Below are 57671 nucleotides of genomic sequence, written 5' to 3' on the forward strand. Positions count from 1 at the left end.
CGGCCGATATGCTGACGAACGGCAAGGTGCTGATCGCCGGCATCGAGGCCCTGCCTTCGGGCTATTCCGCGAACGGCCGCGTCGTCATGGCGACGGAAGATGCGGCTCCTGTGGGCACGCCATCCTTCGAGAGCGTGACAGCCGGGACGTATTCCGGCGATGGCTCCGGGCTGGAGGTCACGTCCGGTACCAAAACCCAGACCATCGCGGAATGGATTGCGGCGCTGTCTTCGGGCGGAGCTCAGGGCGTCGGCATCAAGGCGATCAACCTGGCGCAGGATCCTGTTGTCGCGGGCCAGCCGTCCACGGTGACGCTGACGGCCACGCTCACGGACGGTACGGCGACCGCCCCTGCGACTTTCGAAGTTCCAACCGGTGCTGCAGGAGCAGCCGGTGTGCCTGGTCCGCAGGGCATCAAGGGCGATACAGGGGCGAGCGGGGCAACCGGGCCAGCTGGTGCACCCGGCTCCGACGCGAATGTCACGGCGGCGAATATCAAGACGGCACTCGGATACGCCCCGGCAGCTACGGTGCCGCAATGCACGGCTGCTGAACTGCCGAAGAGCGGCACGGTCGGGGACGCCGTCTTCTGCACGGATGCGACCAGTGGCCTTCAGGGCCAGACATTTCCGGCGGAGGGATGCTATCTCTTCTGGAACGGGGCCGCATGGGTCGATTACATGGGGTTCGCCTACACCACGGGAAATTTCCCAGGCGGTACGGCCCATATCACTGCTCAGAAAATCACGGCGTCGTACGAAGCTGACATCGCAGCTGGATACGTCTACGGGTATTTTGCTTTCCAGAGCGATGCAGTTCTGGACATGCAGAATAAGACAACAATCACCAGCAGCACCGGCAATACGCTCGCGGCCATCAAAGGCAATACCAGTACATCCCAGAATGTCGCCAGTGCGCTGGCCTGGGCGAAAGATGCCCGAGGCCCGGGCGAAGCGGCGGGCGCAGGTACCGGGCGCTGGATCTATAAAAACACTGTGGGCGTATGGTGCGATTTCGCGACCGGGACGGAGGCACTGGTATGAGGGCGTTGGCACTCTGCGGGCTTCTGACCCTCTCGGCCTGCTCGGCTGGATCGGTCGCACCCGTGACAATCAGTCAGGCCATTGCCGGCGTTCAGGCCGATCTGACGAAGGCCGGTGTCGTTAGCGTGTCTGGTGTCCAAACATGGACAGCGGATCAGGCTGCCCGGTTCGACGCGAATGTCCGGGCCATCCAGTGCGCTCAGCAGACGTCAGATCCGGTCGTGGCGATGATTGCCGGGCCGGTCACGATGGACCTGTCGGGGACATTCAGCCAGTCGGGATCGTTCTCTGTCTCCGCGTCGTCCGCCCTGCCGGTCTTCGGGCTTCAGGCCGATGCCAGCCGGACGAAAGGCCAGACTCTGAACGTCCCGGTGCAGTTCGTGCCGCTCTCTGCCTTGGCTGATGCCGAGGCTGGGCGGGAAGTCGGTTATGCCGGGGCACTGCTCGGACAGAACGATGCTGTGCGGCAGGAGGTGGCCGCACGAATTGAGAAAAGCCGATCTGCGCTGGCAGCTCACATTACGGCGTTACTCTCGGGATATTCTGAAATCTGCCATCAGAATGAAGGGCGATCATTCGTAGGGATGCGGCACGGTGCATGACCTTTCCCACCTTACGAGAGCAAATTTAGGTTTGACACTAGGACGATTCGGCCCTTGATATTCCGTTAGAGAAATTTACAGGTTTTACCATACAAGACATTGTTTTATATGGTTTTATCTAGTTGCGTCAGGTCCACCAAATTCCTCAGACTTCAAGAAATTCAGATGCTTTTGGCTGATCTCATTGCCTGCGGGAGTCAGAACATTCTGTTCGTGACAACGGTGTAATCCGCTCTGGTATCCAGACCCAGAGCGTGAGCTACATCAGAACGACATTCAGATGAAAAATCGTGTTGTTTTCAGGTAGTTCATGAGCCTCCGACGTCGCAGGATAACGCGCCAAGGCGTCAGAATACGGGTCAGGAGCCACATTCTGTTCGCATGGCGGTCTATCCTGCTCAGACCGGCTTGTCCTGATGAATGGAAATACTGTTTGAGCGAATAAAAAGCCTCAAGCTGTGGGAACTGCTTCAGAAGCTCAACATAGGACGCAATGAAGCGCCCCTGCCACGGACGTGCTTTTGAGAACCATGGCTTTTCAGCGCCCGTGAAATGAATGATTGACGGCCGCACAGTGTTCACGAAATTATTTTCGGCGAACATGGTCGTGAAATTGTATTTGGGTGACATAGGCAGTCTTCTGCCGACACACACGGCGTTTAGAGCGCTCTGATCGTGGAACATGCAGTCTTTGGAGTGATTGACGAAATAATCAAATGCTTCTTTGCAGAGATTGATCCATGTCTCACGCTTTGCAGCCAGAATTCCTGCATTGAAATAATCCGACTCATGCGAAACCCCGAGTTTTTTGAGGTATTCGCGCGTTTTTTCTCCAGATTTGTCATGTTCTTTTGCTTTAAGAAAATGTCGATCAATAGCACCCAACATTTTGCCATCCGGAATGTCGGCATTCGCCAGATCGAAAATTGACCCGACGACCTGAACATCCCCGTCAATATACAGGATGTTCTCATATTTCGGATCTATACACGGACCTGTAAAAAAACGTCCCAAAGTTGAAATCGAAATATGTGTTTCTCTGAACGAAAGAGATTCCTGTTCGCTCAATACTTTATCAAGATCAAGCTTGATGGTCGTAATGCCGTGATCTGTGACGAGATCCGTGATCGTACGGAAATCTTCATCATTAAGATCCGTTGTGAACAAGAAGAGATCCGCGACACTCATCGTATCTTTCTGTCGGCTGATCTGCAGCATCGCGAGGATGCTTGGTACTAGGAAATTCCTATCCGCGACAAAGATAATTGCAGTTTTATGTCCCAAAACAGGATCCCTTCTCGTTACAACGCCGTCAGATTTTCTTTTGAAGATGCCATACTATTTCATAACTGTTTAGTTAATATTTTTCTCGGCATTGTCCTGTCGATCGCTCTGCAGGATAACGGAAAAATAATCTCACAATAACGGATTGCAGACATAGTATTCATTGCCTGCATCCATCTGGCATTAGAGGTAATCATATCGATGGCTGCCCTGCGGAGCAGCACTGATGTCACACCAGACTCATGTTGCGGACGTCGATCATTCCGAAATCCGTAATCTTGAGATGGGGGATGACCGGGAGGGGCAGGAACGCCAGTTGCAGGAACGGCTCCTCTAAAACCACGCCCATCTCTTTCGCGGCCTGTCGCAACACGATCAGATCATCGCGCACCTGTTCATAGGGGGCATCGCTCATCAGCCCTGCGACGGGAAGACGCAGTTCCGCCAGCACCTGTCCATCACGGACGGCCACGAAACCGCCGCCGGTCTTTTCCAGATGGTTCACCGCGCAGGCCATATCGGCGTCACTGGTTCCGACGACACAGATATTATGGCTGTCGTGTCCGACTGAGGATGCCAGTGCTCCACGTCCGAGGCCGAAGCCACGAACAAAACCGCGCCCGATATTGTCGTTATGCCCGTGCCGCGCCACGACGCAGACCTTTGCGATATCCTGCGCGGGGTCAGGCAGAACGGCACCATCGTCTTCCGGAAGATCCAGACGCAGGAATTCGGTAATGATCTGTCCCGGAATGATCCCCATGACCGGACGATCTGTGCCGCTGCCTTCAATCCACATATCTCGCGCGCTCACCGGGTTTGGCAGTTGCACGCTGTCCAGCCCGACGGGTGCCACGATCTCGCGCGCGGCAAACAGTGCATCGTTCACCAGACGACCGGCGGAAATGACATCCGACACCTGACAGCGCTCCAGATCGTCGAGCAGGACGATATCCGCGCGCTTGCCGGGCGCGATTTGTCCGCGATCTTTCAGGCCAAAGGCATTTGCGGCCGAGAGAGAAGCCGCCCGGTATGCAGCCAGAGGCTCCACACCGAGTTCGATCGCCCGGCGGATCAGGAAATCCAGATGGCCTTCATGAGCAATTTCGAGCGGATTGCGGTCATCGGTGCAGAAGGCAAAGAACGGCGATGTGGCGACGTTCAGCAGCGGGACCAGGGCTTCAAGATCCTTGCAGACAGAGCCTTCGCGGATCAGGACTGTCATGCCTTTCCGAACTTTCTCCAGCGCTTCTTCGGCTGCTGTCGCCTCGTGATCGGTCGAAATTCCGGCTGCCAGATAGCCGTTGAGGGCCTTGCCGCGCATGAGAGGCGCATGGCCGTCGATATGGCCGTCCGCAAAGGCCGCGAGTTTGTCCAAGCAGCCCGGATCGCCGTTCAGAACGCCCGGGATATTCATGAATTCGGCCAGGCCGATTACTTTGGGATGGTTTCGATAGGGCAGCAGATCATCGACATTCAGAACCGCTCCCGACGTCTCCATAGCTGTTGCCGGTACGCAGCTTGAGAGATTGACCCGCAAATCCATGATGGTCCGCTCGGCCGCGGTTAGAAAATAATCGAATGTGGCGCGGCCCAGCACATTGGCCATTTCGTGCGGATCACAGATGGCGGTCGTTACGCCATGCGGCAGGACGCAACGGTCGAATTCAAACGGCGTGACGAGTGATGATTCAACATGCAGATGCGTGTCGATGAAGCCCGGCACGGCGATCCGGCCTGCACCGTCAATCGTCTGCACACCGTCATAGTCACCATAAGTCCCGACGATCCGGTCGCCACATATGGCGATATCGGTGGGAACAAGATCACCCGTAACCAGATCGAACAGCCGGACATTGCGGATGACCAGATCAGCGGGTTCGCGTCCCTGCCCCTGAGCCACCCGGCGCATGATGGTTTTCTGCATGTCTCAAAATCCTCCGTCCGTCAGCAGTTCATGCTTATACCGCACGAAGGAGAGAGATCTCAAAGCGGCATGTTGTCGATCAGTCGCACCGCCCCTGCCCGCACGGCCAGAAGCGCCAGCGGGTTTTCGGAACAGGGCTGTTCGCGGCGAAAGGTGTCCGCATTCACGACCGTGGCATAGTCGATGTCCGGCAGGCCGGCCTTGATCAAACCAACCCGCAAGGCACCCTCCAGAACGTCCGTATTGCGCTCGCCACCGCGGAACAGTCGCGCGGCTTCCTGCAAAGCCTGATATAGCGCCGGGGCTTTCTGGCGGTTCTCGGGCGTCAGACGCACATTGCGGCTGGACCGCGCGAGGCCATCGTCTTCGCGCGCGATGTCGCAGACCACAATTTCGACGGGGATATCCAGATCCGCCACAAAACGCCGGACGACCGCGCATTGCTGGGCATCTTTCTGTCCGAAATAGGCCCGCTGCGGCTGGACAATATTGAACAGCTTCGTCACGACCGTCACCACACCGGAGAAATGTCCGGGGCGGGACTGGCCTTCGAGTTCGTCCGCAACGCCGCCGACTTCAATGCGGGTGGCGAAACCCGGCGGATAAAGCACATCCGGTGTTGGCAGGAAGACCAGATCGGCTCCGGCTTCTTTCAGAAGCGCCAGATCACGGTCCGGATCGCGCGGATAGGAGGCATAATCTTCGTTCGGCCCGAACTGCGTCGGGTTAACGAAAATGCTGACGGCCACCGCACCGTTTTCGGCTTTGGCCCTGCGGACGAGGCCCAGATGGCCTTCATGCAGGAACCCCATCGTCGGAACGAAGCCGAGCGTCGCATAGCCTTTCCGGGCGGTCCGCAACGCCCCGATTGTCTCAAAAACCTGCATCTGTGTTTCCTTTCCGGCCAGAACCCGCCGCGCAGAACCTGACAAACCCTGCCGCACATGGCAATCAGACGCCTATGACTACTGCGTCCCCTTCCCCGTCCATCGGCCCATCCATCGCCATTATAGGAGCCGGTCCGGCAGGGCTGTTCGCAGCCGAAATCCTGGCTGCGCGGGGATGCAGGGTGCAGGTCTTCGACCGGATGCCAAGCGTGGGGCGAAAGCTGCTCATGGCCGGACGCAGCGGGCTGAACCTGACGCATTCGGAACCGCTGGACAGGTTTCTGAAGCGTTATGGCAACGCGCAGGATTGGCTCGAACCCGCCATCCGCGCCTTTCCGCCAGAGGCGCTGAGGCAATGGGCGGAAGGCCTCGGACAGCCATGTTTTTCCGGCTCTTCAGGGCGGGTGTTTCCCAAAGCCATGAAAGCTTCTCCACTCCTGCGGGCATGGCTTGAGCGTCTCGCGCAGCAGGGCGTGACGATCCGGACCCGGCATCGTTTTGTCAGTTGGGAGGGTTCGGACCCTGTTTTCGATACTCCTGACGGCCGGATTTCCGTTCAGGCCGACGCGACCCTCCTGACAATGGGAGGCGCAAGCTGGTCCCGTCTGGGATCGGACGGTCTCTGGACAGACCTTTTACCGGATGAAACTGCGTCTTTCGCCCCTACAAACTGCGGCTTCCTGCCCGACTGGCCAGCCGATTTCGCAGCAAGGCACGACGGTAGCGTCCTGCATTCGGTAGGGCTGTCTTTTAACGAACAACACAGCCGGGGCGACCTGACCATCACGGCCCGCGGGCTTGAAGGATCGGCGCTTTATGCGCTCTCGGCTGCATTGCGGGACGCAATCCGGCGCGACGGGCGCGCAGTTCTCACGCTCGATCTCCGCCCCACACTGTCGGCCGGGGACGTTCTGAAACGTCTGCTGGCCCAGCGCGAACGTGAAAGTCAGAGCAATCGTCTGCGGAAAGCACTCGCGCTGGATGCGCCCTCCCAGGAACTTCTTAGGTTGGCAACCCCGAAAAACGCCACCCCGTTTCAGCTTGCCCAGACCCTCAAGGCCCTCCCCCTGCCGCTGATCGGCATGGACACGCTCGATCGTGCCATCTCGACCGCAGGCGGTGTGCAGCGGGACGCCATGGATGCACGCTTCATGCTGACGTCCCGCCCCGGCGTGTTTGTGGCCGGGGAAATGCTGGACTGGGAAGCGCCGACGGGCGGCTATCTGCTTCAGGGGTGTTTTTCCACCGCTTATGCGGCGGCAAATGGTGTCCTTGGGTGGCTAGAATCGCGCAATTCGGCTATCGCCTGACACCATGACATCCATCGTTCTCGGACAGGGCCGCGACGGCTCCGACACCTGCATTGATCTGCCGGAACTCCTGGCCACGCGCCTGCTGGTGCAGGGCAATTCAGGCTCTGGGAAATCGCATCTCCTGCGGCGCCTGCTGGAGCAGACAGCAACTCTTGTCCAGCAGGTGATGATTGATCCGGAAGGCGATTTCGTCACTCTCGCCGACCATTACGGCCATCTGGTAATCGACGTCGAAGACCAGTCCGAAGCCAGCCTTCGCGCCGCAGGTGAGCGCGTGCGGGCGCATCGGGCCTCCGTGGTGCTGAACCTCGAACAGGTCGAAGCCGAAATGCAGCTTCGGGCGGCCGGCGCGTTCCTCAACGGCATGTTCGAAGCCCCACGTGCGCACTGGTATCCTGCCCTCGTGGTGGTGGACGAAGCGCAGCTTTTCGCCCCAGTGACCAGCGGCGACACATCGGACGAAGCGCGCCGCCTGTCGCTTGGCGCCATGACGAACCTGATGTGTCGTGGTCGAAAACGCGGTCTGGCAGGCGTGATCGCCACCCAGCGTCTGGCGAAGCTGGCGAAGAACGTTGCGGCAGAAGCGTCCAACTTCCTGATGGGCCGGACCTTCCTCGATATCGACATGGCGCGGGCGGCCGACCTTCTGGGCATGGAGCGACGGGCGGCGGAATCCTTCCGCGATCTGGCGCGCGGTCAGTTCATGGCGCTCGGCCCGGCTTTGAGCCGGCGTCCAAAACTCGTGGCCATCGGCCCTGTCACAACCGCAAGCCATGCCACCGGGCCGGTCCTCGTGCCGCTCGAACCCGTTTCCGCCGAAGACCTGCGGGACATCATTCTCGAGCCGGTCCATGAGTTCACGCCCCGCGCGCGTCGGGAATCCCGCCCCCCTCCGCCAGACCTGCTCGCCCAGCTCGATGCCTACGGGGCCGAGCGTGAGGCCGAAGAACCCGCTCCCGCCGCCATCAGCGTCGAGGCCGACCCCGACCAGCTGTGGTCGCTGGTTACCGAAGTCGTGGCCGGAGACGGGTCGGACTATAAACCCCTGGCGACCCTGTATCAGGACTTCCAGCTCAGGGCACGTATTCAGGGCCTGTCGCGCAATGTGCTTGAACTGGGATCTTTCAACCGGATGCTGGCCACGATCCGCGCCGGGATGGACCGGGAGCGCTCCGAAAGCGAAGAGTGGAAGCAGGCCCAGACAGTCGCCGCGACCCTGCCGGAAGACGTGCAGGGCGTTTTCCTGCTGCTCGCCCGAACGGCGCTGGATGCGGAAATCTGCCCGGACGATGATGCGCTGGCCCGCGCCTATGGGACGCATTCTCTGGGCCGTGCGCGCCGTCAGCTCAACTATCTGGAAGAGCGGGAGGTCATCGTTCTTCAGGATACGCCTCTGGGGCGCCGGGTCGCGATCGTCGGGCTGGGCTGGCAAACGGCCTGACAGACAGCCTGACTGTCATAATTCTGTCACTGCACGTTCACAGGAGCTTCACACGCAGTTCTTTAAGGAAAGATTAGGGTCCGCCGCGTCCGATCCCTTCTTGCTCCGGAAAGATCTTCGATGCCGCGCAACCTGCTGCGTTCCCGCCTGCTCCTGACTGTTTTCTGCTCGCCATTTGCGCTGGCTGCCGCTCTTCCCCACCCCGCCAGTGCCGCTGCGACTGGAACGAAAAAAGCTACACCGGCCAAACATGCTGCCAAAAACGACGCCAAACACAAGGCCAGGGTGGATGCCGTGGCCGGGGGGACGGAACAGCTTGTCATCACGGCACGGCGCACGCGTTCCGAACAGGGGCTGAGCCATGTGCAGATCCAGCGGATCCTTCCGGGCGTGAACCCGGTCAAGGCGCTGGAAATGCTGCCGGGCGTCGTGTTCAACAATGCCGATCCCTGGGGTAACAACGAGCAGAACTCCTCGCTCTACGTTCACGGGTTCAACCAGAACCAGCTCGGCTACACGCTCGACGGCATTCCGCTCGGCGATCAGGCTTACGGCAATTACAACGGTCTCTCTCCGCAGCGCGCAGCCATCAGCGAGAACATCGGATCGGCTTCGGTTTCGTCCGGTGCAGGTGCGCTTGGCACAGCCTCCACGTCCAACCTTGGCGGAACGCTCCAGTTCACCACGCAGGACCCGCTGAAGAAGCGCGGCGCGCAGATCGAGCAGGTTTTCGGAAGCTGGTCTACGTTCCGCACCTTCGCCCGCCTCGATACGGGTGAGTTCGGCAATGGCAACTCAGCCTATGTTTCTTTTGCACGTCAGGACGCACGCGCCTGGGACTTCGCCGGCCATCAGGGCGGCTATCAGGTCAACGCGAAGTTCGTCCACAACAGCGAACATGACCATTTCTCGACGTTCTTCGACTGGTCCCAGAAGGTCGAGCCCAACGAAGACAGCGTTACGCTGCCGCAGGGTTATGGCATTTATGTTCGCCCGTTCACCTATCCCAATTTCAATTACGCCAAGGCCAACGCCAATGCGGTCGGCCTGAACTATCGCAATTATTACTCTGCGGCCCAGCGCGAGGACTTCCTCGCCTATTCCAAGTGGACGCATGATTTCAGCGAAAACCTGCACTGGGACAACAGCATCTATTATCACCATGATCTGGGTGAAGGTGTTGTAGCCGGTCCGATTTCGGCCGCCGGTCTGCCGACGCTGTTCGCCGCCTATTTCCCGGGTCAGGATCTGAACACCGTCTTCGGCGGTTCGGGCTATGCAACCCGCACGACCGAATACTGGGACAACCGCGGTGGCCTGATGTCCACGCTGCGCTACCATCTCGGCAAGCACTCGATCGAGCTTGGCGGCTGGTATGAGCGCAACAACAACACCCAAGCCCGTCGCTGGTATCCACTGAACGCCAACAACCCGACCACGCCTTACGAGCGCCAGCAGAACGCCCTGATCGACCAGTACACCAACAATTTCTACACCAACACGTTCGTCACGCATCTGCAGGACAACTGGCAGATCTCCAAGAATTTCTCGCTGATGGCGGGCTTCAAGTCCGAACTGGTCTATACCAACGGCACGCTTCCGGTGGCCGCAAAGCCGGGTTCGCTTTCCCCGTCCTATGCCGTGACGGCACCGGGTGGCGAAATCGACGCCGCCAAGCCGTTCCTGCCCGCTTTCGGCGCAGTCTGGGATATCACGAAGCACGAGCAGTGGTTTGCCAACATCCAGGAGAACATGCGCTCTTTCCAGGATGCGGGCTATGGCAACGCCACCCCGTGGGGCGCGACCAGCCAGGCCGCTTTCGAAGAATTCAAGAAGAACGGCAAGCCCGAAACCTCATGGACCTACGAAACCGGTCTGCGTGAGCACCGCCAGATCCATCTCGGCCCGCTGACGGCGATCGAAGGTCAGGTCGAATACTATCACGTTCACTTCTCAAACCGCCTGCTGGCCGTCGCAACGACGCAGACCCTGTCGTCCATCATCGGCTCGGCCACCACGCTTGCGAACGTGGGTTCGGTTACGACGGATGGTATGGATTTCTCCTTCACCACCCATTTCGGTCCGCATTTCTCGCTGTACAACGCGCTGTCCTACAACAAGTCCACCTACAACGATAACTACAGCACGGGTTCGAGCATCATCCACACGGCAGGCAAGGACGTTGTGGGCATGCCGGACTGGTCGGAGAAGTTCGTCTTCACCACCAACTGGGGCAATGCCTACGGCCAGTTCACCGGTGATGTCATCGGCAAGCGTTATGCGACCTACACCAACGACATGTGGGCTGCACCCTACGCCCAGTTCAACTTGAACGCAGGTTATACGTTCCACAATATTCCGCATCTGGCGTCGCTGAAGGTTCAGGGCAATATTACCAACCTGACAAACACGAAGGGATGGTCCACGATCAACGCCACCCAGACTGCGGGTCAGTTCTCGGCCTTTCCCATCGCGCCGCGCATGTTCTTCCTGAGCCTGAGCGCCGCCCTGTAAGGAACACTGCTCCATGCTGACACGTCGCCAGAGCCTCGGCCTGCTCGCAGCAGGGCTTCCCGCCCTGCATCTGCGGGCGAAAGCCGCGCCCTCACTGGCGCCGAAGCCACTCGTGTTCGCCCATCGCGGGGCTTCGGCCCTGCGCCCCGAACACACACTGGCCTCCTATGCCCGCGCCATGATGGATGGCGCGGATTTCATCGAGCCGGATCTCGTCATGACGCGTGACGGTCATCTGGTCGTCCGACATGAAAGCAACATTGTCGGGACCACGGATGTTTCGGAACGTCCGGAATTCGCCTCCCGTCACCGGTCTCTCAAGATCGACGGACGGGTCGAAACCGGCTGGTTCACCACGGACTTCACGCTGGCCGAACTCAAAACCCTCCGTGCCCGTGAGCGCCTGTCCACGATCCGCGTCCACAACACGCGCTATGACGACCACTTCGAAATCCCGACCTTCGAGGAGGTCATCGAACAGGTCGCGGCTCAGTCGGCGGCGACGGGCAAGGTTTTCGGTCTGGTACCGGAGATCAAGCACTCCACCTATTTCAACAGCCTTGGCCTCAATCCCGAAGCCGCGTTTCTTCAGACCATCGCGGCACACGACTACACCCGGCAGGCACCGCTGGAACTCCAGTCCTTCGAAACCGGAAATCTGGGACGCATCCGGGCTGATGTCCTCTCCATCAATCCGCAGGCGCGTCTCATGCTGCTGATGGGTGAACGCAAGGACATCCCGCCCGATCTTCTGGCAGACGGCAAGACCACGACTTTTGGCGATCTCATGACGCCTGAAGGCCTCAAGGAAGTCCGGCGCTATGCCGACGTGATCGGACCGTCCAACACGGACCTGATCCCGCGTGACAGCAAGGGCGCGTGGATGGAGCCATCCAGCCTCGTCACGGATGCCCATCGTGCCGGGCTTCTGGTGCATTCCTATACGGCACGGCCGGAAAACCATTTCCTCCCCGCACAGCTTCGCAGTACCGCAGGCGATGCGGCCCGCAATCCCGAGGGCATGATCGCGGAACTGCGCCGCTATCTGGACATGGGCATCGACGGCTTCTTTACCGACGATCCCGCTCTAGGGCGCAAAGCCGTCGATGGAACGATCTGACGCCAGCCAGATCCCCACAAAAAAGGAGGCTCTCACAAAAGGGGCGCCTCCTTTTTTGTGGGACCGTCAGGGACTTCAGGCAAGCCTGAAATGCCTGAGCATGGCCTTGTTGAAAGCTGGAATATCGGCCGGACAACGGGAAAAAACATAAGGGCCGTCAACCACAACGGCGTTGTCCACCCAGATCGCACCGGCATTTTCCAGATCGCGGCGAATGGCTGGCCAGGACGTAACGGTCCGCCCCTTGAGTTCATTGACCTCAATCAGCGTCTGCACACCATGACAGATGGCCGCGATGGGCTTGTTTGCCTTCACGAACGCTCTCGCAAACGCCACCACGTCCCGGTTCATGCGCAACGCATCTGGAGACGCCACCCCGCCGGGAAGCAGCAGGGCATGATAGTCGTTTGGATTTGCATCGGCGATCGCCAGATCGGCCCGGATTTTATGGGAGGGATAGATATCCTTGCTCACGGCCTGAAACTCACCGGCCCGGAGGGAAATAACCGTAACGGTCGCACCGGCTTTTTCAAGCGCAGAGCGAGGCGCGACCAGTTCTATTTCCTCAAGGCCATCCGTAGCCAGGACAGCAACTTTTACCATAATCCCGATCCCCTCCAGAAAAAACGGGCGACCGCCAAGAGCCGTCCGTCAGGCCGTTACGCGTTGAGGTAAATGGTTTTGGTCTGAACGTAGGCTTCCATACCGTGCTGCCCGTCCTCGCCTCCCAGACCACTCTCTTTGTAGCCATGATGGAAGCCCTGTGGAGCCTCTCCACCCGGCCGGTTCACATAGACTTCACCGAATTCAAGTTCGCGGGTCATACGCAGGACCCGGCCCAGATCATTCGTGAAGAGATAGGCTGACAGGCCGTAACGGCAGTCATTGGCCCACGCGATGGCCTGATCGAAGTCCTTGACCCGGATCAGCGACATGACCGGGCCAAACACTTCGTTATGAACGACATCCATGTCCTGGGTGACATCGGTCAGAAGCGTCGGGGCATAGAAATAGCCCTTGTCATACACGCCACCCCTCAGCTGCTTGCCACCGATGGCGAGACGCGCGCCCTGCCTGATAGCGTTTTCGACCATGCCATGAACCTTGTTCAGCTCGTCTTCACTGACCTTTGGCCCCATATCCGTACTGTCGTCCGTCGGCAGTCCGACCTTCAGCGCCTCGATCTTCTCGCGGATTTTCTGGACGAAGCGGTCGTAAATAGCCTCATGGATATAGGTGCGTTCGTTAGACGTGCAGACCTGCCCGCCATTGCCAAAACGCGCAGCCACCGCTGCATCGGCGGCCTTGTCCAGATCAGCATCTTCCATGACCATGAATGGCGCCTTGCCGCCCAGTTCCAGCCGGACTTCCTTCAACGTTTCAGAGGCGGCTGCCATGATCTTCTTGCCTGCCGGGGTCGAGCCCGTCATCGTAATGAGCCGGACATCTTTATGCGCCACCAGTGGCACACCGACATCCTGGCCATCTCCCGTCACGATATTGATGACGCCATGTGGAATTCGCGCTTCGCCAACCAGCTTTGCCAGGTGCAGACAGGTCAGCGGCGTCAGTTCATGCGGCTTGAGAACGATGGTATTTCCCGCCGCCACGGCCGGCCCGATCTTTCTGGCACACAACGCCAGCGGGAAGTTCCAGGCCGTGATGGCACCAATAACGCCCAGCGGCACGCGGTCGATCAGGATTTTCTCGTTCGGCGAGCTTCCCGGAATGATCTCGCCCTGAAGGCGCAAAACGTTTTCCGCAGCAAACCGCAGCAGGCCAATCGCAAAATCAACCTCGACCCGGGCTTCCTTCAGCGGCTTGCCCATTTCAGAAGTGATGAGAGCGGCCAGTTTTTCCCGATCCCGCTTTACCAGATTCTTCAGCGCGTGAATGTAATCGGCCCGTTCAGTCGCCGTACGGTGGCTCCAGCCGGCAAAGGCTGCTTTCGCAGCCGCGACAGCCGCATCCACATCCGCCTGTCCGCCTTTGGCAACTTCGCCAATCACCGCTTTCGTGGCCGGATTTTCAACCGTAATCCATTCGCCACCCTTCGGTGAGACCCAGCTGCCGTTAATGAAAAGAGTGCTTTTCTCAGTCATGGAGTTTCCTGCATTCCTGTGTGACGACTTGCGCCTGTCACGAAACAGACGCATCAGGACGCCGGCAGTTCACTCAACAACTGCAAAAGAGCGACATTCTTTCATAATCAAAAGCGGAAACTTGTGAGTCTTCGGTTTATTTTGCGCCTGAATTGTCATCAGGCGACGAATGAAGCGAAAATCTCTGATCCGGGACATTCAGTCTCCGAACACGCCAGATGAAGTAGAAGATGCTCCCGTCGATGGCCTCCAGGATGGAAATTCGTCCCCGTCCCGACACCGACTTTCAATCCCTCAGAGGATACTGCTTAGCAAACAGAGTTCATGAAATTTATGGGGAAAATATTTCATCGGAAGCGGCTTATCCCGCGCGAGAAGATATCCCCAGAATCAGGGAACATCTCCGGGGAAGGGCCTGTGGATTGTTTCTGAAGAAGTGGGGAGCGATTGCGCCAGAGCAGCTTTCCTGCGGAGTCGCACGATGAGTGTATCGAGTGCGGATAAAAACCGGCTTCGGTCGTTTTTGCCGAAAGACGGATTATAGGTCGTAACCGCTCCCGTCTCGCGCAGACCCTGCATCAGATCCCGCATCGCCGATACCATACCGACAGAGCGCTCGTCGATTTCCTCGCCGTTTGGACGCAGGACCGCGCCTTTCCTGGCAAGACAGCGCACGGCCAGCGGAATATCGCTGGTAATGACGATATCGAAAGCCGTCACCTGCTCCGCAATCCAGTCATCCGCCACGTCTGGCCCTTCAGGGACCACAACACGTTCGATGAGCGGAGACTGCGGGATATTCATCCAGCTATTGGCGACAATGACCGTTTTCAGGCCGTAGCGCGCCCCGACCCGATAGATTTCATCCTTGACCGGACACGCATCGGCATCCACCAAAATCCGGGTGGTATCTGCCATGGATCAGCCCTCCGTCTGGAAGTGACGGATCAGATCCTCCAGCACCACGTCGGGGTGCTTTTCGCCTGAAACGCGAATCACCGGCTCATCGTCACCCGGCACTTCAAGCGTGGCGAGCTGGCTTGGCAGCAGGCTGGCGGGCATGAAGTGCCCTTCCCGTCGCTCCAGACGCGCCGCAAGTTCAGTGGCAGACGTGTCAATATGCACGAATTCAATCGGTAGCCCGTTGGCGCGAAGCTGTTCACGATAGGCGCGTTTGAGCGCGGAGCACGTCAGAACCGCACCATGGCCAGCCTCGACCTGTGCCCGCAGCCAGTCATGGCACAACGCAAGCCAGGGGGCGCGATCCGCATCGGTCAGCGGACGACCGGTGCTCATCTTTTCAACATTCGCAGGAGGGTGCAGGGCATCGCCTTCCTGAAAATGCCAGCCAAGCCGGGTCGCCAGTCCGGTGGCGATCGTCGTTTTTCCTGTCCCAGAGACGCCCATGACAACGAGAAAACGCGGCTCCAGACCCATCTTCACCCGTGCTGCCGAAGCCGTCATGGCTCCCACCGCTCCACGCCTTCTGTGGTGGCGACCAGAACGTCCGAAGCCATGTTGAGGAACATGCCATGCTCCACCACGCCGACGATCCGGTCGATTTTCTCCGCCAGATCTTCGGGATTTTCGATCGGTCCGAAATGGCAGTCCAGAATCATGTTTCCCGTATCCGTCACGAACAGCGATCCGGCACGGTCCGCTCTCGGCTTTACACCGCGAGCGCCACAGGCCGCCAGACGTTCGGCCGTGCATTCCCAGCCGAAGGAAATGACTTCCACGGGAACAGGCGCGCGCTCTCCCAGCAGATCGACAGGCTTGGTGCCATCGACGATCACCACGAAACGCTTTGCAGCCTGTGCCACGATTTTTTCGCGAAGGAGCGCGCCGCCCAGACCCTTGATCAGGTTGAGCGAACCGCGCTGGACCTCGTCCGCCCCGTCAATCGCAATGTCGATCCGGCGATGCGCGCTGAAATCCGTCAGCGGAATTCCGGCCTTGATCGCCTTGTCTTCGCTGTCATCGGAGGTCGGAATGCCAAAAATTTCCAGACCTTCCGCAACACGCTCACCCAGGCGCTCAATCATATAAGCGGCTGTGCTGCCCGTTCCGAGCCCCACGACCATGCCGCTCTTAACCATATCAGCCGCTTCACGCGCCGCGGTGCGCTTGTGAACGCTCATATCGGACACTGTCATGCCCCTTCTCCGACCGCTGCGCGATCTGCAAGAACGACGATCCGGCCTTCGCTCGTCACGCGGGCGGAGGGGATGGAACTGTCGCCTTCGACCAGACGCTCCAGCATCTCGACCTTGGACGCTCCCGTCACGAGAAACACCACCAGCGCGCTGGACTGAATAGCGGGATAGGTCAGCGTGATGCGTTCATAAGGCGCGGTGGACGGTGCGGCTGTTCCGACCCAGGCTTTGCGTTCCTTCAGGACCGGCTGTCCCGGAAACAGCGAGGCCGTATGACCATCCGTGCCGAGGCCCAGCATGACCAGATCGAACAGCGGGCGCTTCGGATCGAGTTCCGTAGCACCATAAGAGGTCTGAAGGGTTTTCTCGTAAGCCTGTGCGTCCGCCTCCACCGTATCCCCGGTCGGGATGGCATGGACGTTCTTGGCGGGCACTGGAACATGCGACAGCAGGACGGACTGGCCGACCGTGTGGTTGCTGTCCGCATGGCCTTCCGGCACATGGCGCTCGTCACCATAGAAAATCTCGACCCGCTCCCACGGAACCAGCTTTGCCCGCGAAGGCGTGGCGAGGATCTCGAACAGGCGCTTGGGCGTGGAGCCACCAGAAAGCGCCACCCGGAACAGGCCATCCGTCTTGGCGAGAACGCCTTCGATGAAGAGATCGGCCATCCGCAGGGCTACGGCTTCCGAATCAGGGAGGGTTTCCAGAGTGGCGGTACGAATGTCGGTCGTCATGAATGGGGAACCCTCGGCAGAATGTAGCGCTCGACAGCCTTGGCCCAGCCATCGCGCTCGTTGGTGTCCGTGAAAACCTGCGCGGCGGCTTTCACGTCCTCTTCAGCCTGTCCCATGGCAATTCCCAGCCCGGCGACAGAAAACATCGGCAGGTCGTTATGGGCATCGCCAAGGCAGGCCACCTCATGCGGCGCAATGCCGTGGGCAAGCGCCAGTTCGCGGATCGCCTCGCCCTTGTTGGCAAGCGCTGGCGTCACATCAAGAAGAATATCGGAAGAGCGGCGCACGCTCGCATCCCCCTGAAGCATCGCGCCGAGTTCGGTCTCGACGTCCTGCAACAGGCTGGTATTGCTGCTCACGCCCATCACCTTGCCGATGCCCTCAAATTCCCTGCGCAGGTCGGGAACCTGATTTGGCGTCAGGCCGGTAATGCCCCGCTCATGCTGGACGAACGGCGTATGTGCATCCTGCACCATCCAGTAGGACTGCCGCAGAAACCATGTTTCAATCCCGTGCAGATGCAGCATGTCATACACGATCGACAGCACATCCGGCGCAAGGACGCGGCTGACGGTCGTGCTGCCGTCAGGTTTGAAGATGATGCCGCCGTTAAATCCGGCGTTCTGACCGGTCAGACCGAGCTGCTCGATATAGGGTACCATGGCGGCTGGAGGCCGCGCACTGGCGAGACAGAGGGGAATTCCCCGTTCCTGAAGCGCTTTCACCATCGCCAGGGTAGATGGCGCGATGGTCTTGTCTGGCGTCAGGAGTGTGCCATCCATGTCGGACACGACCATCCGGATGGTCTTTGGCAGCGGCGGCAGGTCCGCGTGGATGGCGTCGAGGTCAACGGACATAAAAGCCCCTGTAAAAACCCCCGTCAGAGTCTTTGCGGGGGCTGGCTGGTCAGCAATGGCAAAAACCATACCCTGCCAGCCAGTCATTGCCCATGAGGGGCGCAGTCTTATTTCTTTTCGACGTGGCCGCCGAAACCGAAACGCTGGGCCGAGAGCACTTTCTCGGCAAAGTTGTTGCCGGACCGGGAGCGGAAACGCGTAAACAGCGCGGCCGTCATGACCGGAGCCGGTACGTCTTCCTCGATGGCGGCCTCGATCGTCCAGCGGCCTTCACCGGAATCCGCAACTTCGCCGGAGAATTCGTTGAGGGTTTCCGAACGGGTCAGGGCCTCGGCCGTCAGATCGAGCAGCCAGGACGATACGACACTGCCGCGACGCCACACTTCGGCGATATCGCCCATATTGAGCTCGAAGCGGTCTTTTTCCGCAAGAACCGGGGAGTTCTTGCTTTTCATGATGTCGAAACCTTCGGCGAAGGCCTGCATCATGCCGTATTCGATGCCGTTATGGACCATCTTCACGAAGTGCCCCGAACCGGCGGGACCACAGTGCAGATAGCCCTGCTCGGCCCGCGGATCGTGACCCGCATCGTCACGGCCAGGCGTGCGCGGCACGTCCCCGATGCCCGGCGCCAACGCGCTGAGGATCGGATCAATATATTCGGCGGTCTCTTTCGTGCCGCCGAACATCATGCAGTAACCACGCTCCAGACCCCAGACGCCGCCCGAGGTGCCAACATCCACGTAGGAGATGCCCTTTTCGGCCAGTTCGGCCGAACGGCGGACGTCATCCTTGTAATAGGTGTTACCACCGTCGATGATGACATCCCCGCGCCCCAGAAGGCCACCGAGTTCCTGAACGCAGGCTTCGGTGATGGCACCCGCCGGAAGCATGACCCACACCACGCGGTGTTCGTCACCTTCGAGCAGCTTCGCCATCTCGGCCACGGAACTGGCGGGCGTCGCGCGCCCCGCTTCGCAGCGGCCGACGACCGAGGCCGTCACTTCCGGCGTACGGTCGTGCACGACGACATCATGTCCGTGGCGCGTCAGACGGACGGCAATATTGCCGCCCATCCGTCCCAGTCCGATGATTCCGATCCGCATGACTTATTCTCCTGCCAGTGCTTCGTGGATTGCCGTTTCCAGAGCCTTCAGCCCCTCTTCCAGCGGTCCATCAATATGAACGCGAAGGGCACGACGGCCGCGGGCCGCCAGCACCTCGAAATCGCCTCTTGCCTGCGCCGCCTTGACGACGCTGAAGCTGAAGCCATGACCCGGAACCGGCACATCCGCCGCATCCGTCGCCGTGACCTGAAGGAACACGCCGCTGTCAGGTCCGCCCTTGTAGGCCTGGCCTGTCGAATGCAGGAACCGGGGGCCGAATTCGGCGGCTGTCGCCACCTTCAGTGTGTCCCGGAGCTCCATACGAACGGACTGTGCCCAGTCCCGCGTCTGCTGGTCGCGGCGGATATAGGCCAGAAGACCAACATAGTCGCCAGGCTTCACACGATCGAAAAGCGTCCTGAGAATGGAGACCGCATCGCTTTTGCTTCCAGCGGCTTCCGTGTTCTTCGCATCCGCGTAGAAGGACAGCGGGCCGTCCTTGGCGAACGGTGTTTCCGGCGGCAGCGATCCCGTTTCGGCATAGGCGGAGGTCAGCTTGCGCGTCTCGAGCTTGCTGAATTCCACATCCGGCTGATCGAACGGGTCGATGCCGAGCACCGCGCCGGCCACGGCCGTCGCGAATTCGAACAGGAAAAATGCCTGTCCGATCTGGGACGCATCGGCCAGACGGATGGTGACGACCGGCGCACCAGCTTCGCGCAGAGCGCCAAGACGGCTGTCGGGAACGTCATCGCCCAGCAGAAGGTCAACGAAAATGCGGTCCGTCCCATAGACATCCGGCGCGCCGAGTTCTTCCTCGTCAATGGGAATAAGGCCGAGGCCCTTCTTGCCCGTGCTTTCTGCAATGAGCTGTTCCAGCCAGGCACCCAGCGAGGCAATGCCGTCAGAGGCGAGGATCGTCACTTTGTCGCGGCTGAAGCAGTGCGCGGCATGACCCAGGATCAGGCCCAGCACCGCGCCCGGATTGGCGGCAGGAGGCGCGCTTCCGTCACAGGATTCCACCATCAGCCGCGTAACCGTCAGCAGCTTGCGGACGTCAATGCCGCTTGCTGCCGCCGGAACGAGACCGAAGTTGGACAAGACCGAATAACGCCCGCCGATTTTTGGATCGCCGTAGAACACGCGCCAGAAGCCGTTTTCCTCGGCCACTTTCTGCATGTGCGAGCCGGGATCGGTGATGGCGATGAAGCTGTCACCAGGTTTCTTGCCCAGAGCCTGACCGGCCACCTGCCAGAAATGCGCGAACAGGATGTTGGGCTCCAGCGTTCCGCCGGATTTGCTGGCCACGATGAACAGCGTGTTCTTGGGGTCGATGGCTTTCTCGAACGCCGTGACCTGCTGGGGGTCCGTGCTGTCGAGGACGTGCAGTTTCGGCCAACCTTCGCGCTGTCCGAACGTCTCGGCCAGAACCTCAGGACCGAGGCTCGAACCACCCATGCCCAGAAGCAGGATGTCCTTGAAGCCGCGACTGCGGACATCGCGGGCCAGAACTTCCAGCTCCTCAACGTTCCAGAGGCGATCCTGCACGATCGTCAGCCAGTTCAGCCAGCCCGCTTCCGGGCCGTTCGTCCAGACCGACGGGTCTTTCTGCCAGATCCGGCGAAGACCGCCGCTCAGGCTCCAGTCCTTTTCAGCCCCCGCGACATCATCACGCAGTTCCGGCGGCAGATCCGCGCTGACACGCAGCAGGCGCTTGCCGATGACGGCTTCACGCTTGGTTGCCACGGCTGTCAGCAGTGTGTCGAACGACACGCTGAAGGACGCACAGCCTTCCTTGACGAGCTTTGTCGTCACACCATCCAGATCCAGACCAAGGCGTTCGGCCTCGGCCAGAACATGCCGCGCCTCCTCGACGTTTTCCGTCAGGCTGGCGCGGGCCTTGCCGTGATCGCGGAACGCATCAAACGTTGCGGGCGGGATGGTGTTGACCGTCTCGGGGCCAATCAGCTCCTCGACATACAGGACATCGGAATAGGCCTTGTCCTTGGTTCCGGTGCTGGCCCAGAGCAGACGCTGCGGGTTGGCGCCCTTCTCCGCCAGCGCCTTCCAGCGCGGGCTGTTCCGGACGTCCAGATAATACTGATACGCCATCTTGGCGTTGGCGATCGCAACCTTGCCGCGAACGGCCTTCAGCGCTTCGGCGTCGGCATCTCCAGCAGCGATGCGACGGTCGATTTCGCCATCAATCTTGGCGTCGATACGGCTGACAAAGAACGAAGCCACGCTGGAAATGCGCGAAATGTCTTCGCCGCGGGCGGCACGGGCCTCAAGTCCGGAAATATAGGCTTCCAGAACCGCCTTGTAGGCTTCCAGCGAGAACAGCAGCGTCACGTTGACATTGATGCCGTCCGCAATGGCTTCGCGGATGGCGCCCGTGCCTTCTGACGTGCCGGGGATCTTGATCATCAGATTGTCGCGCGCGACGGTTTTCCACAGACGACGGGCTTCCGTGATCGTACCGTGCGCATCGAATGCCAGATAGGGCGAAACTTCGAGACTGACATAACCGTCCAGCCCCTTGGTCTTCTCGAACACCGGATACAGAACCGCGCAGGCGGAACGGATGTCGTCAATCGCCAGATGCTCGTACAGATCACCGGGGGGAAGGCCCTCGCCTTCCAGCAGCTTGCGGATTTGCGGATCGTATTCAGTGCCGTGACCGATGGCCTTCTCGAAGATGGCCGGGTTGGACGTGACGCCCCGCAGGCCGTCTTCGTCCACCAGCTTGCGGAGGCTTCCATTCTCCGTGAAGCTGCGCTGGATGAAATCCAGCCAGGGAGACTGGCCGTATTTCTCAAGCTCGCGCAGCACGCTGCCGACTTCGTTCAGACCGGTATTGGAGATTGTGTCTGCCACAGGATCTCTCCCTTACTTGCCGCGCAGGGCCTGACGCTTTGCCGCGTCAAGAACCGCTTCCGGCGTGAAACCGAATTTCGTGAGAAGTGCGGAGGCCGGGGCCGACGCACCGAACGTGTTCATTGCAATAATCGCACCGCCGATGCCGACATACCGGTCCCATCCGAACGCTGCGGCCTGCTCGACCGCGACGCGGCCGATGACATCCGGCGGCAGAACGGAATCGCGGTATTCCTGGCTCTGCTCTTCGAAGAGGTCAAAGCTCGGCATGGAGACGACCCGGGCGTTGATGCCTTCCGCCGTGAGCTTCTCGTAAGCCCCGACCACGAGGCTGACTTCCGAACCCGAAGCGATCAGAATGACGTCAGGCTTGCCGTCACAGCTCGCCAGTACATAGGCGCCCTTCGCCAGACCGGCGGCGGACGCATATTTCGTGCGGTCGATCGTCGGCAGGTTCTGACGGCTCAGCGCAAGCACGGCCGGCTTGTGCGTCATCGGGATCAGCGTGCGCCAAGCTTCGGACACTTCGTTGGCGTCAGACGGGCGGATCGTCATGATGCCCGGCGTGGCGCGAAGCTGTGCAAGCTGCTCGATCGGCTGATGCGTCGGTCCGTCTTCGCCCACACCGATGGAGTCATGCGTGAAGATATACAGAACCGGCAGTTCCATGATGGCCGACAGACGGATCGGCGCTTTCATGTAATCGGAGAAGATCAGGAAGCCCGAACCGTAGGAGCGGATACCCGACAGTGCGATACCGTTACAGATGGAGCCCATCGCATGTTCGCGCACACCGAAATGCAGGTTCCGGCCACCATAGGTGCCGTTCCATTTTTCCGGCTGGAAAGACCCGCCGCCCTTGATGTCCGTCTTGGTGGACGGCGTGAGGTCTGCGGACCCGCCGATCATCCAGGGCAGGTTCTTCGCAACCGCATTCAGCACCTGACCCGAGCTGGCACGCGAGGCAACGCCCTTCGCATCGGCTTCGAAGGTGGGGATGTCCTTGTCCCAGCCTTCGGGCAGACGATGCTCGATGATGCAGTCGATTTCAGCAGCGAGTTCAGGATGCGCTTCGCGATAGGCCGAGAACAGCTCGCGCCATTCCGCATGGGCTTCAGCGCCACGCTTGCCGAGACCTTCTGCGAAATGCTCCTTCACGCCGTCCGGGACATAGAAGTCCGGAGCATCTTCCGGCCAGCCATAGGCAGCCTTCGCGCCTTTGATTTCGTCCGCACCCAGCGGCTCGCCATGAGCCGAAGCCGTACCGGCCTTCTTGGGAGCGCCATAGCCGATGACCGTTTTGAGAACGATCATGCTCGGACGATCCGTCACGGCACGGGCGGCCTTCAGAGCAGCGAGAATGGCCTCGACGTCGTTGCCGTCCGTCAGGGTCTGGACATGCCAGCCATAGGCTTCGAAACGCTTGCCCACGTTTTCCGTGAAGGCCAGGTCCGTCGACCCCTCGATGGAAATCTGGTTCGAATCATAGATCCAGGTCAGGTTGCCAAGTGCGAGATGGCCAGCGGTGGAAGCGGCTTCAGAGGCCACGCCTTCCATCATGTCGCCATCGCCACAAAACACCGTCACGTGATAGTCGAACAGCTTGAAGCCCGGACGGTCATAACGCGCGGACATCCATTTCTGGGCGATCGCCATACCGACGGAATTGCCACAACCCTGTCCGAGCGGGCCGGTCGTGGTCTCCACACCAGCGGTAAAGCGGTATTCCGGGTGACCCGGCGTCTTGGAGTTCAGCTGACGGAACTGCGACAGGTCTTCGACGGTGAGGGACGGCGCGTCAACGACCTTGCCATCCTGGATATCCTTCACGCCTGTGAGGAACAGGGTGGAGTACAGCAGCATCGACGCATGACCGACCGAAAGGACGAAACGGTCACGTGCGGGCCAGCACGGATCGGCCGGATCATATTTCAGATCATGCTGCCAGACCGCATACATCGCGGGGGCGAGGGCCATGGCCGTGCCGGGATGGCCGGAATTGGCGCGCTCGACACCTTCCATCGAAAGGGTACGGATCGTATTGATGGTGAGCTGAGGAAGCGTACTCATCGGAATGGGATCTCCGGCTTGTGACTGACAGGAAGAAAAGCAACGATATCTTCCATACCTTCTGCTGCCACGGCATGACGCGAAGTCGCGCCGGACGCAATGGCTGATCGGTAAACCATATTGTGAAACACGCTCTTGTGCTTGATGACAACCTGCCGCATTTCGACGGGCGTCATTACCGAAACCCCGAAAATTGGCGCCCGGACGAGGCCCGGACGGCCCGCAGCCCTTCGCAGCGGATCGGGAACATCTTCCGCTGGCAGATGGGGCTCAGACCACGCTGGCCAGACGCCCTTCCCCCGCAGAAAACCTACCCTCAGGTCACGCCTGCTGCGGGGGAATGCTGTGTCACGTTTGTCGGTCATGCGACCGTTCTGCTCCAGTTTGGCCGTACAGGACGCGCGCCTCTACGGATCATTACTGATCCGGTTTTTTCCGAACGCTGCTCCCCCTTCCGCAGTTTCGGACCCCGCCGCGTCTGCCCTCCCGGCATCGCGCTGGACGCCCTTCCGCGCATCGACATCATCCTCGTCTCGCACTGCCATTACGACCACATGGACCTGCCGAGCCTGCGGGCGCTGGCCGAACGTGACGACCCGCTCTGCATTTCCCTCCCGGGCAACCGCCGCCATCTGAAAAAGGCCGATCTTCCCCGCATCGTCGAGCTGGACTGGTGGGAAGGCATGGCCGATGACGGCGCGCGCATCACGGCGACGCCGGCCCTGCACGGGAGCGCGCGCACGCCGTTCGATTCCAACCGTGCGCTCTGGGGCGGTTTCACGATCGAAGCGGACGGCCACACCGTGTTTTTCGCGGGGGACACGGCCTGGGGCAGGCATTTCGACGCGATCCACCGCCGCTGGCCCACCATCGACCTCGCGATCCTCCCCATCGGAGCTTACGACCCGCGAAACCTGATGCGCCGCGTTCACATGTCTCCCGAAGAAGCGCTCATGGCTTTTGATACGCTCGGAGCAAAACAGGGCCTCCCCATCCATTTCGGGACGTTCCAGCTCACGGACGAGGCCATTCTGGAGCCGCCCACCCGTCTGGAGTTCGCCTGCCGTCCCGCAGGCCGCCCATTCCGAGCCCTCGAAAACGGTGACAGCCTCACTCTTCCGCCAACTGACACAAAAAGCTAAACTCTCCTCTGACACCTCCTGTCGACAGACACCGCCATGTGGAAACCGTCATGAACGCCCAGAACGTCACTTTCACGTCAGACCAGATCACTGCCCTGTTCATCGACGCGGCCCGTGAAGGCGATACCGACCTCCTGACCCAGTTTCTGGATGCCGGCATGGCCATTGATACGTCCGACAGCCGTGGCTACACCGCCCTGATCGTCGCCACCTATAACGGCCACACGGATGCCGCGCGCCTGCTGCTGGACCGGAGCGCCGACACGGAAGCCACCGATCTCAAAGGGGCTACTGCGCTCTCGGGCGTGGCCTTCAAGGGCCTGAGCGACATCGCGACACTTCTGCTCGATCATGGCGCCGAGGTGGATCATGCCAATCATGCCGGCCGCACGCCGCTGATGTTTTCCATCATGTTCAACCGCGAAGACATGGCAAAAAAGCTTCTTGCCGCCGGCGCAAACCCGGACCTGAAGGACGCGGATGGCGTCTCTGCCCGCGATCTGGCCGAACGTCAGCTTATGACCGGCCTGTTCGCCGGAGCGTCCGCATGAGCCGTTTCTGGAACCGCCGCGTTCAGGGCCTGCACCCCTATGTGCCGGGCGAGCAGCCCAGACTCGCGGACCTGCTGAAGCTCAACACGAACGAGTCTCCCTACGGTCCGAGCCCGAAAGTGCTCGATGCCATCCGTGACGTGGCCTCTGACGACCTGCGCCTTTATCCGGACCCGACAGCAGCAGACCTCCGGGACACCATCGCCACCCGGTTCGGAACCACCACCGACCGCGTTTTCGTCGGCAACGGTTCCGACGAAGTGCTGGCCCATGCGTTTCGCGCGCTGTTCCATGACGATGCGCCGGTCCTGTTCTCGGACGTAACCTACGGCTTTTATCCGGTTTATTGCGGCCTGTTCGAACAGCCGTTCCGCCACATCCCGCTCAATGACGATTTCACGATCGACATCGACGCCTATACCGGCAAATGCGGCGGCATCGCCGTTGCCAATCCGAATGCCAATACGGGAATCGCCCTGCCGCTGGAGCAGATCGAAACCCTCCTGAACCGCTTTCCGGACCGGACCGTCATCATTGACGAAGCCTATGTTGATTTTGGTGCCCGATCTGCCATTGAACTGACACATCGTCATGACAATCTTCTGGTGGTCCAGACGCTGTCAAAGTCCTATGCTCTGGCAGGACTGCGTGTGGGTTTTGCGATCGGCTCCCCGGAACTGATCGAGGGTCTCATCCGCGTCAAGGACAGTTTCAATTCCTACCCCCTCTCCCGCCCGGCCCAGGCCGGGGCCATCGCCGCGATCCAGGATACCGACTGGCTTGCGGACATCACGACGCGCACAGTTGCCAGCCGTGACCGTCTGGTCCCGGACCTGCAAAATCTTGGCTTCCAAGTCCTGCCGTCCTGTGCCAATTTCATTCTTGTGCACCACCCGGAGCACAAGGCCGGAGACATCGCCGCAGCCCTGCGCGAGCGTGCGATCCTTGTCCGGCATCTCTCAACCCCGCGCATCCAGGACTGGCTGCGTATCTCGATCGGAACGGACGAAGCCTGCATCCGCCTGACAGACGTTTTGCGGGACATTCTCTCTCACCGATCCTGAATTAACCGGACGGTAATATTCCGTCCCCCATAATCATGAGCCAGACAGGGCCAGACGGGCGCGTTTCTGCGCGCTCCATCCCGCCACCCTCCGGGTGAACGGGAGGCCTGTGTGTTTCATGCGGAAAGACCGAATACATGCGTGCATTTCAAGGACAGATGTCCGACAACCAGCCTATTCGCCGCAATCAGGCCGAAAAGGAAAAGCAGCTTCGGGACCTCAAGGAAACGATCGCTTCCATGAAGTCCCACACGTCTCCAACGCTGAAGGAAAGCATCCAGCGCCGCATTCGCGAGCTGGAAACCGAACTGCGTACCATCGCGCGCGAAAAAGCCGCAAAAGCTGCCAATCCGGACGCCCAGTCCGATCGCCAGCGCCGTCCGCCGCGCCGCAACACGATCCGTTCCATGTAACGAACGCCGCAGAAAGGTCGATGCAGGGTTCGTCCCCGCATCGGCTTTTCTGCATCAGGAAGCCTGAACGGCTTCCCCGTGATCTTCCTCAGCAGAAGCCTTGTCCCAGGCCGACCCCATCAGACGTAACCGCGTCGGATGCAGGCCATCTGTCTCGGTCAGAACGTAATATGCGGTATATTGTCTGGTCGGCTTCCCCGGTCGGTCCATCAACACATTGAAAACACTGCGGTCCGCCGTCATCTGAGTTTCATCCCCGGCCAGAGGCTGATTCCAAACGTCCAGGACGTTCGGCACCCGTGTCCGGTCGATCATCAGGCAGTTCGGATCCACGAACCCGCCATAACGTTCGCGGAAGATCCCGCCCCCGATCCCGACCGACTCCCACTGATCCTCACAAATGGGTTTTTGTGTCTGCGGATGCACAAACCAACGGCCCGCCCACGCCCAGTCATGCCCGTCGATGGCCGACAGGAGGGAGGACAGATGATCGGGCGCCCACCAGTTGTCGTCGTCGAGATAGGCAATACGCGGTGCATTCGAAAGCTGGCTGAGCACGCTGCGCAACACGCCACCGTCCTTCGCGCGCCCAAACCCGTCATGCCGTTGCGACGTCGAATAGCCGGGCCAGAGCACTTCGACGGCCCAGCCCGGTGGCCGCCCTTCGATCGCGCGCTGAAACAGATCGTCCGCACCCTCTTCCGGTGCCCGGTCCAGACCGATCATGATCTGCACCCGCAGATCCCCCCTCTGTCGGAAAATGGACTGGACCGCCCGGACAATAGTAGGCCGCAGCAGGCTGGGCATGACAACGGCTACATCGAAAGGCCGCTGGTCAGGCATGCCGGGATCAGCGAAAATGTGAAGTCCGGGTTTCATGTCCGGCACGATACTGCGCCCTCAAAGCCCTGTCACCTCACGCGCTGCTCTCTTGCACTTCCACGCGACAGGGCACACCATGAAAGTCAGAATGATCACTGCGAAAGAGTCCAACGTGTCCGCTCCCTCCACCTTTTCGCACGAACAACTGCTCGACCGTCTGGGCGAGGTCGCCGTCCGCGTTGGCCTGAACATCAAACCGGGCCAGCAGCTCCTCATCACCGCGCCCCTTACCGCCGTTGCACTGGTCCGACGCGTCACGGAACATGCTTACAAGGCCGGTGCCTCACTGGTGACGACCCTGTACGCGGATGATGAAACCACGCTCGCACGTTTCATCCACGCCCCGAACGACGCCTTCGACGTTGCCCCCACATGGCTGGCCGATGGGATGGCGCGTGCGTTCCGTGAAGGCGCCGCTCGCATGGCCATTACCGGCGCCAACCCGACGCTGCTCAAAGGACAGGACCCCGAACGCATCGCACGCGCCAATCGTGCCAGCTCCAAAGCCAACCGCCCGGCGATGGAAATCATTACCCAGTTCGCCGTGAACTGGAACATTATCGCCTGTGCCACACCGGCCTGGGCCGAACAGGTCTTCCCGGATTTATCCCCTGAAGAGGCGCTCGCGGCTCTGTGGGACGGCATTTTCAAGGCGTCTCGCGTGGACGTGGCCGATCCTGTCGCCGAATGGAACGCCCATAACGCCGCGCTGCATGCCCGGGCGAAATTCATGAACGAGAGCCGCTTCGATGCCCTGCATTTCAGCGGCCCAGGCACGGATCTGACCGTCGGCCTAGCGGACGGACATCTTTGGGCGGGTGGCTCGGAAAAATCCGGAAATGGCATCGTCTGCAACCCGAATATCCCGACCGAGGAAATCTTCACGACCCCGCATCGCAGCAAGGTCAACGGCCAGGTCAGCAGCACCAAGCCGCTGTTCCATCAGGGCACTCTGATAGATGATATCTCGGTGCGTTTCGAAAACGGCCGCATTGTCGAAGCAAAAGCCAGTCAGGGTGAGGACGTGCTCAAGCGGATCCTCGATACCGATGAAGGCGCTGCCCGGATTGGCGAAGTTGCCCTCGTGCCGCATTCATCGCCCATTTCGGCCAGCAAGATCCTGTATCGCAATACATTGTTCGATGAGAATGCATCCAGCCATATCGCACTCGGCCAAGCCTACACGAAGTGCATGGTCGATATCGAAGGTCTGACGCCGGAAGAACTTCTGGAGCGGGGCGTGAACGATTCCCTCATCCACATTGACTGGATGATCGGTTCGGACAAAATCGATCTTGATGGGCTCAAGAACGGCAATCGCGTGCCGCTGATGCGCGCTGGAGAATGGGTGCAGGCATGACATTTTTCCGTATGACAGGGCTTGCGGGCCTTTTCGTCTCTGTCGCAATGCTGCCTCTGGCCGCACAGGCGCAGACCTACGCTCAACCCGGCTATCCGGTTCAGGGTGGCACCACGAGCCAGACCCAGATCGACGGCAGCGTACCGCTTCAGGGAACACCGCAGCAGACTCCACAGATTCCACCGCAGGTCCGCGCCGATACGGAGCGCGCCATGCAATACCCTCTGCCGCCCGACTTCATGACCCGTGCCGCAGCAACGATCGCCGAACTTCAGGCCCGAAACATTCAGCCCCCCAATTCGCACGGCACAGGGCTGGCCGACACAATCAGCCGCATCAGTCAGATCCCCGGGCTTGCGCCCGTCCTGCAAAGCCATGGGTTTACGCCGGAAAGCTTTGTGATGGGCATGACAACCTTCGGCATGACTCTTGCCGCCAGCAATGGCCAGCTTCCTGCCGGAATGCCAAGCCCCAATCCCGCCAATGTCGCGCTCTTCAAGGCCCAGCCCGAACAGGTTACGGCCCTGATGCAGGCTATGGGCAATCCACCACACTAATACGCAACAGCGGCCGTGTGTTCCGCAGGATCACATGGCCGCTTCAGTCTCCGAAAAAGACCCGAATGCCCATTAAACTCGACCCCGCACTACTCCCTGCCCTGGATATCCTCGGCATGGCCCAGTCCGGCACCCTTCTGCGTGCCGAGCGGGAGACGCCATCCGATGGTATTCCCGCCTTCGTCACCAGAGCAGGCTGGGATGAACTCGCTGCGACACATGCCGCAAACCATGATGCCCCTCACACAGTGCTTCTTCCGGCTCTTGAAAAAGCCGTGTCCCGTATTCTCGCCCACGCAGCCCAGAACGCGTCACACACGGGCGAAATGACGCCTGTTACCACGCTGCAAAGCGACCTCTTTCCCAGCGATCCCGACCTTGTTCTGGCCTTTGTCCGCGATAGCACCCATCCCGTGGCCTGCGCCCTGATCGGCACAGCCCCTCAGATCGAGACCGCACTCCGCAGACAGGACGACGCTCAGGACTGACTGAACTGGCGAACGGCAAGTTCGTCCAGTGTGTTCTGCTCTTTTCTGAGTTCCGCCAGCCGCTCTTCTTCCTTCTGTTCTTCGCGAAGGGTTTTGACGGCTTCCATGGCAGCTCTGGCAATGATCAGTGCGGAACGCACGGTTTCCCGATCCAGCGCGGCCTCCCGGCAACGTTCCTGCGCCTGCGCAACAGCCTGTCGCCCAACAGGAAGCCAGCGACTAAAGGCTTCTACGGCACCATCTCCTGCGGTGGGGCTGGATGCGATCCGCTGCTCGCTCAGGATCTCTTCCTGAGCAGCTGACAGCTTTTCTTCCGCAGCCGTCTCACGTGCCACGGCCTCCGCGAAGCGTCTTTCGACAAGATCAAGTTCCTGCTCACGCAGGGTGGTGAGGGTGTCAAGGGGTGACTGTTCCATTCTGATGGATCCTTCATGCCGCATTCAATGGAGTAGTTTGCGGAACCGTCTGCATGATCTGTGCGAGCTGTTCAAAAGCCTCCGCACGCGTAGAACGCTCGTTCCGCCCCTGAGACAGGAACTGGTTCAGTCTGGGCATCAATGCGATGGCCTCGTCAACCTCGCGATCCGTGCCTGGCTTGTAAGCCCCCAGCCGGATCATGTCCGCCATACGCTGATAGGTTGCCATCACCGCCCGCGCGCGTTGCGTCATGGCATTTTCCTCAGGGGAATTGCATCCCGGAACCGCACGGGACAGTGAACGGAGGACGTCAATCGCGGGATAACGGCCCTGCTCACCGATCTTGCGATCCAGAATGATATGACCGTCCAGAATGCCACGCACCGCATCCGCAACCGGCTCGTTCTGATCGTCACCCTCCACCAGAACAGTAAAGAGCGCCGTAATCATCCCCTGATCGGGATACCCCGGCCCTGCCCGCTCCAGAAGCCGGGGCAGTTCGGCAAACACGGAAGGTGGATAACCACGGGTTGCAGGAGGTTCGCCCGCAGACAGACCGATTTCACGCAGAGCCATACAAAACCGGGTCACGCTGTCCATCAGAAGCAGAACCGACTTACCCTGGTCCCGGAAATATTCCGCAATCGCCATGGCAGACAGGGCCGCTTCACGACGCATCAACGGCGGTGAGTCCGATGTTGCGATCACCAGGACACTTCGTGCCAATCCTTCAGGGCCCAGATCGTCCTCAATGAATTCACGGACTTCACGTCCCCGCTCGCCCACCAGAGAAATCACGGCAACGTCACACTCCGCCCCGCGTGCGAGCATGGAAAGCAGGGTTGATTTTCCAACACCCGACCCGGCGAAAAGTCCAAGCCTCTGGCCACGACGACACGTCGCAAACGCATCAAGAGCCCGCACCCCAAGATCAATTCTCTCTCCCAGCCGCGCCCGGCTTGCCGCGTTGGGCGGCGGACATTGGATCGCCTGACGTTTGCTCGCCGGCCGCAGAGGCCCTTTTTCATCAATCGGCTGCCCCAGCGGATCCACCACGCGCCCCAGCCAGCTCGAATTGATACCCAGGCCGCCGCTTTGACGACTGAGAGGAATTCTGGCCTCGCAACCCGGCCCAATTCCATCCAGCGCACCAAAAGACATCAGGCGCGCAACGTCCCCCTGAAATCCAACAACCTCTGATTGTATTACGCGACCATCACGCGCCTTAACCGCGACTCGATCTCCGATCGTGATGAATCCATCGAGTCCAATAACGGTCATGCAGAGCCCCACAACGTCCTTCACGCTTCCTACAACCCAGTCACACGTGAAGTTCGTGAGCTTTTCAAGCAGTTTGGCGTAATCGCTCATAGTGGCAGTTTCTGACCGTTTTCTGCGGATTATTCCGATTTCCCAACCCTACAACCTCATCGTTAAGATGAGCTTAATGTTCCCCTTTAACGAGAATAATAATGACATTTTTACGATTTTTGATCCATATCTATCGACAGGCACAACCTTGGGTAGTAACCATTGGTTCACCAAGCCGGGAGTTGAAACATGCGTATCCTTCTTGTCGATAGCGATCAGTCCGCCGCCGTCACGTTATCCCAGACCCTGCGTAACGCGTCCTTTACCGTTGATCATACGCCTTCTGGCGAAGAGGCCATCGAGATGCTGCGTCACTACGACTATGACGTGGTTGTGCTCGAACTGATGCTGAACGATCTGGAAGGATATGAAGTAATCCGGCGTGTCCGGGCTGCGCGTATCACGACGCCGATCCTTGTTCTGTCGGCCCTGCTCCGCTCTCAGGCCAAGATCCGGGCCTTCTCCATGGGCGCCGACGATTACATGACGAAACCCTATGACGCAGGCGAACTGGTCGCCCGTCTTCAGGCCGTCATGCGGCGCTCCCGGGGGTTTGCCGAGCCGAAGCTGCGGGTAGGTAATCTGGAGCTGGATCTGAACGGCAAAAATGTCACTGTCGATGGGGGCGCACTGCACCTGACGGGCAAGGAATATGCCATTCTGGAACTGCTGGTGATCCGTAAAGGGTCCGTCCTGACCAAGGACGCGTTCCTCAATCACCTTTATGGCGGCATCGACGAGCCGGAAATGAAGATCATTGACGTCTTCATCTGCAAACTGCGCCGGAAGCTGCAGAATGTTGGCGCAGGCAACCTGATTGCCACGGTCTGGGGTCGTGGTTACATCCTGCGGGAAGACGATGTTGCCGAAACGGTTTCCCTCGCAAGCCTGCCCTCCCAGGTCACCGCCCCCATCGTGGAAGCCGCCGTCTGACCCTCCAGGGTCAGGACGTCAGCCCCTGACGCATATGAAGGACGGCGTCAGGCACAGTCATGCATGGGCAATGGCGCGAATGACATCGCAGACATGATCCACCACTTCATGGACGAGCGCTTCATCTTCCGCTTCGACCATGACGCGGATCAGCGGTTCCGTTCCGCTGGCCCGCAGAACAAGACGGCCACTCCCGGCCAGGCGTTCATCCGCCCAGGCCTTTGCAGCAGCAAGGTCCGGGCTGCCCATCGGGCTGGCTCCTGAATAACGGACGTTTTTCAGGAGCTGGGGATACGGCGTAAAAAAACGGCAGATTTCACTGGCCGATCGCTTGGTTTCCACAGATACGGCTAGAACCTGCAGCGCAGCGATCAGGCCATCTCCCGTCGTGGCATAATCCGATAGCACCATATGTCCGGACTGCTCCCCCCCAAGATTGGCCCCAATCTCGCGCATCCGCTCCACAACATACCGGTCACCAACCGATGTCCGCTGAAGCTCAAGACCCTTTTCTGCCAGAGCTTTTTCCAGCCCCATATTGGACATGACAGTCGTGACCACCGTGTTGCCACGCAACCGGTCATGCTGCTTCCAGAAGGAAGCGATCAGACCAATAATCTGGTCACCATCAACAAGATCGCCGTTTTCATCTGCAATCAGGACACGATCCGCATCGCCATCCAGAGCAATGCCGAAATCCGCACCATGCTCCCGAACCGCCGCACAAAGCGTTTCCGGATGGGTGGACCCCACGCCATCATTAATATTCAGGCCGTCCGGCTCACAGCCGATCTTGATGACTTCCGCCCCCAGTTCCCACAATGCCTTGGGCGCTACCCGGTATGCTGAACCGTTGGCGCAATCAATGACAATCTTCAGACCGTCCAGACGCAGCCCACGCGGAAAAGACGCCTTTGCATTCTCGATATAACGACCAGCCGCATCCGTCAGACGTGAAGCGCGCCCAATCCGTTCGGGCGAAGCCAACCGGGCCGAAAGATCCTGAGCCATCAGGTCCTCAATTTCGCCTTCAACCTCGTCCGACAGCTTGAAACCGTCCGGCCCAAACAGCTTGATACCGTTGTCGGTGAAGGGATTATGGGACGCTGAGACCATGACCCCAAGATCGGCCCGGAGAGAACGTGTCAGCATGGCAATGGCAGGAGTGGGCAGCGGACCGACCAGAATGACGTCCATCCCGGCCGAGAGAAAACCGGCAACCAGAGCACATTCTAGCATATAGCCGGAAAGACGCGTGTCCTTGCCCAAAACAACGCTGTGCCGGCGATTCTGGCTGCGCATGAAATACAGGCCGGCCGCCTGCCCCAGTCTCTGCGCGATCTCAACCGTCATGGGCGCGGTATTGGCCGTTCCACGGATGCCGTCAGTACCGAACAGAGACCTCTTGGTGGCCATAATGAAAAATCCTGCCTGTCTGCCAGAAATAAAAAAGGCGCGGCACCGGGGATAATCTCCTCGATGACGCGCCCGTTGGTGCGATTGGCTGCCTGATTAGCCCGCCTGAGGCGCCGGATCAAACGCGCCGGGACGTGTGGTCGGAACAGAAGCACGACGGTTGTCAGGCATCTGTTCGTCATCCGCCGTCCGCTCGATGGCTTCACCGCGCATGATGCGACCGACATCGTCACCCGTCAGCGTCTCATATTCCAGAAGAGCTGCGGTCAGGCGATGCAGATCATCAAGACGCGTCGTCAGCAGATCATGGGCCTGCTTATAGGCCGTATCGATCAGAGCCTTGACTTCCTTGTCGATCTCACGGGCGGTTTCTTCAGAAATGTTCTTGTTCTGCGTCACGGAGTGACCCAGGAACACCTCCTGTCCGTTATCCCCATAGGCGATCATACCAAGCGTGTCGCTCATGCCCCATTCGGTGACCATGCGGCGCGCGAGATCCGTCGCACTCTTGATGTCGCCCGATGCGCCTGCGCTGACTTCCTCACGTCCGAAAATGATTTCTTCAGCAACACGGCCACCCATGGCGATAACCAGACGGGCCAAGCACCACTTGCGACTGTAAGAAATATTGTCCTTCTCCGGCAGGGTCATGACCAGACCCAGGGCTCGGCCACGCGGCACAATGGTTGCCTTGTGGATCGGATCACTACCAGGGGTGAAGATCGCGCAGATGGCATGTCCAGATTCGTGATAGGCGGTTGAGCGCTTTTCGTCTTCGGTCATAACCATGGAACGGCGTTCCGCCCCCATCATAACCTTGTCCTTAGCCTCCTCGAACTGCGCCATACCAACTGTTCGGCGACCCTGACGCGCCGCCATCAGCGCACCTTCGTTCACGAGATTGGACAGATCCGCGCCCGAAAAGCCCGGTGTTCCACGCGCAATGACCTTCGGGTCCACATCTGAAGACAGGGGCACTTTCTTCATGTGGACGCGCAGGATTTTTTCACGACCGGCCACATCGGGGTTCGGCACCACAACCTGACGGTCGAAGCGACCCGGACGCAGCAGAGCCGGGTCCAGAACGTCCGGACGGTTGGTCGCAGCAATCAGGATCACGCCTTCATTGCTCTCGAAACCGTCCATCTCGACCAGCATCTGGTTGAGGGTCTGCTCACGCTCGTCGTTACCGCCCCCGAGGCCCGCACCACGATGGCGGCCCACAGCGTCGATTTCGTCGATGAAGATGATGCAAGGTGCAGACTTCTTACCCTGTTCGAACATGTCACGCACACGGGACGCACCGACGCCGACAAACATTTCCACAAAGTCCGAACCGGAAATCGTGAAGAACGGAACGTTGGCTTCGCCCGCAATAGCGCGCGCCAGAAGCGTCTTACCCGTACCCGGAGGTCCGACCAGAAGAGCACCCTTGGGGATCTTGCCGCCCAGACGGGTGAATTTCTGCGGATCGCGAAGGAATTCGACGATTTCCTGAAGCTCGGATTTCGCTTCGTCGATGCCGGCAACGTCTTCAAACGTCACACGACCAGTCTTTTCGGTCAGCAGCTTGGCGCGGGATTTGCCAAAACCCATGGCCCGGCCACCACCGCCCTGCATCTGACGGAAGACCATGAAGCAAAGTCCGACCAGAAGCAGAACCGGAAGATAGGCGCTCGCATAACGCAGAATCGGGCTTTCTCCGCTGTCCATCGGCTTGGCAGTCACTTCGACGCCGGCAGAGGTCAGGCGGCCAGGAAGGCTCGGATCAAGTGGCGCATAGGTCTCAAAAGACGTCCCGTTCGTCAGGGTCCCGGAGACATTCTGCTCCTGGATCACAACGGAACGGACCTGATGCTGGTCCACGTCATGAATGAAATCGGAATAGGCGATCTGCTGGGCTGCATGCTGTCCGCCACCGGGCTGGAAGGCTGTCAGCACTGCCATTCCGACCACGATGATGACCGCCCAGATCGCGACGTTACGGCCTAAATTGTTCATCTCGCTCTCTGTCGTCCTTCAGACTGTTCCGTCAGATGCAGTAGGGGATCACCCGTCACAACTGGCCGACCGGTCACATTCTGCGTTGACTCCATAACATAAGCCTCCGCGTCCACGATCCTACCCCATCAAGGGCAGGAAAACGCATTTCTTGCGTTTTTGAGGCGCTTTTTACGTCATGAGATGATTTTCTCCCGTCGCAGGGACTGTGGCGGCCCAGACAAAATCGGCTGTGCCCGGCATTTGCCCTATCTGCGGCGACAAAATCAGCCGCCCTTCATACCACACGCCCGGAAGACAGCGGGCGGCGGCATAGGGAAGACCCAGCCTCCGCAGATCCAGTCCATGAACGGCATCCTGAAGTGGCCCGATTACACTGCCTTCCTGAACCTTCTGCGTCAGAAAACGCCAGCGCCCGTCCCAGACACACCCCTTTCGTGCCGCAACCGGCGCACCAAGAGCTCTCTCTTCCCGCACCAGGATCACCCCCTCGCCAAACCGGCCAGCCGGCTGAACACGCACTCCGGACAGAGTGCCACATCCTTTTTTCAGCAGAAGACGCGCAGCCTCCTTCGCCGGACGGTAGGCATTTCCCGAAACCAGCCGGATCAGAACCGACAGGGTCTCTTCGTTCATCCCGGCCCGCTTCAGGAAAACCCATCCCTCAGGATGCCAGACTGCATGGGATGCAAGATTTTCGGCCAGTTCTGCTTCCAGATCCTGGCGCTCCTGCCGGGCCGTGAGATGCAGGGCGTGGGCATCCAGTCTCTGCTCAGGCGTCAGGTCCTGACGCCAGCGTACCCGCTCGAACCGCCGGTTGGCGTTCGATGGATCTTCGATCCATGGCAGACCGGCAGCTTTCAAAGTCAGCCTCAGACGCGCGGGATCGAGGGTTAGGAGCGGACGCAGCAGCCTGATGCGCCCCCGCACAGCACTGGGCTGAATACCACCCAGCCCCAGAGGTCCGCTCGCACGCAGACTTCGCATCCAGATCGTTTCGTCCTGATCGCCTGCATGATGCGCAACAAGCAGATCCAGACACCCTGCTGTCACGCAGGCGGCTTCCAGCGCCTCGAAACGGGCGTGTCGCGCCCGTTCCTGCAATCGGCCTTTCGGGAAGGGTGCAAGCGTCAGGAGGCGGGCTGTCACATCCATGACGGCAAGCCGTTCAACCGTCAGCCGGGCTTCGTCAGCCGACTCAGGCCGCAGGGCGTGATCCACCACGAATGCCACGACATTACGTCGCCAGCGCCGCGCCAGAAACGCGAGCGCCATGGAGTCAGCGCCTCCCGAAACGGCGAGAGCAACCGGCGCGTCTGCGGTGTCCGGAGGCCAGGAGCCGAGGCCAGACATCAGGTCACGGAATTCACATTCCCCAACAGGATGGGCGACCCCGATTTTCTGCGGCGCGACGTTCAGTGACAGGCCGCACGGCTCCGGAACGTGGTCTCGGCGGTCTTTACCCGCGGCGCAGGGGTTGGGAATTCCGATTTCAGCTTGTCCAGAGCCTGACACGCCGAGCTCTTGTCACCCAGCGCCAGCATCGAAGCCGCAACGCCCAGAAGAGAATCCTGAGCTTTCTGGGACTTCGGAGCCTTCGTATAGGCGTCATAATACGCGACCGCAGACTGACGATACTGCTTTTGCCCTGCCAGAGACTGCGCCAGAAGAAACTGGGCATCCACTTTGCCGGATACGCTATGGGCAGTTTTCACAGCAAAACGCGCATTGCTCTCCGCATCGGTGTAGTTCCCGGATCTGAGGGACGCATTGCCGACCTTCAGCGCATCCAGAGCGGTCTTTGGCTGTTCGGCAGTGTCCGGAGTAGCGGCAGGAGCCTTATCCTCGGCAGCGGCCGGAGCCTTTGCAGATGCAGGAGCAGAGGGAGATGCCGAAGCCGCACCCCCACCGCTCTGGGAGGCAAACTGCATATCCGAAATCTGCTTGGACACATTGGCCTGATTGTCACGGACGGAATTGCTGAGCTGATCCAGTTCGCCACGCATCTGGCGGTTCTGTTCTTCCAGAGCCGAAACGCGTTCCAGAAGCTGTGCCGTCAGGTTGCCGTCACCTGCCGCAACCGGAGCCGCTGCCGTCGCACTGGGGGCACTCAGGCCGCCGCCATTCTGAACCTGTGAGAGTTGCTGGCGCAGGGAGGCAATCTGATCCTGCAAAGCAATCGCCTCGCGTGAGGAAATTTCTCCGCTATCCGGCGCATCCTGCGCCACAGCCGGAAGGACGGGCGACAGGACGGAAAAAGCCGTGCCCAGAAAGACGGCACGCAGGGAACGGGACAGCACCATAACGGATCTCCTGAGACAAACTCGCACTCACGGGCACGCAGGCGGGTCATGCGCGCAACATGGCCCAGTCATAAAACAGAAACGGCCGGGGGATAATCCCCCGGCCGCTCATCATCCCAGTCCGTCAGGCCTGAAACGTCGGTTCAGCGAACAGACGTGATGGCGTTACGGTTCTGTGCCCAGGCCTGCTCGTCGTCGCCATCGGCGGTCGGACGGTCCTTGCCGTAGGAGATCGTGGTGATGCGCGAAGCGCTCACGCCCTTGGCGACCAGATAGTCACGGGCTGCGTTTGCACGACGCTGGCCGAGAGCAATGTTGTACTCTTCCGTGCCGCGGTCATCGCAGTTGCCAGCAACCTGGATGCTGACCTGCGGATATTTGGCGAGCCATGCAGCCTGCTTGTCCAGCGTAGCGCGGGCTTCTTCAGAGAGCTGGGACTGGTTCAGCTCGTAGAAGACGCGGTCGCCGACATTGGCAACCAGATCGGCTTCGCTACCGGGCGTCGGGCCAGCTTCCTGAGCGACGGCGCCTGCGCCGTTGCTGTCACCCTTGTTGGTGTTGCCGTTGGAACAGGCTGCGAGAACAAGCGCCAGACCAAGCGCGCCAAATACCTTGAACTTCATGTGTCTCAATCCTGAGAACGGCCCCACAGCGGGAACCGAATGCGGAAAATGCCGCGTTATTCCGGACCACCTCTTTCCTGTTCGGAACAGACAGGAATCGGTTCCGATCCCTGCATGCCGACCCTGAAAATCAGTGGCCATAAGCGCCCATACTCATGACTCGAATCACCGGTCAAGTGTCGTGTTAACGCCGGTTAAATGTGAAAAGTTCGATTCATATTCGGAACCAGAAATTTCGGCATAAATGTCACAGCTATTCTGAGAAATGTGGCAGAATTCTGCCACATCATCGAAACCAGCGGGCTTTCACGCTCCTGAAACATGCGCTGCCTGCGTAGCTGCCCAGCGTTACAGTCGTGGCATATGGAAGGGGAAAGACCACCTCCGTCATCCTGACGAGTCCGTCAGCAGCGAAAATCTCGACCGAACTCCGGTCCACAATGACTCGCAGACAAACAGATCCGTCCTGCGGGGAGAGAGGCGCCACATGCCGTGTCGTGAAGGCCGCATTCGGCACGGCAACGCCTGACCGACTGCGATCCACGACCAGTTCCTGCCGCGCAGGATCGTAGAGGATCTCGGTTCCGAACCTGCCATCCTCCGTCGCCGCCACGGTCAGCACCACCACGTCCCCTGCAGGATCAATAGCCAGTTGGAGATCAAAAACCGTATCCGCGAAATCCGTACAGTCCGCAACGCTGTCCGGAAGCCTCCAGGGCGTTCCCACTTCCGGACGGATTTCACTGGCAGCAAAGACTTCGATCGGAGCGCCAAGACTGACGGGCTTCTGCTTCATCAAAAGCGGGCCATCCCCCTGCCGCGCAAGAGACAGATGCGCCGGAAGCGTCATCTGCCCGCGCCAGGGAGCCGTCGGAGTCTGGTTGGCGTAGTTCCAGTTGCCCATCCAGCCGATGCTGACGGGCGTGGCGGTTCCGGCAAAACAGACAATCGCATAATTGTCCGGCCCGTAATCCATCCAGCGATACTGCCACGGATCATCTGTGGCCGCCGGCTGCTCTGCGGGCGTGAAGACGGTGCCGTCGAACTCTCCGACGTAATAGAACGTCCCCGATCCGCCGGTCAGGCCGCCGGGATTGACGCTGACGATCATCACCCATCCAGAGCACCCCGCCTCGCCCTCAATCGGAAGCCGCGCCAGAACCGGCACTTCCCAGAGCATATCCGGCGTATGGTAGCCGGGCGGGCGAAAGTCACTGAGGAACTCCCAGTGCAGAAAATCGGTGGAGCGGAAGAGCTTGACCACCTGCTGTTCGGCCTCAACCGCCGTCAGCACCCAGTATCCACCCTCTTCATACCAGCACAGTGCCGGGTCCCGGAAATTCCGGGACACTGGATCGAGCGTCAGAACCGGGTTGTGAGCGTAGCGGGTCCAGTGCGCGCCACGATCCAGACTGACCGCAACCGAAACGGCCTGCGTGCCGTCTTCCTGCTCGCCCGGCATGTCGCGGAACACGCTGGTGTAAAGCGCCAGAAGCGGAGGATTTTCGGCCGTTCCCAGCCCGCTGCGATTGTCCCGGTCATAAATGACCGTGCCGGAATAGATCTGCTCCTGCGGCGTGGACGGCAGCGCAATCGGCTCCTCCTGCCAGTGCAGCAGATCCCGGCTGGTGGCATGGCCCCAGGAAATATAACCCATGACGGGCTCGACCGGATTGTGCTGGTAAAAGAGGTGATACACACCATCAATCAGGATCGGCCCGTTCGGATCATTCATCCAGTTCCGAGCCGGGGCATAATGCAGCAGCGGACGCCACTGCCGTGTCTCCTGAGGGGACATGGGGAATTCTCCTGTTCAAGCAGTCCTTGCGACGCCTCACAGGAAAAAGGGTTCCCCGCCCTTTTGCAAATCCGCGCTCCCGAACCGGAAGCGCGGAACAAGGGCCTCAGCCGTTGCGCGGCGACCAGGCCGGATCGGACGCACCCGTCGAGGTCCGGATCGGACGCTCGTTAAAGCCCGTAATGTCGATCGTCCCGATCCCCGATGCGAAACCCGCGCCGCCCGCACCTGCAGCACTCTGGCGGCAGAACGCCAGCACACGGCCATTGGGGCAGAACGTCGCGCTATCAACGGTGAAGCCCTGCGTCAGGATGCGCTCACCGCTGCCATCGGGGTTCATCACGCCGAGCGAGAAGCCGCCGCCGCCGATACGGGTAAAGGCGATCAGATCCCCACGCGGGGACCAGACCGGCGAACCATACTGGCCGGTGCCGTAGGAAATCCGCTTCGCCGGACCACCCGACGCACTCATGACATAAAGCTGCGGGCTGCCACCACGATCCGAGTTGAACACGATCTGACTGCCATCCGGGCTGAAACACGGGCTGGTGTCGATTGCGCCATTGGAATTGGTGATCTGCCGCTTCGCACGCGAGGCCAGATCGACCACGAAAATGTCCGAGCCGCTGCCACGCGTGGCGGACAGCACGACAGAGCCACCGGTCGGCGAAAAGCGCGGCGCAAAAGAAATGCCCGCGAACTCACCCAGAATCTGCTGACGACCGGACGCCAGATCGAACAGATACACGCGCGGACGGTTGTTGGCGTAGGACATGAACGCAATCTGGTCGCGCACCGGGTTGAAGCGCGGCGTCAGCGTCAGCCACTCACCATTCGTCAGCATCCGCTCGTTGGCGCCATCCTGATCCATCAGGGCCAGACGCGTGATCTGGTGATGGCGCGGGCCGGTGCGGGCGATATAGGCGATGCGGGTATCGAAATAGCCCTTCTCGCCCAGCATCCGCTCATAGATCACATCAGCAATGATGTGCGCGATGCGGCGCCAGTTGGACGTCGAAGCCGTATAGGCCGTGCCCTGAAGCTGCTGGCCGGAAAGCACATCCCACAGACGCATCTCGACGCGCACGCTGCCTGAACCGATAGCCTGACCGGCCACGGCAGCACGGGCACCCTGTGCCTTGAGCGCGCTGAAATCCGGTGTAGAGCCCGGCGGCACGTTGCCGCTCATGACCTTGAACAGGCCGGTGCCGTTCAGATCGGACGTGATGACACCGGAAATCTGCTCACCCAGACCCGCCCCGAAATTCGGGATGACGATGGGGATCGGCTCCTGACGGGCCTGATCGACGGTAATTTCAGCTTCGCCGGGGCCAGAAGCCCCAGCAGACTGCGCAAAAGCCGCCAGAGGCGTTGCCAGGAGACCACCAGCAGCAGTGGCTCCCAGAACGGAGCGGCGCGAAAACAGCGCGCTCAGGGCCTCGGCGTCGGTATCGGGAATGAAGGACATGAGACTTCCTCGTGGATTACGGCCTGAAGACAAAACGCAACTCATGCGTCTGACCAAGCATCTTGGAGGGAATGGGCAGATGGGCACAGGTGGGGCTCAGCACCGCATCCCGCGCCCGCTCCGCCAGAACGCGGTAAGACGGGTCGGAAGCCATTTTCGCAGCCGTATCAGGCGCAAATTTGACAATCCGCGCCTCACCGGTCGCATCGACGGTCACGACCATATGCGCAACAAAGCTCGCATAGTTCCGTGCCTCGGTATCTTCGGTGTAGCAACGGCGCACAGAACCGCCGATGGCTTTCTGATCCGCCATGGACAGCGACTTGGTGATGTCACCATTCGGCACACCGCCCCCGTTCGGCGCACCACCCTGGGGCGGATTGGCCTTTGCGGTCGGCGCATGGGTCTGCTTCTGGTCGGCGCGGAAATTATCCAGCGTCGCCAGCAGCGAATGACTGTCCGCTTCCGTCTTCTTTGCCGCATTCGGCTGCGTCATATGCGAGAACTTCGGCATATCGGGCAGCTTGTCGGCTTTCTGTGTCTGCGGGCTCGGCGGCGCGACCATCGTTGATTTCGACGGCGGTGACGGGGTGGGCGGTGATGCCGGCACAGGCTGCGGGGACTCATCCGTCATTTTCGGCGGAAGCTTGATGTCCGGCAGCTTCTGCGGCGGCGTCTCCGGCGGAGGCGGCACAGGCTGGGGTGGCGGAGGCGGCGGAGGCGGCTCTTCCGTCGGCGCCTTCAGAGGCGGCGTCGGAGACGGAGGGGCCTCGTTCTTCACGGGTGCAGGGGCCGGAGCGGGCGCAGGGGCCGGATGATCGGCCTTGACCGGGTGAGTCGGCGGACCAGCCTGCTCGAATTCCATCTGCACCGTCGGTGGCTCAGGAGGTTCGGGCGGTTTTTCCGGCGGGATTTGAACAATCAGATACGCGATCAGCCCCAGATGAATGGCGGCTGATCCGTAAAGCGCATGACGAAAGCGCCTGTTGTCAGAGCGGCGTGGACGGACCACGGCAGGCGCCTCTTACTGGCCGCTCTGGGGCTGCTGCGCGAGAAGCGCAACATGCGTGAAGCCGCCCGACGTGATCTGCCCCATGACCTGCATCACCTGTCCATAGTCGATATGGGCATCGGCGCGAACAAAGATGCGGTGGGTCGGATCGTTCTGCGACTGCGCCTTGAGCTGGTCAATCAATTGATCGGACGTGACCTGCTGGTCGCCCAGATAAAGCGAGCCATCCGTCCGCAGAGACACGGTAATCGGCTTGGAATCCGAATTGACCGGGCTGGCATCCGTTTTCGGCAGATCCACATTGACGCCACTGGTCAGCATCGGCGCCGTCACCATGAAAATGATGAGCAGCACCAGCATGACGTCCACCAGTGGCGTGACGTTGATTTCCGAGGCGGGCCGACGCTTGCGGCGTCCGCCTCCTCCAGCCCGTCCTCCCGCAGACATCCCCATGGTTCAGGCCTTCCCGCCGGTCGTATCGTCCGCACGTTCCTCGGACTGACGCGACAGGATGGCCGCGAACTCGGTTCCGAAGGCTTCCATGCGGTCCGTGAACTTCTCGAAAGAGTTGCTCAGGCCGTTATAGGCGATATAGGCCGGAATGGCGGTCACGAGACCAATGGCCGTTGCGAACAGGGCTTCGGAAATACCCGGCGCCACAACGGAAAGGTTCGTGTTGTGCATCTGCGCGATGGACGCGAAGGAATGCATGATGCCCCAGACCGTTCCGAAAAGGCCGACAAACGGTGCCACCGGGCCGATCGTCGCCAGGAAGATCAGGCGACGCGTCAGGCGGTCGTTCTCACGCATGACGGTGATGTCGATGGCGCGGTCCACGCGCTCGCGCACGCCACCCCGCGACAGGTCGATGCCGCCGATCCGGGCGGAACGGCGCCATTCGCCCATGGCTGCGCCGAATACGGCCGCCATCGGATGTGTCGGGCGCGCACCGTCGGATTCGTAGAGATCGTCGAGCGATCCGCCCGACCAGAAACGGTCCTCGAATTCCGTCGCCTCGCGGTTGACGCGACGGATGAGAATGATTTTTTCCGCAATGATCGCCCATACGCCGGCGCTGCACAGCAGCAGACCCAGCATCACCAGCTTTACAACGATGGAGGCGTGCAGGAACAGGTCCAGAGGCGAAAGACCGGTCGCACCGACCGCCCCAAGCGCACTCGAACTTACCTCATGATCCACTGTTCTCTCCTGTACAGATCCTGTCCCTTGCGGGTCAGGACTCTCCATTGCACTTCACGCGGAAACAGGAAAGTGGGTCAGACCTCTCCTGCCTCCAGTTTTCTCACTGCATCACGCCAGCGAGGCGGAATTTTGGCAGGTTTCATGTCAACGGCACTCAGACAGGCCAGTTCCACGTCGATAACCGTAGCCGTTTCGCCACCCCCGGAATAATTCCGGACAGTCTGACAAAGTTTCAGCCGCGTCGGCGTCATGGCGTCCAAGGCCGTCTCGATTTCCATCTCGTCATCGAGTCGGAGTGGCGAGCGATACCGGATCGCCGCCTGACGCACGACGAAGACCAAGCCGAAATCGTTCAGAAGCTCCGTCACGGACGCGTCCGCATCCCGCATCGCCTCGCTCCGCGCACGCTCGGCAAAGCCCAGATAGCGTGCGTGATAAACGATACCCCCCGCATCGGTGTCTTCGTAGTAAACCCGGAACCTGATCTTGTGCGTGGCCATACTGTCTCTCCAGTCATGGTGCGCCCATCCCGCGAACCGTGTTCAGGGACTTTCAGGGCGCGGAATCGTCCTGCTCCAGCGTGGAAAGCAGGTCCACCTGGCTCGCGGGCGGGTTCAGACCCAGATGACGCCATCCGGCCTCACCCAGCATCCGCCCACGCGCCGTTCTGAGAACAAGCCCTTCCTGGATCAGGTAAGGCTCGATCACGTCTTCCAGCGTATCGCGCGCTTCGGCAAGCCCTGCCGCCAGCGTTTCCACCCCCACCGGGCCGCCATGATGATGTTCGGCAATCCGCTTCAGATAGCGCCGGTCCATTGCATCCAGGCCTCGCTCGTCAACTTCAAGCCGCCCCAGAGCCGCATCGGCCAGCGCACGGTCCACGACCGCATGCTTCGAGACCAGCGCAAAATCCCGCACGCGGCGCAGCAGACGCCCCGCAATCCGAGGCGTGCCGCGCGAACGACGGGCGATTTCTTCCGCCCCATCGTCCGTCAGACGCATCCCGAGCTTCAGAGCCCCGCGCGAGACGATCGCCCGCAGTTCTTCCGGCGTATAGAATACCAGCCTCAGAGGAATCCCGAACCGGTCCCGCAGAGGTGTCGCCAGCAATCCCGCCCGTGTGGTCGCGGCCACAAGCGTGAACGGCGCCAGATCAATCCGTACGGACCGCGCAGCCGGGCCTTCGCCGATAATCAGATCGAGCTGGAAATCTTCCATCGCCGGATAGAGGACTTCCTCGATCGCCGGCTGAAGACGATGGATTTCGTCAATGAACAGCACGTCACGTGGCTGGAGATTCGTCAGGATCGCCGCCAGATCGCCCGCCCGCTGGATGACCGGCCCGGATGTTGCCCGGAATCCCACACCCAGTTCCCGCGCAACGATCTGCGCCAGCGTCGTCTTGCCCAGGCCCGGCGGTCCGTGCAGCAATACATGATCCAGCGCCTCTCCACGTGCCCGTGCGGCCTCGATGAAAATGGCAAGATTTTCACGGCTGGCTTTCTGGCCCGTAAAGTCCGCAAGCGTTTCAGGCCGCAGACTGCCCTCGCCCGTATCCTCAGGCTGACGGGCCGGATCGGTTTCGCGGTAGGTGTCACTCATCGCGCGAGATCCTTCAGGCTCAGACGGATTGCCAGATCAAGCGTCGCATTCTCGTTCTCGGCCAGTACCCTGCTCAGAACAGGCCACGCCTCGGCCCGGCGGAACCCGAGCCCCGCCAGCGCCAGCAGCGCATCGTTCTCGACACTCGGCCCAGAGACAATCCCGGGTGCGGATACGGTCCCGCCCCCGCCCGGCATTTTCGCAACCTTGTTGCGCAATTCGCTCAGAATACGATCCGCCAGACGCGGCCCCACGCCCGCAGCCCGCGTCAGTGAGCCTTTGTCCCCGGCATTGATCGCCAGCAACAATTCGCCCGGACTGTTCGCCGAGAGGATCGCCAGCGCCACTTTCGCGCCCACGCCCTGCACGGTCGTCAGCAGCCGGAACCAGTCCCGCTCATCCGTCGTCGCAAAGCCGAAAAGCTGGATGGCATCCTCGCGCACGATCGTCTCGATCAGCACGCGTGCCACGGAAGGTGGCTGAGGCAGTGCCGCCAGTGTGCGGGTCGAGGCCGAAACCACATATCCCACGCCATTGACGTCAACGATGCAGCGCTCGCCCTCGATCTGTCCGACGAGTCCGGTCAGTTGCCCGATCATGCCATGCGCTTCCCGGCCACGACATGCGCCGCACTCGCGCGGTGATGGGCATGACAGATTGCAACGGCCAGAGCATCGGATGCATCGGCCTTGCGGATCTCGGCGCCCGGCAGCAGCCGCTTCACCATCATCGTCACCTGTTCCTTGGTTGCAGACCCGGTTCCGACCACGGATTTCTTGACCGTCATCGCCCCGTATTCCGCAACCGGAAGCCCTTCATAGGCTGGCGTTAGCAGAGCCACTCCACGCGCATAACCGAGTTTCAGCGTCGAAGAGCCGTTACGGTTCACGTAGGTCTCCTCAACAGCCGCCTCGGCCGGTGCGTATTCGCGGATCAGCTTTTTAAGCGCGCCATGCAGCTCGCACAGACGCAGCGGCACGGATTCGGACCCATCGGTCCCGATCACCCCGGATGCCACATGCTTCAGGTGATTGCCGTCCACGTCGATGATGCCCCAGCCCATGAAGCGCAGGCCGGGGTCAATGCCCATCAGGCGGATCAAGCAGCCAGCGCCTCGGCCACGTCGTCAGGAATGTCGAAATTGGCGTAGACGGCCTGAACGTCGTCATTGTCTTCCAGCACGTCGATCAGCTTCATGACCGAACGCGCCTTGTCCTCATCCAGCGTCACGCTGTTTTCCGGACGCCAGTCGAGCTTGGAAGACTTCGGCTCACCGAAACGGCTTTCAAGCGCATCGCGGACAGCGAAGAAATTTTCCATCTCGCAGGTGACTTCATGACCGTCTTCGGTGGTGACGGCATTATCCGCACCGGCCTCAATCGCGGCTTCCAGCATTTCGTCTTCCGAGGCCACATCCAGCGGATAGCTGATGACGCCCAGGCGCTGGAACATGAACGAGACCGAGTTCGTCTCACCCATCGAACCGCCATGCTTGGAAAACGCCGCGCGCACTTCGCCGGCCGTCCGGTTGCGGTTGTCCGTCAGCCCTTCAACGATGATCGCAACACCCGCGGGGCCGTAGCCCTCGTAACGGACTTCGACGTAATCATCGCCACCTGCGGTGCCAGACGCCTTCTTGATGGCGCGCTCGACATTGTCCTTGGGCATGTTGACTTCACGCGCCATGGACAGCGCCGCACGCAGACGGGGGTTGGAGGCGGCTTCGGGCAGACCCGAGCGCACCGCAACCGTAATTTCACGCAGCACCTTGGCGAACTGCTTGGCCCGCTTGGCATCCTGCGCACCCTTGCGGTGCATGATGTTCTTGAACTGTGAATGACCGGCCATCGGTCGCTCCTTCCTCTATCGTCGCGTCAGAGGCTCAGACGAGCCTGCCATGACAGTGTTTGAACTTCAGACCCGATCCACACGGGCAAAGGGCGTTTCGCGGCGTCTCCGCATACCAGCGCTGAAGCGTCGCCGCATCAGGCTCTTCCCCTACCGGCACGGACTGCGGACGTGACATCGGCGCCGCGGACGGAAAGACCGTCATCGGCTCCCGGACAGGCAGGGATGCCGGAATTTCCGAACCCGTCGTGCCCTGCGCGAACAGGTCAGCAGGCTCTTCGGACGGGCCGGACGCCTCGGTGTTGATGACCGGGAACGGCGGCGGCTCGGACACGGCCTGAATGCGGCACATCGTCTCCGTTACGCGGACCCGCATGTCGTCAAGCATCGCGGTGAACATCTGGAAGGCTTCCTGCTTGTACTCGTTCAGCGGATCACGCTGCCCGTAAGCCCGCAGACCAATGCCCTGACGGAGCTGGTCCAGCCCATGCAGATGCTCTTTCCAGACCGCATCGAATGTCGTGAGCACGACCTGTTTTTCGATCAGGCGCATCAGCTCAGGACCCATATTAGCCGTCCGCGCTGCCTGCGCCTTCGCGGCTTCGGCCTGAATGCGCTCGATCACGCCTTCGGAATCCATACCGTCTTCCTTCGCCCAGTCCGCGATCGGCAGATCCAGGTTCAGAATGCGGGAGACGTCTTTCGCCAGCCCTTCCGTATCCCAGGCCTCGGCAAAGGATTTTTCGGGAATATGGGCGTGCACCAGATCCTCGATCGTGTGTTCGCGCAGTTCGGCGATCACACCCGACAGATCTTCCGTCGCCATGTATTCGCGGCGCTGGGCATAAACCTCCTTGCGCTGGTCATTCATGACGTCGTCATATTTGAGCGTGTTCTTGCGCATGTCGAAATTGCGCGCTTCAACCCGCTTCTGCGCCTTTTCCAGAGCCTTGTTCAGCCAGGGATGAACAATCGCCTCACCTTCCTTAAGGCCCATCTTCTGCATCATCGCGCCCATGCGGTCGCTGGCGAAAATGCGGATCAGGTCATCTTCAAGCGACAGGAAGAAGCGCGAGTTGCCCGGATCGCCCTGACGGCCCGAACGGCCGCGAAGCTGGTTGTCCACACGGCGGCTCTCATGGCGTTCGGTGCCGATCACATACAGACCACCCGCCTTGTGAACCTCTTCGTGATGCTCCTCGATACTCTCCCGGATGTCCTGCTCGACAGCCGTACGCTGTGCTTCGTCTTCAACATGCTCAATACTGGCCTTCACCAGCATCTCGATATTGCCGCCCAGTTTGATGTCGGTTCCGCGACCGGCCATGTTGGTCGCAATCGTGATCGCACCCGGCGCACCCGCCTGGGCAACGATGATGGCTTCCTTCTCATGCTGCCGGGCATTGAGCACGTTATGCGGAATGCCGCGCTGCGTGAGGATATGGGAGAGGTATTCGCTCTTCTCGATGGACGTCGTGCCCACGAGAATGGGCTGGCCCGTCTTGTGGATATCGCGGATCAGATCGGCCACGGCATTGAATTTTTCCGCTGCCGTCAGATAAACCTCGTCATCCGTGTCGATCCGCTGCACTGGCAGGTTCGTCGGGATTTCCACCACATCGAGGTGATAGATTTCCGCGAACTCGTCGGCCTCGGTCATGGCCGTACCGGTCATGCCCGAAAGCTTCGGGTAGAGGCGGAAATAGTTCTGGAACGTGATGGAGGCGAGCGTCTGATTCTCCTGCTGGATCTCCACATGCTCCTTGGCTTCCAGCGCCTGATGCAGACCATCCGAATAGCGGCGCCCGTCCATCATACGACCGGTGAACTCGTCGATGATGACGACCTTGCCCTCACGGACGATGTAATCCACATCCCGCGTGAACAGCGTATGCGCCCGCAGGGACTGCTGGACGTGATGAACCACCGCCACGTTGTGAATGTCGTAAAGGCCGCCTTCCTGAAGCACCCCGGCCTGCGCCAGAAGCTCTTCGACACGGTGCGACCCTTCTTCGGTCAGCGTGACCGAACGCAGCTTCTCGTCCTTGTCGTAGACGTCAGGCTCTTCAACGAGCTTCACGACCACATCATCGACAGAGCGATACAGGTCGGAGCTGTCATCCGCCGGACCGGAAATGATGAGCGGCGTCCGAGCCTCGTCGATCAGGATGCTGTCCACCTCATCCACGATCGCATGATTGAACGGACGCTGCACCATATCGGCGAGCGAATATTTCATATTGTCGCGCAGATAGTCGAAGCCGAACTCGTTGTTCGTGCCGTAGGTGATGTCCGCCGCATAGGCCTCGCGACGCTCACCGTCGGACAGGTTTGGGATGATCACACCCGTCGTCAGCCCGAGGAAGCTGTACAGAACAGACATTTCCTCGGCGTCACGGCGTGCAAGATAATCATTGACCGTAACGACATGCACACCCTTGCCGCTCAGCGCGTTCAGATAGACCGCAAGCGTTGCCACAAGGGTCTTGCCCTCGCCCGTCCGCATTTCCGCGATCCGACCGCCATGCAGGACCATGCCGCCAATGAGCTGCACATCAAAATGACGCTTGCCCAGAACCCGGCGCGACGCCTCACGGCAGACCGCAAAGGCTTCCGCCAGCAGGCCATCCAGGGTTTCGCCTTTCTCAAGCCGCTCCCTGAACTCGACCGTTTTCTGTCGGAGCTGCTCGTCAGAGAGAGCCTGGACCGCAGGCTCCAGTGCATTGATCTCGGGCACACGGCGCTGATACGCCTTGAGCGTGCGATCGTTGGCAGAACCGAAAAGGGCGCGGGCGAGGCGTGCGAACATGCTGAACCTTGAGATGCCGATGGCCCGGAACGCCAGATCTTTCCAGAAGCGGAAAGACCCGCACACCGTGCCGTCAGGATTTTCACGTCTGCTGGAAATAGGACCGGGGCCGCGTAGGGTCAATGGAGAGGCCGCAGAGAACCTTGAGGAAATGTCCGCATTGTCATCGCAGTGTCACATCCAGCCCGCAGCCCGTGCCCCATACGACACCCTCGTGAAGGAATGGTAACGGACCGCACCCTTGCAGGGCGGACCAGCCTTTGTCATGGTGCAGGCCATCCTTATTCTCAGGTCATATCCGAGGTAGTCCCACATGCGGCTTTCCCGCTCCACTTTCGCTCTCGCAGCCCTCCTGGCCGGCACATCGGTTGCTGCATCGACGGCTTTCGCCGCCCCTGCTCCCGCTCCGGTCGCAACGGCTCCTGCGGCAGCTCCTGCTCCTGCAGCCAACCCGGACATGCTGATCGCGACCGTCAACGGCTCGAAGATCACACTCGGTGACGTGCAGCGCGCTGCCGGCAACCTCCCGCCCCAGGCCCGGCAGATCCAGCCGTCCGTTCTGATCCCGCTGATCGTCAACCAGCTCGTTGACCAGAAGGCCGTTCAGATCGCCGCCGACAAGGAAGGCCTGAGCCGCAAGCCGGACGTGAAGGCTGCCATGGACGCCGCTGCCGCGAACGCCCTGCAGAACGCCTATCTCGAAGAAAAGGTCGGCCCGCTGGTCACCGATTCCACACTGCACGACTTCTACCAGACGCATTATGCGAACAAGAAGCCGGAAGAAGAGATCCACGCCCGCCACATCCTCGTGGACAGCGAAGCGCAGGCCAAGGACATCATCGCCCAGCTCAACAAGGGTGCTGATTTCGGCAAGCTCGCCGCACAGCTCTCCAAGGACAAGGGTTCGGCTGGCGCAAATGGTGGCGATCTCGGCTGGTTCAAGAAGGCCGACATGCTGCCTGCTTTCTCCGCTGCCGCCTTCGCCATGAAGCCGAACACGATCTCCCAGACCCCTGTTCACACCCAGTACGGCTGGCACGTGATCCAGGTTCTCGCGACCCGTACTGCTCCGATTCCGACATTCGATCAGGTCCACGACCAGGTCCGTCAGGAACTGATCCGCGACAAGGTGCGTGACATCGTACAGAACGCCGAATCCCAGGTGAAGGTCGTTCACTACGACGCACAGGGCAAGGTCATTCCGGACGCAGCGCCGGCTGCCGCACCTGCAAAGAAGTAAGACCATGGCAAAGCCGCTCCCCGTCTCTCCGCTCGCTCGTCCGCTGCCGGACCTTGCAACGATTGCGGGCGTGCGGCTTTCCGCCGTCGCCGCGGGCATCCGCTATCAGGGTCGTACGGACCTGATGCTGGCGGAATTCGTCCCCGGCACGGTCGCGGCAGGCGTCTACACCAAAAACGCCTGCCCCGGCGCCCCGGTGCTCTGGTGCCGGACCGCGCTGACAACCCCCTATGCCCGCGCCCTGCTCGTCAATGCAGGCAACGCGAACGTCTTTACCGGTCGCGCCGGAATTCAGGCCTGCGCAGATTGCGCTGACGCCACCGCACGGCTTCTGGACTGCCCCCCGCAGGACGTCTTTCTCGCGTCCACGGGCGTGATCGGCGAAAAACTCCCCCAGGACCGCATCATCGGGGCCCTCCCCGCCGCCAAGGCTGGGCTGGACGAAAACGGCTGGGCCGATGCCGCCCGCGCCATCATGACGACGGACACATTCCCCAAGGCCGCACGCCGTGACGTGACGATTGCCGGAACGTCCGTCCGCATTCAGGGCATCGCCAAGGGTTCGGGGATGGTGGCTCCCGACATGGCCACGATGCTGGCCTATGTCGCAACCGACGCGAAACTGCCGCAGAACATCCTTCAGTCCCTGCTGGCCTCGGGCTGTTCCCAGAGTTTCAACGCCATCACCGTCGATTCGGACACGTCCACATCGGACATGCTGATGCTGTTCGCCACCGGACTGGCTGACAATCCCGAGATCGACGACATCAACGACCCCGCTCTCGCCGAGTTTACCCTTGCGCTGAACGACCTCCTGCTGGAGCTCGCGCTCATGGTGGTCCGCGACGGCGAAGGGGCAACAAAGCTCGTCCGCATCGGCGTCACGGGCGCTGAAAGCAACCTTTCCGCCCACCGTATCGCGCTCTGCATCGCCAATTCCCCCCTCGTAAAAACCGCCATCGCGGGCGAGGACGCCAACTGGGGCCGTGTGGTCATGGCCGTTGGAAAAAGCGGCGAACCAGCAGATCGCGACCGGCTTTCCGTCGCCATCGGTGGCACGTGGATCGCCAGAGAAGGTGGCGTCGTCGAGAATTATGACGAAGCCCCGGTGGTTGCCCACATGAAGGGTCAGGAAATCGAAATCGTCGTCGATCTCGGCCTCGGTGACGGCGAGGCCCGTGTCTGGACCTGCGATCTGACGCATGGCTACATCGACATCAATGGCTCCTACCGCAGCTAAACGCATCCAACACGTCAGCGAGAGCGGGGCTTGTGCGTCCCCGCCTCTGTCGATAGCAAAATCTGTTGTTGATACACTTCAGGCGCTCGCAAAACCGGGTGCCGTTTCGCACCTGATATAAGGAAAATGTCCATGTCTGCTGCAGCTCGCGTGCTTGTTCTTGGCGGTGGCGTCGGTGGGCTTGAAGCCGCTGCGGCTCTGGGCCGTCACCAGAATATTTCCCTGACACTCGTTGATCGCAGCCCCATCCATTACTGGAAACCGGCCCTTCACGAATTCGCTGCAGGTACCATGCAGCATCAGGGCAACTGCATCCCCTTTACTGAAACAGCAGCCAAATTCGGCTTCACCTTCGTCCAGGGCAGCCCCACGACGTTCAACCGCGACAGTAAGACAGTCTCGCTCGATACCGGCGCCACGCTGCCCTACGACTATCTGGTGGTGGCCCTCGGCTCGCGCGCGAATGATTTCGGCATTCCCGGCATTGTCGATCACTGCATGTTCATTGACAGCCTGAACGATGCCGATGCCCTGTTCGCAACCTTCCGCGAAGCGGTCCAGAAGGCCCGGGCGGCTGGCGAAAAGCTCTCCGTCGGCATTGTCGGCGGAGGTGCAACGGGCGTCCAGCTCATTGCCGAGCTGTGCAAGTCCATTGACGACGCCCGCGGTCTGGGTCCTGCCGTTCGCAAATCCCTGCTGAACGCCGTGCTGATCGAAACCGGACCACGCATCCTTCCGGCCTTCCCTGAAGCCGTCTCCTCGGCCGCCGCACGCCAGCTCGAAAAGCTCGGGATTTCCGTGCGAACCGAAGCCATGGTCGTCGGTGCGGACGAAACGGGTTTCAGCCTCAAATCCGGCGAACATATCCCCGCCAGCCTCCGCGTCTGGGCAGCTGGCGTCCGTGCTTCGGATGCCACGAACCTTCTCGAAGGTCTGGAACGCGGTCGCTCAGGCCAGCTTGGCGTCACCACGACGCTTCAGACCACGCAGGACCCGTCCGTCTTCGCGATCGGTGACTGCTCCCGCATCGACGCCGCGCCGATTGCCCCCACGGCACAGGCCGCACGCCAGCAGGGTCAGTATATCGGACGCGCCCTGCCGGACATCATCGCCGGCAAGACCCCCGCCCCGTTCGCTTATAACGATCGTGGCGCTGTCGTAGCCCTCGGGGACTATAACGGCTGGGGTATGCTGGACGCCAAGCGCAGTTTCGGGGGCGGTCTGCTCTCGGGTCTGGCCGCGCGCCTGATCCATGAAGGCCTGTACCGTCAGCATCTCGCGGGCATTCTGGGCGTCACACCGACGGCCTGCAGCACGCTCCGCGAGCATCTTTCTCCGGTCAAACCTGATCTGGGGAGCTGAAAACCCTTTTCAGAACCCTGTCAAAGGGGGAATGTGGAACGTAGTGTCCCCAGACCCTGCGTCCCCTGTTCCGAGGATTCATGAGCCCCACCGATCTCTCCCCGCCCTTTGACAGGGTTCTGACCGGCATCGAAGACACCCTGCTGGAAAAAGGGTTCGCCTTCCTTCAGGCCCAGACCACACGCCCGCTGCTCGAACATGAAGGCCTGACCGACTGGCAGGGCTTCGCCGAGAGCTGGAACCATCTGGGCCTTGACCGTTACATGGCGGACGGCGGCCGTTACCGCCGTCGCCGCTATGCGACCTTCGCCGTCTCGGGCGAGACCATCACACGCAAAAAACACCAGCCCCATTACCAGAGCCGGGACTACAACCTGCTCAATGGCGGCGTTGAACGCTGGTTTCCGGCCGTGGCGGATTCGACGGCATCCCATCCCGCCATGACAGCCGCAATCCGCACCATCAGCACGATCGCGGATGCCCTGACGCCACCTACTGAAAAGCCCCCGTCCTGGCATGTCGAGGTGCATCAGTTCCGCATTGAGGCCCGTCCCGGCAATGAAGGACGCCCCACACCTGAGGGCCTGCACCGCGACGGTGTGGACTGGGTTCTGGTCCTCATGGTTGCCCGTCACAACGTGGAACAGGGCGTCACCACCATCCACGACATGCGAAAGGAACCGCTGGGGTCCTTTACCCTCATCAATCCGCTCGATGCCGCCATCGTGGACGATCACCGCGTCTATCACGGCGTTACAGCGGTGCAGCCTGTCGATCCATCTCAGCCGGCTTATCGGGACGTGCTCGTGGTCACGCTGCGTCATGAATGACATCAGAACCTTCACAGATGCCCGTTTTCAATTTCGTGTTATGATAGGTCTTATGTCGATCCAGCAGATTCTTTCCCGCCGCGCGGCAGTTCTGGCCCTGTCCGTCATGCTCCCCGCAGCGTTGTCCTGTGCGGATGCCGCCACCGGCAAAAACCATCACCATACGCGTCACGCCGCGCAGCCTGCCAATGCCGGTGCAGCCCCCGTCATCCTCACGGCGCATCCGGGAACGAAGCTGGATGAAGACGCCCGCAAACTGAACGAGGACGACCTGCAGGACGCGGCCAAGCATCACGATCAGCCGGTTGTGCTCGTCGGTTCCGCATCGCTCTCGTCCGGCAAGAATGACGAAGCCCTGTTCGTACAGCTCCAGTCCGCCCGCCTCTGCGGCTCCGCAGGCTGCACCACCTCGGTCTATCTGAAGCACAACGATACTTGGAACACGGTTCTGGACTCGGTGAACGGCGATATTTCCGTCCTGCCCACACGCCATAAAGGCATGCACGACCTTCTGGTCAGCCCGAACGATCACTGGATCTGGAACGGCAAGGAATATCAGGACACGCTCAGCGCCCCGCCGATGCCCAAATAACTGCTGTTTTTTCTGGAAGGTCTGGAGCGGGCGAGGGGAATCGAACCCCCGTATGCAGCTTGGGAAGCTGCCGTTCTACCATTGAACTACGCCCGCACTCGGCGTTGAGCATAGCTGCTCCGCCTTTCTTCCGCAATCCACCCCACCCGAACTTCAGGGTGTTGACGCAAAACCGAAATACAGCCCATAGTCCGGCTGTCAGAAGCGCTCCGACGTAGCTGACCCTCGTGATTTGAGCGGCCGGCTTGCGGCGAGGTTAAAGAATTGCGCTAAAGAGGCCCTGCGTCGTTATCGAACGATTCCCAGGACTTCCACGGCCCGCCACATGCGTCCTGTTCAGCAGGGCGTTTTATGGAGGGACACATCATGTCTACAGAAAACTGGCGCACCGCCACGCGCCTCCTGCACGAAGCCCCGAACCGCACAGAATTCGGCGAGACCTCGGAAGCGCTCTTCCTGACCTCCGGCTTCGTCTATGACAGTGCTGAACAGGCCGCCGCAACCTTCACGGGCGACGTCCAGCATTTCCAGTATTCCCGCTTCGGCAACCCAACCGTCGATACACTTCAGGAGCGCCTCGCACTCCTCGAGGGTGCTGAAGCCTGCGTTGCCACCGCAACCGGCATGGGCGCCGTCTCCTCGGCTATCCTGTCGCATGTAAAAGCCGGAGACCGCGTCGTGGCCTCCCGCGCCATTTTCGGCTCCTGCTACTGGATCGTCACCAACCTCCTGCCCCGCTACGGCATCGAGACCGAACTGGTGGATGGCACGGATTACGACGCCTGGGAGCGCGCTCTTTCCAAGCCGACGGCTGCGGTTCTGATCGAAAGCCCGTCCAACCCGATGCTCGACGTCCTCGACATCGCCCGCGTGGCCGAGCTGACGCACAAGGCTGGCGGCCTGCTGATCGTGGACAACGTGTTCGCAACACCGCTTGGACAATCCCCGCTCAAGCTGGGCGCCGATGTGATCGTCTATTCCTGTACGAAACATATCGACGGTCAGGGCCGTGTTCTTGGCGGCGCAGTGCTCGGGTCCAGCGCATGGATCAACGAGACGCTTCAGCCCTACACCCGCAATACCGGCAATGCCCTCTCGCCGTTCAACGCC

Annotated in this window: 52 protein-coding genes, 1 tRNA gene and 1 riboswitch (2 of these 54 cut by a window edge); of the genes, 20 read left to right on the top strand and 33 right to left on the bottom strand. The window is 60.6% G+C overall.

The window, feature by feature from the left end; translation table 11 throughout:
- On the top strand, positions 1–1043 hold the 3' portion of the coding sequence (locus HK22_RS08560; RefSeq protein WP_086648970.1) for a hypothetical protein. The gene continues 400 nt to the left of window position 1, outside the view; the window shows 1043 of its 1443 coding nt (coding positions 401–1443); its start codon lies beyond the left edge, outside the window; it ends in the stop codon at positions 1041–1043.
- The gene (locus tag HK22_RS08565; protein WP_086648971.1) at positions 1040–1645 is read left to right on the top strand and encodes a hypothetical protein; all 606 of its coding nucleotides are present in this window, start codon (positions 1040–1042) and stop codon (positions 1643–1645) included. The genes HK22_RS08560 and HK22_RS08565 overlap by 4 nt, the downstream gene beginning before the upstream one ends.
- Before the next feature lie 276 nt (positions 1646–1921).
- Here the strand turns inward: HK22_RS08565 and HK22_RS08570 are convergent, their stop codons facing one another.
- The 3 genes from HK22_RS08570 to panC all read right to left on the bottom strand — a co-directional run bounded on the left by HK22_RS08570 (position 1922) and on the right by panC (position 5743).
- Positions 1922–2929, bottom strand: coding sequence for a glycosyltransferase (locus HK22_RS08570; protein WP_158093550.1), 1008 nt, complete (start codon positions 2927–2929; stop codon positions 1922–1924).
- A gap of 229 nt (positions 2930–3158) precedes the next feature.
- Positions 3159–4856: an adenine deaminase gene (gene ade / locus HK22_RS08575; RefSeq protein WP_086648973.1), complete on the bottom strand. Its 1698-nt coding sequence runs from the start codon at positions 4854–4856 to the stop codon at positions 3159–3161.
- Positions 4857–4915: 59 nt separating this feature from the next.
- Complete coding sequence (gene panC, locus HK22_RS08580; protein ID WP_086648974.1) at positions 4916–5743, bottom strand: pantoate--beta-alanine ligase; 828 nt, start codon at positions 5741–5743, stop codon at positions 4916–4918.
- 74 nt (positions 5744–5817) lie between these two features.
- Between panC and HK22_RS08585 the strand changes: the two genes are divergently transcribed.
- From HK22_RS08585 to HK22_RS08600, 4 genes are all read left to right on the top strand, one after another.
- Positions 5818–7053, top strand: a complete 1236-nt coding sequence (locus HK22_RS08585; RefSeq protein WP_198945511.1) for a TIGR03862 family flavoprotein — start codon at positions 5818–5820, stop codon at positions 7051–7053.
- Positions 7054–7057: 4 nt separating this feature from the next.
- Positions 7058–8497 (top strand): ATP-binding protein, encoded by a 1440-nt coding sequence (locus HK22_RS08590; protein WP_062029097.1) that lies wholly within the window; start codon positions 7058–7060, stop codon positions 8495–8497.
- Between the two features lie 120 nt (positions 8498–8617).
- Positions 8618–11011, top strand: coding sequence for a TonB-dependent receptor (locus HK22_RS08595; protein WP_062029099.1), 2394 nt, complete (start codon positions 8618–8620; stop codon positions 11009–11011).
- Between the two features lie 13 nt (positions 11012–11024).
- On the top strand, positions 11025–12131 hold the full coding sequence (locus HK22_RS08600) for a glycerophosphodiester phosphodiesterase family protein (RefSeq protein WP_062029101.1): 1107 nt from the start codon (positions 11025–11027) through the stop codon (positions 12129–12131).
- A gap of 75 nt (positions 12132–12206) precedes the next feature.
- Here HK22_RS08600 and HK22_RS08605 read toward each other — a convergent pair whose 3' ends face one another.
- From HK22_RS08605 to tkt, 10 genes are all read right to left on the bottom strand, one after another.
- The gene (locus HK22_RS08605; RefSeq protein ID WP_062029103.1) at positions 12207–12734 is read right to left on the bottom strand and encodes a type 1 glutamine amidotransferase domain-containing protein; all 528 of its coding nucleotides are present in this window, start codon (positions 12732–12734) and stop codon (positions 12207–12209) included.
- A 56-nt stretch (positions 12735–12790) separates the two neighbouring features.
- Positions 12791–14233 (bottom strand): aldehyde dehydrogenase, encoded by a 1443-nt coding sequence (aldA, locus tag HK22_RS08610; RefSeq protein ID WP_086648975.1) that lies wholly within the window; start codon positions 14231–14233, stop codon positions 12791–12793.
- 390 nt (positions 14234–14623) lie between these two features.
- A complete protein-coding gene (locus tag HK22_RS08615) occupies positions 14624–15151 on the bottom strand; it encodes a YaiI/YqxD family protein (protein WP_086648976.1) in 528 nt (175 codons plus the stop codon).
- Positions 15152–15154: 3 nt separating this feature from the next.
- On the bottom strand, positions 15155–15697 hold the full coding sequence (locus tag HK22_RS08620; RefSeq protein ID WP_062029110.1) for a gluconokinase: 543 nt from the start codon (positions 15695–15697) through the stop codon (positions 15155–15157).
- Positions 15694–16389, bottom strand: coding sequence for a ribose-5-phosphate isomerase RpiA (gene rpiA / locus HK22_RS08625; protein ID WP_174694419.1), 696 nt, complete (start codon positions 16387–16389; stop codon positions 15694–15696). Before rpiA ends, HK22_RS08620 begins: the two co-directional genes overlap by 4 nt.
- A complete protein-coding gene (pgl, locus tag HK22_RS08630) occupies positions 16386–17126 on the bottom strand; it encodes a 6-phosphogluconolactonase (RefSeq protein ID WP_077802358.1) in 741 nt (246 codons plus the stop codon). Before pgl ends, rpiA begins: the two co-directional genes overlap by 4 nt.
- Positions 17123–17983: a Cof-type HAD-IIB family hydrolase gene (locus HK22_RS08635; RefSeq protein ID WP_198945512.1), complete on the bottom strand. Its 861-nt coding sequence runs from the start codon at positions 17981–17983 to the stop codon at positions 17123–17125. The genes pgl and HK22_RS08635 overlap by 4 nt, the downstream gene beginning before the upstream one ends.
- Positions 17984–18090: 107 nt before the next feature.
- Positions 18091–19089, bottom strand: coding sequence for a phosphogluconate dehydrogenase (NAD(+)-dependent, decarboxylating) (gene gnd / locus HK22_RS08640; protein WP_086648977.1), 999 nt, complete (start codon positions 19087–19089; stop codon positions 18091–18093).
- A 3-nt stretch (positions 19090–19092) separates the two neighbouring features.
- Entirely contained in the window at positions 19093–21966 is a 2874-nt protein-coding gene (locus HK22_RS08645) for a bifunctional transaldolase/phosoglucose isomerase (RefSeq protein ID WP_086648978.1), read from the bottom strand.
- Positions 21967–21978: 12 nt separating this feature from the next.
- The gene (gene tkt / locus HK22_RS08650) at positions 21979–24036 is read right to left on the bottom strand and encodes a transketolase (protein ID WP_086648979.1); all 2058 of its coding nucleotides are present in this window, start codon (positions 24034–24036) and stop codon (positions 21979–21981) included.
- 137 nt (positions 24037–24173) lie between these two features.
- On the opposite strand from tkt, the gene HK22_RS08655 reads away from it, so the two are divergent.
- From HK22_RS08655 to HK22_RS08670, 4 genes are all read left to right on the top strand, one after another.
- Positions 24174–25178, top strand: a complete 1005-nt coding sequence (locus HK22_RS08655; protein ID WP_086649114.1) for an MBL fold metallo-hydrolase — start codon at positions 24174–24176, stop codon at positions 25176–25178.
- A 50-nt stretch (positions 25179–25228) separates the two neighbouring features.
- Positions 25229–25729, top strand: coding sequence for an ankyrin repeat domain-containing protein (locus tag HK22_RS08660; protein ID WP_198945513.1), 501 nt, complete (start codon positions 25229–25231; stop codon positions 25727–25729).
- Positions 25726–26793 carry a histidinol-phosphate transaminase gene (gene hisC / locus HK22_RS08665; protein WP_086648981.1) on the top strand — a complete coding sequence of 356 codons (1068 nt, stop codon included), beginning with the start codon at positions 25726–25728 and terminating at the stop codon, positions 26791–26793. Before HK22_RS08660 ends, hisC begins: the two co-directional genes overlap by 4 nt.
- Before the next feature lie 137 nt (positions 26794–26930).
- Positions 26931–27206, top strand: a complete 276-nt coding sequence (locus HK22_RS08670; RefSeq protein ID WP_062029124.1) for a hypothetical protein — start codon at positions 26931–26933, stop codon at positions 27204–27206.
- Positions 27207–27260: 54 nt separating this feature from the next.
- On the opposite strand, the gene HK22_RS08675 is transcribed toward HK22_RS08670, so the two are convergent.
- On the bottom strand, positions 27261–28049 hold the full coding sequence (locus HK22_RS08675; protein WP_233142509.1) for a glycosyltransferase family 2 protein: 789 nt from the start codon (positions 28047–28049) through the stop codon (positions 27261–27263).
- Between the two features lie 127 nt (positions 28050–28176).
- Here HK22_RS08675 and HK22_RS08680 point away from each other — a divergent pair, with 127 nt between their 5' ends.
- From HK22_RS08680 to HK22_RS08690, 3 genes are all read left to right on the top strand, one after another.
- Complete coding sequence (locus tag HK22_RS08680; RefSeq protein WP_233142510.1) at positions 28177–29448, top strand: aminopeptidase; 1272 nt, start codon at positions 28177–28179, stop codon at positions 29446–29448.
- Entirely contained in the window at positions 29445–30005 is a 561-nt protein-coding gene (locus tag HK22_RS08685; RefSeq protein ID WP_062029176.1) for a hypothetical protein, read from the top strand. The genes HK22_RS08680 and HK22_RS08685 overlap by 4 nt, the downstream gene beginning before the upstream one ends.
- A 65-nt stretch (positions 30006–30070) precedes the next feature.
- A complete protein-coding gene (locus HK22_RS08690; protein ID WP_062109055.1) occupies positions 30071–30493 on the top strand; it encodes a hypothetical protein in 423 nt (140 codons plus the stop codon).
- Here HK22_RS08690 and fliJ read toward each other — a convergent pair.
- Together fliJ and fliI are read right to left on the bottom strand one after the other, a co-directional pair.
- Positions 30484–30909, bottom strand: a complete 426-nt coding sequence (fliJ, locus tag HK22_RS08695) for a flagellar export protein FliJ (RefSeq protein ID WP_062109053.1) — start codon at positions 30907–30909, stop codon at positions 30484–30486. The two genes, HK22_RS08690 and fliJ, sit on opposite strands and share 10 nt — an antisense overlap.
- Before the next feature lie 13 nt (positions 30910–30922).
- Positions 30923–32281 (bottom strand): flagellar protein export ATPase FliI, encoded by a 1359-nt coding sequence (gene fliI / locus HK22_RS08700; protein ID WP_086648984.1) that lies wholly within the window; start codon positions 32279–32281, stop codon positions 30923–30925.
- A 189-nt stretch (positions 32282–32470) separates the two neighbouring features.
- Here fliI and HK22_RS08705 point away from each other — a divergent pair, with 189 nt between their 5' ends.
- Positions 32471–33214 (top strand): response regulator transcription factor, encoded by a 744-nt coding sequence (locus HK22_RS08705; protein ID WP_086648985.1) that lies wholly within the window; start codon positions 32471–32473, stop codon positions 33212–33214.
- A gap of 57 nt (positions 33215–33271) precedes the next feature.
- Here HK22_RS08705 and glmM read toward each other — a convergent pair whose 3' ends face one another.
- The 16 genes from glmM to secA form a co-directional block, all read right to left on the bottom strand.
- Positions 33272–34630 (bottom strand): phosphoglucosamine mutase, encoded by a 1359-nt coding sequence (gene glmM, locus HK22_RS08710; RefSeq protein WP_086648986.1) that lies wholly within the window; start codon positions 34628–34630, stop codon positions 33272–33274.
- Positions 34631–34726: 96 nt separating this feature from the next.
- Positions 34727–36631: an ATP-dependent zinc metalloprotease FtsH gene (ftsH, locus tag HK22_RS08715; protein ID WP_062029144.1), complete on the bottom strand. Its 1905-nt coding sequence runs from the start codon at positions 36629–36631 to the stop codon at positions 34727–34729.
- A gap of 171 nt (positions 36632–36802) precedes the next feature.
- Complete coding sequence (tilS, locus tag HK22_RS08720) at positions 36803–37984, bottom strand: tRNA lysidine(34) synthetase TilS (protein ID WP_086648987.1); 1182 nt, start codon at positions 37982–37984, stop codon at positions 36803–36805.
- 62 nt (positions 37985–38046) lie between these two features.
- Positions 38047–38934, bottom strand: coding sequence for a tol-pal system YbgF family protein (locus tag HK22_RS08725; RefSeq protein ID WP_086648988.1), 888 nt, complete (start codon positions 38932–38934; stop codon positions 38047–38049).
- A gap of 143 nt (positions 38935–39077) precedes the next feature.
- Positions 39078–39557 carry a peptidoglycan-associated lipoprotein Pal gene (pal, locus tag HK22_RS08730; protein ID WP_062029150.1) on the bottom strand — a complete coding sequence of 160 codons (480 nt, stop codon included), beginning with the start codon at positions 39555–39557 and terminating at the stop codon, positions 39078–39080.
- Between the two features lie 286 nt (positions 39558–39843).
- Positions 39844–41355, bottom strand: coding sequence for a glycoside hydrolase family 32 protein (locus tag HK22_RS08735; RefSeq protein ID WP_086648989.1), 1512 nt, complete (start codon positions 41353–41355; stop codon positions 39844–39846).
- Between the two features lie 106 nt (positions 41356–41461).
- Positions 41462–42823, bottom strand: coding sequence for a Tol-Pal system beta propeller repeat protein TolB (gene tolB, locus HK22_RS08740; protein ID WP_086648990.1), 1362 nt, complete (start codon positions 42821–42823; stop codon positions 41462–41464).
- 16 nt (positions 42824–42839) lie between these two features.
- Positions 42840–43835, bottom strand: coding sequence for a hypothetical protein (locus tag HK22_RS08745; protein ID WP_062109029.1), 996 nt, complete (start codon positions 43833–43835; stop codon positions 42840–42842).
- 12 nt (positions 43836–43847) lie between these two features.
- Positions 43848–44288, bottom strand: a complete 441-nt coding sequence (tolR, locus tag HK22_RS08750) for a protein TolR (RefSeq protein ID WP_062029159.1) — start codon at positions 44286–44288, stop codon at positions 43848–43850.
- 3 nt (positions 44289–44291) lie between these two features.
- On the bottom strand, positions 44292–45083 hold the full coding sequence (gene tolQ, locus HK22_RS08755; protein ID WP_174694421.1) for a protein TolQ: 792 nt from the start codon (positions 45081–45083) through the stop codon (positions 44292–44294).
- A 29-nt stretch (positions 45084–45112) separates the two neighbouring features.
- The gene (gene ybgC, locus HK22_RS08760; RefSeq protein ID WP_062029163.1) at positions 45113–45538 is read right to left on the bottom strand and encodes a tol-pal system-associated acyl-CoA thioesterase; all 426 of its coding nucleotides are present in this window, start codon (positions 45536–45538) and stop codon (positions 45113–45115) included.
- Between the two features lie 52 nt (positions 45539–45590).
- Positions 45591–46640 carry a Holliday junction branch migration DNA helicase RuvB gene (gene ruvB, locus HK22_RS08765; RefSeq protein WP_062029165.1) on the bottom strand — a complete coding sequence of 350 codons (1050 nt, stop codon included), beginning with the start codon at positions 46638–46640 and terminating at the stop codon, positions 45591–45593.
- Positions 46637–47239, bottom strand: a complete 603-nt coding sequence (ruvA, locus tag HK22_RS08770; protein ID WP_062109025.1) for a Holliday junction branch migration protein RuvA — start codon at positions 47237–47239, stop codon at positions 46637–46639. Before ruvA ends, ruvB begins: the two co-directional genes overlap by 4 nt.
- Positions 47236–47742 carry a crossover junction endodeoxyribonuclease RuvC gene (ruvC, locus tag HK22_RS08775; RefSeq protein WP_041111979.1) on the bottom strand — a complete coding sequence of 169 codons (507 nt, stop codon included), beginning with the start codon at positions 47740–47742 and terminating at the stop codon, positions 47236–47238. The genes ruvA and ruvC overlap by 4 nt, the downstream gene beginning before the upstream one ends.
- On the bottom strand, positions 47739–48488 hold the full coding sequence (locus HK22_RS08780; protein WP_062029168.1) for a YebC/PmpR family DNA-binding transcriptional regulator: 750 nt from the start codon (positions 48486–48488) through the stop codon (positions 47739–47741). Before HK22_RS08780 ends, ruvC begins: the two co-directional genes overlap by 4 nt.
- A 34-nt stretch (positions 48489–48522) precedes the next feature.
- Positions 48523–51297: a preprotein translocase subunit SecA gene (gene secA, locus HK22_RS08785; RefSeq protein ID WP_086649115.1), complete on the bottom strand. Its 2775-nt coding sequence runs from the start codon at positions 51295–51297 to the stop codon at positions 48523–48525.
- 313 nt (positions 51298–51610) lie between these two features.
- Here secA and HK22_RS08790 point away from each other — a divergent pair, with 313 nt between their 5' ends.
- From HK22_RS08790 to HK22_RS08810, 5 genes are all read left to right on the top strand, one after another.
- Positions 51611–52537 carry a peptidylprolyl isomerase gene (locus tag HK22_RS08790; protein WP_062029170.1) on the top strand — a complete coding sequence of 309 codons (927 nt, stop codon included), beginning with the start codon at positions 51611–51613 and terminating at the stop codon, positions 52535–52537.
- Positions 52538–52541: 4 nt separating this feature from the next.
- Positions 52542–53777: a bifunctional glutamate N-acetyltransferase/amino-acid acetyltransferase ArgJ gene (gene argJ / locus HK22_RS08795; protein WP_086648991.1), complete on the top strand. Its 1236-nt coding sequence runs from the start codon at positions 52542–52544 to the stop codon at positions 53775–53777.
- Between the two features lie 132 nt (positions 53778–53909).
- The gene (locus tag HK22_RS08800; protein ID WP_086648992.1) at positions 53910–55139 is read left to right on the top strand and encodes an NAD(P)/FAD-dependent oxidoreductase; all 1230 of its coding nucleotides are present in this window, start codon (positions 53910–53912) and stop codon (positions 55137–55139) included.
- 80 nt (positions 55140–55219) lie between these two features.
- Positions 55220–55969, top strand: a complete 750-nt coding sequence (locus HK22_RS08805) for a 2OG-Fe dioxygenase family protein (protein WP_062030075.1) — start codon at positions 55220–55222, stop codon at positions 55967–55969.
- A 52-nt stretch (positions 55970–56021) separates the two neighbouring features.
- Complete coding sequence (locus HK22_RS08810) at positions 56022–56561, top strand: hypothetical protein (protein ID WP_198945514.1); 540 nt, start codon at positions 56022–56024, stop codon at positions 56559–56561.
- 22 nt (positions 56562–56583) lie between these two features.
- Here the strand turns inward: HK22_RS08810 and HK22_RS08815 are convergent.
- Positions 56584–56657 (bottom strand) — tRNA-Gly (locus tag HK22_RS08815).
- A 118-nt stretch (positions 56658–56775) separates the two neighbouring features.
- Positions 56776–56855, top strand: a riboswitch (SAM riboswitch).
- 72 nt (positions 56856–56927) lie between these two features.
- On the opposite strand from HK22_RS08815, the gene metZ reads away from it, so the two are divergent.
- Positions 56928–57671 carry the 5' portion of an O-succinylhomoserine sulfhydrylase gene (gene metZ, locus HK22_RS08820; RefSeq protein ID WP_198945515.1) on the top strand. 450 nt of this gene lie beyond the right edge of the window, so the window shows 744 of its 1194 coding nt (coding positions 1–744); the start codon lies at positions 56928–56930; the stop codon falls past the right edge of the window.

This window comes from Gluconobacter sp. DsW_056, from assembly GCF_002153595.1.
Classification (GTDB): domain Bacteria; phylum Pseudomonadota; class Alphaproteobacteria; order Acetobacterales; family Acetobacteraceae; genus Gluconobacter; species Gluconobacter albidus.

What these genes read in the sequence shown, in the direction of transcription:
- HK22_RS08565 (WP_086648971.1), top strand. Translation starts at nt 1,040, where the DNA reads ATGAGGGCGTTGGCACTCTGCGGGCTTCTGACCCTCTCGGCCTGCTCG.
- ade (WP_086648973.1), bottom strand. Translation starts at nt 4,856, where the DNA reads ATGCAGAAAACCATCATGCGCCGGGTGGCTCAGGGGCAGGGACGCGAA.
- panC (WP_086648974.1), bottom strand. Translation starts at nt 5,743, where the DNA reads ATGCAGGTTTTTGAGACAATCGGGGCGTTGCGGACCGCCCGGAAAGGC.
- HK22_RS08585 (WP_198945511.1), top strand. Translation starts at nt 5,818, where the DNA reads ATGACTACTGCGTCCCCTTCCCCGTCCATCGGCCCATCCATCGCCATT.
- HK22_RS08590 (WP_062029097.1), top strand. Translation starts at nt 7,058, where the DNA reads ATGACATCCATCGTTCTCGGACAGGGCCGCGACGGCTCCGACACCTGC.
- HK22_RS08595 (WP_062029099.1), top strand. Translation starts at nt 8,618, where the DNA reads ATGCCGCGCAACCTGCTGCGTTCCCGCCTGCTCCTGACTGTTTTCTGC.
- HK22_RS08600 (WP_062029101.1), top strand. Translation starts at nt 11,025, where the DNA reads ATGCTGACACGTCGCCAGAGCCTCGGCCTGCTCGCAGCAGGGCTTCCC.
- HK22_RS08605 (WP_062029103.1), bottom strand. Translation starts at nt 12,734, where the DNA reads ATGGTAAAAGTTGCTGTCCTGGCTACGGATGGCCTTGAGGAAATAGAA.
- aldA (WP_086648975.1), bottom strand. Translation starts at nt 14,233, where the DNA reads ATGACTGAGAAAAGCACTCTTTTCATTAACGGCAGCTGGGTCTCACCG.
- HK22_RS08615 (WP_086648976.1), bottom strand. Translation starts at nt 15,151, where the DNA reads ATGGCAGATACCACCCGGATTTTGGTGGATGCCGATGCGTGTCCGGTC.
- HK22_RS08620 (WP_062029110.1), bottom strand. Translation starts at nt 15,697, where the DNA reads ATGACGGCTTCGGCAGCACGGGTGAAGATGGGTCTGGAGCCGCGTTTT.
- rpiA (WP_174694419.1), bottom strand. Translation starts at nt 16,389, where the DNA reads ATGACAGTGTCCGATATGAGCGTTCACAAGCGCACCGCGGCGCGTGAA.
- pgl (WP_077802358.1), bottom strand. Translation starts at nt 17,126, where the DNA reads ATGACGACCGACATTCGTACCGCCACTCTGGAAACCCTCCCTGATTCG.
- HK22_RS08635 (WP_198945512.1), bottom strand. Translation starts at nt 17,983, where the DNA reads ATGTCCGTTGACCTCGACGCCATCCACGCGGACCTGCCGCCGCTGCCA.
- gnd (WP_086648977.1), bottom strand. Translation starts at nt 19,089, where the DNA reads ATGCGGATCGGAATCATCGGACTGGGACGGATGGGCGGCAATATTGCC.
- tkt (WP_086648979.1), bottom strand. Translation starts at nt 24,036, where the DNA reads ATGAGTACGCTTCCTCAGCTCACCATCAATACGATCCGTACCCTTTCG.
- HK22_RS08660 (WP_198945513.1), top strand. Translation starts at nt 25,229, where the DNA reads ATGAACGCCCAGAACGTCACTTTCACGTCAGACCAGATCACTGCCCTG.
- hisC (WP_086648981.1), top strand. Translation starts at nt 25,726, where the DNA reads ATGAGCCGTTTCTGGAACCGCCGCGTTCAGGGCCTGCACCCCTATGTG.
- HK22_RS08670 (WP_062029124.1), top strand. Translation starts at nt 26,931, where the DNA reads ATGCGTGCATTTCAAGGACAGATGTCCGACAACCAGCCTATTCGCCGC.
- HK22_RS08675 (WP_233142509.1), bottom strand. Translation starts at nt 28,049, where the DNA reads ATGCCTGACCAGCGGCCTTTCGATGTAGCCGTTGTCATGCCCAGCCTG.
- HK22_RS08680 (WP_233142510.1), top strand. Translation starts at nt 28,177, where the DNA reads ATGATCACTGCGAAAGAGTCCAACGTGTCCGCTCCCTCCACCTTTTCG.
- HK22_RS08685 (WP_062029176.1), top strand. Translation starts at nt 29,445, where the DNA reads ATGACATTTTTCCGTATGACAGGGCTTGCGGGCCTTTTCGTCTCTGTC.
- HK22_RS08690 (WP_062109055.1), top strand. Translation starts at nt 30,071, where the DNA reads ATGCCCATTAAACTCGACCCCGCACTACTCCCTGCCCTGGATATCCTC.
- fliJ (WP_062109053.1), bottom strand. Translation starts at nt 30,909, where the DNA reads ATGGAACAGTCACCCCTTGACACCCTCACCACCCTGCGTGAGCAGGAA.
- fliI (WP_086648984.1), bottom strand. Translation starts at nt 32,281, where the DNA reads ATGAGCGATTACGCCAAACTGCTTGAAAAGCTCACGAACTTCACGTGT.
- HK22_RS08705 (WP_086648985.1), top strand. Translation starts at nt 32,471, where the DNA reads ATGCGTATCCTTCTTGTCGATAGCGATCAGTCCGCCGCCGTCACGTTA.
- glmM (WP_086648986.1), bottom strand. Translation starts at nt 34,630, where the DNA reads ATGGCCACCAAGAGGTCTCTGTTCGGTACTGACGGCATCCGTGGAACG.
- ftsH (WP_062029144.1), bottom strand. Translation starts at nt 36,631, where the DNA reads ATGAACAATTTAGGCCGTAACGTCGCGATCTGGGCGGTCATCATCGTG.
- tilS (WP_086648987.1), bottom strand. Translation starts at nt 37,984, where the DNA reads ATGTCTGGCCTCGGCTCCTGGCCTCCGGACACCGCAGACGCGCCGGTT.
- HK22_RS08725 (WP_086648988.1), bottom strand. Translation starts at nt 38,934, where the DNA reads ATGGTGCTGTCCCGTTCCCTGCGTGCCGTCTTTCTGGGCACGGCTTTT.
- pal (WP_062029150.1), bottom strand. Translation starts at nt 39,557, where the DNA reads ATGAAGTTCAAGGTATTTGGCGCGCTTGGTCTGGCGCTTGTTCTCGCA.
- HK22_RS08735 (WP_086648989.1), bottom strand. Translation starts at nt 41,355, where the DNA reads ATGTCCCCTCAGGAGACACGGCAGTGGCGTCCGCTGCTGCATTATGCC.
- tolB (WP_086648990.1), bottom strand. Translation starts at nt 42,823, where the DNA reads ATGTCCTTCATTCCCGATACCGACGCCGAGGCCCTGAGCGCGCTGTTT.
- tolR (WP_062029159.1), bottom strand. Translation starts at nt 44,288, where the DNA reads ATGGGGATGTCTGCGGGAGGACGGGCTGGAGGAGGCGGACGCCGCAAG.
- tolQ (WP_174694421.1), bottom strand. Translation starts at nt 45,083, where the DNA reads ATGGAGAGTCCTGACCCGCAAGGGACAGGATCTGTACAGGAGAGAACA.
- ybgC (WP_062029163.1), bottom strand. Translation starts at nt 45,538, where the DNA reads ATGGCCACGCACAAGATCAGGTTCCGGGTTTACTACGAAGACACCGAT.
- ruvB (WP_062029165.1), bottom strand. Translation starts at nt 46,640, where the DNA reads ATGAGTGACACCTACCGCGAAACCGATCCGGCCCGTCAGCCTGAGGAT.
- ruvA (WP_062109025.1), bottom strand. Translation starts at nt 47,239, where the DNA reads ATGATCGGGCAACTGACCGGACTCGTCGGACAGATCGAGGGCGAGCGC.
- HK22_RS08780 (WP_062029168.1), bottom strand. Translation starts at nt 48,488, where the DNA reads ATGGCCGGTCATTCACAGTTCAAGAACATCATGCACCGCAAGGGTGCG.
- secA (WP_086649115.1), bottom strand. Translation starts at nt 51,297, where the DNA reads ATGTTCGCACGCCTCGCCCGCGCCCTTTTCGGTTCTGCCAACGATCGC.
- HK22_RS08790 (WP_062029170.1), top strand. Translation starts at nt 51,611, where the DNA reads ATGCGGCTTTCCCGCTCCACTTTCGCTCTCGCAGCCCTCCTGGCCGGC.
- argJ (WP_086648991.1), top strand. Translation starts at nt 52,542, where the DNA reads ATGGCAAAGCCGCTCCCCGTCTCTCCGCTCGCTCGTCCGCTGCCGGAC.
- HK22_RS08800 (WP_086648992.1), top strand. Translation starts at nt 53,910, where the DNA reads ATGTCTGCTGCAGCTCGCGTGCTTGTTCTTGGCGGTGGCGTCGGTGGG.
- HK22_RS08805 (WP_062030075.1), top strand. Translation starts at nt 55,220, where the DNA reads ATGAGCCCCACCGATCTCTCCCCGCCCTTTGACAGGGTTCTGACCGGC.
- HK22_RS08810 (WP_198945514.1), top strand. Translation starts at nt 56,022, where the DNA reads ATGTCGATCCAGCAGATTCTTTCCCGCCGCGCGGCAGTTCTGGCCCTG.